Annotated in this window: 71 protein-coding genes, 2 tRNA genes and 1 riboswitch (1 of these 74 running past the window's edge); of the genes, 37 read left to right on the top strand and 36 right to left on the bottom strand. The window is 35.0% G+C overall.

The window, feature by feature from the left end; genetic code table 11:
• Window positions 1–224: the beginning of an ABC transporter ATP-binding protein gene (locus C6988_RS05220; protein ID WP_182134005.1), read on the bottom strand. 451 nt of this gene lie to the left of the window's left edge; only the first 224 of its 675 coding nucleotides appear in the window; its start codon is at window positions 222–224; its stop codon lies off the left edge, out of view.
• Window positions 225–246: 22 nt separating this feature from the next.
• Window positions 247–1404, bottom strand: coding sequence for an ABC transporter permease (locus tag C6988_RS05215; protein ID WP_182134088.1), 1158 nt, complete (start codon window positions 1402–1404; stop codon window positions 247–249).
• A 186-nt stretch (window positions 1405–1590) separates the two neighbouring features.
• Between C6988_RS05215 and C6988_RS05210 the strand changes: the two genes are divergently transcribed.
• Complete coding sequence (locus C6988_RS05210; RefSeq protein WP_182134004.1) at window positions 1591–2514, top strand: Lrp/AsnC family transcriptional regulator; 924 nt, start codon at window positions 1591–1593, stop codon at window positions 2512–2514.
• 27 nt (window positions 2515–2541) lie between these two features.
• Window positions 2542–3057 (top strand): NUDIX hydrolase, encoded by a 516-nt coding sequence (locus C6988_RS05205; RefSeq protein WP_182134003.1) that lies wholly within the window; start codon window positions 2542–2544, stop codon window positions 3055–3057.
• On the opposite strand, the gene C6988_RS05200 is transcribed toward C6988_RS05205, so the two are convergent.
• Window positions 3046–4029 (bottom strand): phosphate signaling complex PhoU family protein, encoded by a 984-nt coding sequence (locus C6988_RS05200; protein ID WP_182134002.1) that lies wholly within the window; start codon window positions 4027–4029, stop codon window positions 3046–3048. The genes C6988_RS05205 and C6988_RS05200 overlap by 12 nt on opposite strands.
• A gap of 64 nt (window positions 4030–4093) precedes the next feature.
• Here C6988_RS05200 and C6988_RS05195 point away from each other — a divergent pair, with 64 nt between their 5' ends.
• From C6988_RS05195 to C6988_RS05175, 5 genes are read left to right on the top strand one after another with little or no spacing between them, the layout of a single operon-like run.
• Complete coding sequence (locus tag C6988_RS05195) at window positions 4094–4987, top strand: pantoate kinase (protein WP_182134001.1); 894 nt, start codon at window positions 4094–4096, stop codon at window positions 4985–4987.
• A 14-nt stretch (window positions 4988–5001) separates the two neighbouring features.
• Window positions 5002–5766 (top strand): phosphopantothenate/pantothenate synthetase, encoded by a 765-nt coding sequence (locus C6988_RS05190; protein ID WP_182134000.1) that lies wholly within the window; start codon window positions 5002–5004, stop codon window positions 5764–5766.
• Window positions 5759–6598 (top strand): 3-methyl-2-oxobutanoate hydroxymethyltransferase, encoded by an 840-nt coding sequence (gene panB, locus C6988_RS05185; protein WP_182133999.1) that lies wholly within the window; start codon window positions 5759–5761, stop codon window positions 6596–6598. The genes C6988_RS05190 and panB overlap by 8 nt, the downstream gene beginning before the upstream one ends.
• The gene (gene coaBC / locus C6988_RS05180; protein ID WP_182133998.1) at window positions 6588–7832 is read left to right on the top strand and encodes a bifunctional phosphopantothenoylcysteine decarboxylase/phosphopantothenate--cysteine ligase CoaBC; all 1245 of its coding nucleotides are present in this window, start codon (window positions 6588–6590) and stop codon (window positions 7830–7832) included. Before panB ends, coaBC begins: the two co-directional genes overlap by 11 nt.
• Before the next feature lie 31 nt (window positions 7833–7863).
• Window positions 7864–8724 carry a class I SAM-dependent methyltransferase gene (locus C6988_RS05175; protein WP_255464258.1) on the top strand — a complete coding sequence of 287 codons (861 nt, stop codon included), beginning with the start codon at window positions 7864–7866 and terminating at the stop codon, window positions 8722–8724.
• 5 nt (window positions 8725–8729) lie between these two features.
• Here C6988_RS05175 and C6988_RS05170 read toward each other — a convergent pair whose 3' ends face one another.
• Window positions 8730–9794 carry a M24 family metallopeptidase gene (locus tag C6988_RS05170; RefSeq protein WP_182133997.1) on the bottom strand — a complete coding sequence of 355 codons (1065 nt, stop codon included), beginning with the start codon at window positions 9792–9794 and terminating at the stop codon, window positions 8730–8732.
• A 72-nt stretch (window positions 9795–9866) separates the two neighbouring features.
• On the opposite strand from C6988_RS05170, the gene C6988_RS05165 reads away from it, so the two are divergent.
• Window positions 9867–10877 carry a tRNA (5-methylaminomethyl-2-thiouridylate)-methyltransferase gene (locus tag C6988_RS05165; protein ID WP_182133996.1) on the top strand — a complete coding sequence of 337 codons (1011 nt, stop codon included), beginning with the start codon at window positions 9867–9869 and terminating at the stop codon, window positions 10875–10877.
• Window positions 10878–10950: 73 nt separating this feature from the next.
• Window positions 10951–11229 (top strand): cell division protein SepF, encoded by a 279-nt coding sequence (gene sepF / locus C6988_RS05160; RefSeq protein ID WP_182133995.1) that lies wholly within the window; start codon window positions 10951–10953, stop codon window positions 11227–11229.
• Here sepF and C6988_RS05155 read toward each other — a convergent pair.
• Both C6988_RS05155 and psmB read right to left on the bottom strand, forming a co-directional pair.
• Window positions 11221–13158, bottom strand: a complete 1938-nt coding sequence (locus C6988_RS05155) for a beta-CASP ribonuclease aCPSF1 (protein WP_182133994.1) — start codon at window positions 13156–13158, stop codon at window positions 11221–11223. The two genes, sepF and C6988_RS05155, sit on opposite strands and share 9 nt — an antisense overlap.
• A 7-nt stretch (window positions 13159–13165) precedes the next feature.
• Window positions 13166–13807 carry an archaeal proteasome endopeptidase complex subunit beta gene (gene psmB, locus C6988_RS05150; RefSeq protein WP_255464257.1) on the bottom strand — a complete coding sequence of 214 codons (642 nt, stop codon included), beginning with the start codon at window positions 13805–13807 and terminating at the stop codon, window positions 13166–13168.
• Between the two features lie 65 nt (window positions 13808–13872).
• On the opposite strand from psmB, the gene C6988_RS05145 reads away from it, so the two are divergent.
• Window positions 13873–14937 carry an NAD(P)-dependent glycerol-1-phosphate dehydrogenase gene (locus C6988_RS05145; protein WP_182133992.1) on the top strand — a complete coding sequence of 355 codons (1065 nt, stop codon included), beginning with the start codon at window positions 13873–13875 and terminating at the stop codon, window positions 14935–14937.
• On the opposite strand, the gene C6988_RS05140 is transcribed toward C6988_RS05145, so the two are convergent.
• From C6988_RS05140 to C6988_RS05130, 3 genes are read right to left on the bottom strand one after another with little or no spacing between them, the layout of a single operon-like run.
• Window positions 14934–15689, bottom strand: a complete 756-nt coding sequence (locus C6988_RS05140; protein ID WP_182133991.1) for a peptidylprolyl isomerase — start codon at window positions 15687–15689, stop codon at window positions 14934–14936. The genes C6988_RS05145 and C6988_RS05140 overlap by 4 nt on opposite strands.
• A 44-nt stretch (window positions 15690–15733) precedes the next feature.
• Window positions 15734–16879: a pyridoxal-phosphate-dependent aminotransferase family protein gene (locus C6988_RS05135; RefSeq protein WP_220463410.1), complete on the bottom strand. Its 1146-nt coding sequence runs from the start codon at window positions 16877–16879 to the stop codon at window positions 15734–15736.
• 40 nt (window positions 16880–16919) lie between these two features.
• Window positions 16920–17414: a nicotinamide-nucleotide adenylyltransferase gene (locus C6988_RS05130; RefSeq protein ID WP_182133990.1), complete on the bottom strand. Its 495-nt coding sequence runs from the start codon at window positions 17412–17414 to the stop codon at window positions 16920–16922.
• A gap of 57 nt (window positions 17415–17471) precedes the next feature.
• On the opposite strand from C6988_RS05130, the gene rtcA reads away from it, so the two are divergent.
• Complete coding sequence (rtcA, locus tag C6988_RS05125) at window positions 17472–18497, top strand: RNA 3'-terminal phosphate cyclase (protein ID WP_182133989.1); 1026 nt, start codon at window positions 17472–17474, stop codon at window positions 18495–18497.
• Here the strand turns inward: rtcA and C6988_RS05120 are convergent.
• Window positions 18480–18980 (bottom strand): DUF4149 domain-containing protein, encoded by a 501-nt coding sequence (locus C6988_RS05120; RefSeq protein WP_182133988.1) that lies wholly within the window; start codon window positions 18978–18980, stop codon window positions 18480–18482. The two genes, rtcA and C6988_RS05120, sit on opposite strands and share 18 nt — an antisense overlap.
• Before the next feature lie 80 nt (window positions 18981–19060).
• Here C6988_RS05120 and C6988_RS05115 point away from each other — a divergent pair, with 80 nt between their 5' ends.
• Window positions 19061–19552 carry a hypothetical protein gene (locus C6988_RS05115; RefSeq protein ID WP_342752365.1) on the top strand — a complete coding sequence of 164 codons (492 nt, stop codon included), beginning with the start codon at window positions 19061–19063 and terminating at the stop codon, window positions 19550–19552.
• A 13-nt stretch (window positions 19553–19565) separates the two neighbouring features.
• On the opposite strand, the gene C6988_RS05110 is transcribed toward C6988_RS05115, so the two are convergent.
• A tRNA-Val gene (locus C6988_RS05110) sits at window positions 19566–19639 on the bottom strand.
• Between the two features lie 68 nt (window positions 19640–19707).
• Between C6988_RS05110 and bluB the strand changes: the two genes are divergently transcribed.
• The 3 genes from bluB to C6988_RS05095 all read left to right on the top strand — a co-directional run bounded on the left by bluB (window position 19708) and on the right by C6988_RS05095 (window position 21113).
• Entirely contained in the window at window positions 19708–20418 is a 711-nt protein-coding gene (bluB, locus tag C6988_RS05105) for a 5,6-dimethylbenzimidazole synthase (protein WP_182133987.1), read from the top strand.
• A gap of 24 nt (window positions 20419–20442) precedes the next feature.
• A tRNA-Arg gene (locus C6988_RS05100) sits at window positions 20443–20535 on the top strand.
• A 41-nt stretch (window positions 20536–20576) separates the two neighbouring features.
• Complete coding sequence (locus C6988_RS05095; protein ID WP_182133986.1) at window positions 20577–21113, top strand: NADPH-dependent FMN reductase; 537 nt, start codon at window positions 20577–20579, stop codon at window positions 21111–21113.
• A 136-nt stretch (window positions 21114–21249) separates the two neighbouring features.
• On the opposite strand, the gene C6988_RS05090 is transcribed toward C6988_RS05095, so the two are convergent.
• Entirely contained in the window at window positions 21250–21735 is a 486-nt protein-coding gene (locus tag C6988_RS05090; RefSeq protein WP_182133985.1) for a coiled-coil domain-containing protein, read from the bottom strand.
• A gap of 82 nt (window positions 21736–21817) precedes the next feature.
• Window positions 21818–22048: a hypothetical protein gene (locus C6988_RS05085; protein ID WP_182133984.1), complete on the bottom strand. Its 231-nt coding sequence runs from the start codon at window positions 22046–22048 to the stop codon at window positions 21818–21820.
• Window positions 22049–22323: 275 nt separating this feature from the next.
• Between C6988_RS05085 and C6988_RS05080 the strand changes: the two genes are divergently transcribed.
• A complete protein-coding gene (locus C6988_RS05080; RefSeq protein ID WP_182133983.1) occupies window positions 22324–22800 on the top strand; it encodes a peptidylprolyl isomerase in 477 nt (158 codons plus the stop codon).
• Window positions 22801–22808: 8 nt separating this feature from the next.
• A complete protein-coding gene (locus C6988_RS05075) occupies window positions 22809–23711 on the top strand; it encodes a hypothetical protein (RefSeq protein WP_182133982.1) in 903 nt (300 codons plus the stop codon).
• Here the strand turns inward: C6988_RS05075 and C6988_RS05070 are convergent.
• The gene (locus C6988_RS05070; RefSeq protein ID WP_182133981.1) at window positions 23698–23853 is read right to left on the bottom strand and encodes a hypothetical protein; all 156 of its coding nucleotides are present in this window, start codon (window positions 23851–23853) and stop codon (window positions 23698–23700) included. The genes C6988_RS05075 and C6988_RS05070 overlap by 14 nt on opposite strands.
• Window positions 23854–24084: 231 nt before the next feature.
• The gene (locus tag C6988_RS05065; protein WP_182133980.1) at window positions 24085–24579 is read right to left on the bottom strand and encodes a hypothetical protein; all 495 of its coding nucleotides are present in this window, start codon (window positions 24577–24579) and stop codon (window positions 24085–24087) included.
• A 132-nt stretch (window positions 24580–24711) separates the two neighbouring features.
• Here C6988_RS05065 and C6988_RS05060 point away from each other — a divergent pair, with 132 nt between their 5' ends.
• The 3 genes from C6988_RS05060 to C6988_RS05050 are packed head-to-tail and all read left to right on the top strand — an operon-like array spanning window position 24712 to window position 26455.
• Complete coding sequence (locus C6988_RS05060; protein ID WP_182133979.1) at window positions 24712–25167, top strand: hypothetical protein; 456 nt, start codon at window positions 24712–24714, stop codon at window positions 25165–25167.
• Between the two features lie 9 nt (window positions 25168–25176).
• Window positions 25177–26070: a PfkB family carbohydrate kinase gene (locus C6988_RS05055; RefSeq protein WP_182133978.1), complete on the top strand. Its 894-nt coding sequence runs from the start codon at window positions 25177–25179 to the stop codon at window positions 26068–26070.
• 34 nt (window positions 26071–26104) lie between these two features.
• Entirely contained in the window at window positions 26105–26455 is a 351-nt protein-coding gene (locus tag C6988_RS05050; protein ID WP_182133977.1) for a dUTPase, read from the top strand.
• Here C6988_RS05050 and C6988_RS05045 read toward each other — a convergent pair.
• Complete coding sequence (locus tag C6988_RS05045) at window positions 26452–26928, bottom strand: tetrahydromethanopterin S-methyltransferase subunit A (RefSeq protein ID WP_182133976.1); 477 nt, start codon at window positions 26926–26928, stop codon at window positions 26452–26454. The genes C6988_RS05050 and C6988_RS05045 overlap by 4 nt on opposite strands.
• Window positions 26925–28007: a DegT/DnrJ/EryC1/StrS family aminotransferase gene (locus C6988_RS05040; protein WP_182133975.1), complete on the bottom strand. Its 1083-nt coding sequence runs from the start codon at window positions 28005–28007 to the stop codon at window positions 26925–26927. Before C6988_RS05040 ends, C6988_RS05045 begins: the two co-directional genes overlap by 4 nt.
• A 75-nt stretch (window positions 28008–28082) precedes the next feature.
• On the opposite strand from C6988_RS05040, the gene C6988_RS05035 reads away from it, so the two are divergent.
• Entirely contained in the window at window positions 28083–28655 is a 573-nt protein-coding gene (locus tag C6988_RS05035; protein ID WP_182133974.1) for a hypothetical protein, read from the top strand.
• 33 nt (window positions 28656–28688) lie between these two features.
• A complete protein-coding gene (locus C6988_RS05030) occupies window positions 28689–29732 on the top strand; it encodes a tyrosine--tRNA ligase (RefSeq protein ID WP_182133973.1) in 1044 nt (347 codons plus the stop codon).
• Here the strand turns inward: C6988_RS05030 and cobJ are convergent.
• From cobJ to C6988_RS05000, 6 genes are read right to left on the bottom strand one after another with little or no spacing between them, the layout of a single operon-like run.
• Window positions 29729–30523: a precorrin-3B C(17)-methyltransferase gene (gene cobJ / locus C6988_RS05025; protein ID WP_182133972.1), complete on the bottom strand. Its 795-nt coding sequence runs from the start codon at window positions 30521–30523 to the stop codon at window positions 29729–29731. The two genes, C6988_RS05030 and cobJ, sit on opposite strands and share 4 nt — an antisense overlap.
• 43 nt (window positions 30524–30566) lie before the next feature.
• Window positions 30567–32027, bottom strand: a complete 1461-nt coding sequence (locus tag C6988_RS05020) for a DUF7482 domain-containing protein (RefSeq protein WP_182133971.1) — start codon at window positions 32025–32027, stop codon at window positions 30567–30569.
• Between the two features lie 47 nt (window positions 32028–32074).
• Window positions 32075–33478 carry an aspartate kinase gene (locus C6988_RS05015; RefSeq protein WP_182133970.1) on the bottom strand — a complete coding sequence of 468 codons (1404 nt, stop codon included), beginning with the start codon at window positions 33476–33478 and terminating at the stop codon, window positions 32075–32077.
• A 35-nt stretch (window positions 33479–33513) separates the two neighbouring features.
• The gene (gene pcn / locus C6988_RS05010; protein WP_182133969.1) at window positions 33514–34260 is read right to left on the bottom strand and encodes a proliferating cell nuclear antigen (pcna); all 747 of its coding nucleotides are present in this window, start codon (window positions 34258–34260) and stop codon (window positions 33514–33516) included.
• Window positions 34261–34295: 35 nt separating this feature from the next.
• Window positions 34296–34610 carry a transcription factor S gene (locus C6988_RS05005; RefSeq protein ID WP_182133968.1) on the bottom strand — a complete coding sequence of 105 codons (315 nt, stop codon included), beginning with the start codon at window positions 34608–34610 and terminating at the stop codon, window positions 34296–34298.
• A gap of 2 nt (window positions 34611–34612) precedes the next feature.
• The gene (locus tag C6988_RS05000) at window positions 34613–34891 is read right to left on the bottom strand and encodes an RpoL/Rpb11 RNA polymerase subunit family protein (RefSeq protein ID WP_182133967.1); all 279 of its coding nucleotides are present in this window, start codon (window positions 34889–34891) and stop codon (window positions 34613–34615) included.
• A 50-nt stretch (window positions 34892–34941) separates the two neighbouring features.
• Here C6988_RS05000 and C6988_RS04995 point away from each other — a divergent pair, with 50 nt between their 5' ends.
• Genes C6988_RS04995 through C6988_RS04985 form a run of 3 tightly spaced genes read left to right on the top strand, consistent with a single transcriptional unit; the run spans window position 34942 to window position 35822 of the window.
• Window positions 34942–35478: a hypothetical protein gene (locus C6988_RS04995; protein WP_182133966.1), complete on the top strand. Its 537-nt coding sequence runs from the start codon at window positions 34942–34944 to the stop codon at window positions 35476–35478.
• Between the two features lie 30 nt (window positions 35479–35508).
• Window positions 35509–35661, top strand: a complete 153-nt coding sequence (locus C6988_RS04990) for a hypothetical protein (RefSeq protein ID WP_182133965.1) — start codon at window positions 35509–35511, stop codon at window positions 35659–35661.
• 8 nt (window positions 35662–35669) lie between these two features.
• Entirely contained in the window at window positions 35670–35822 is a 153-nt protein-coding gene (locus C6988_RS04985; RefSeq protein WP_182133964.1) for a hypothetical protein, read from the top strand.
• Here the strand turns inward: C6988_RS04985 and C6988_RS04980 are convergent, their stop codons facing one another.
• Window positions 35823–36317, bottom strand: a complete 495-nt coding sequence (locus C6988_RS04980; protein ID WP_182133963.1) for a dual specificity protein phosphatase 23 — start codon at window positions 36315–36317, stop codon at window positions 35823–35825.
• A gap of 77 nt (window positions 36318–36394) precedes the next feature.
• Between C6988_RS04980 and amrS the strand changes: the two genes are divergently transcribed.
• Entirely contained in the window at window positions 36395–37453 is a 1059-nt protein-coding gene (amrS, locus tag C6988_RS04975; RefSeq protein ID WP_182133962.1) for an AmmeMemoRadiSam system radical SAM enzyme, read from the top strand.
• Here amrS and C6988_RS04970 read toward each other — a convergent pair.
• Entirely contained in the window at window positions 37450–38091 is a 642-nt protein-coding gene (locus C6988_RS04970) for a cyclase family protein (protein ID WP_182133961.1), read from the bottom strand. The genes amrS and C6988_RS04970 overlap by 4 nt on opposite strands.
• An 80-nt stretch (window positions 38092–38171) precedes the next feature.
• Here C6988_RS04970 and C6988_RS04965 point away from each other — a divergent pair, with 80 nt between their 5' ends.
• Entirely contained in the window at window positions 38172–38432 is a 261-nt protein-coding gene (locus C6988_RS04965; protein ID WP_182133960.1) for an Lrp/AsnC ligand binding domain-containing protein, read from the top strand.
• Here the strand turns inward: C6988_RS04965 and C6988_RS04960 are convergent.
• On the bottom strand, window positions 38427–39572 hold the full coding sequence (locus tag C6988_RS04960) for an aminotransferase class V-fold PLP-dependent enzyme (protein ID WP_255464256.1): 1146 nt from the start codon (window positions 39570–39572) through the stop codon (window positions 38427–38429). The two genes, C6988_RS04965 and C6988_RS04960, sit on opposite strands and share 6 nt — an antisense overlap.
• A 221-nt stretch (window positions 39573–39793) precedes the next feature.
• Here C6988_RS04960 and C6988_RS04955 point away from each other — a divergent pair, with 221 nt between their 5' ends.
• Both C6988_RS04955 and C6988_RS04950 read left to right on the top strand, forming a co-directional pair.
• A complete protein-coding gene (locus C6988_RS04955) occupies window positions 39794–40210 on the top strand; it encodes a hypothetical protein (RefSeq protein ID WP_182133958.1) in 417 nt (138 codons plus the stop codon).
• A gap of 105 nt (window positions 40211–40315) precedes the next feature.
• Window positions 40316–40615, top strand: a complete 300-nt coding sequence (locus C6988_RS04950) for an NADH-quinone oxidoreductase subunit I (protein WP_182133957.1) — start codon at window positions 40316–40318, stop codon at window positions 40613–40615.
• Window positions 40616–40651: 36 nt separating this feature from the next.
• Here the strand turns inward: C6988_RS04950 and C6988_RS04945 are convergent, their stop codons facing one another.
• Window positions 40652–41800, bottom strand: a complete 1149-nt coding sequence (locus C6988_RS04945; RefSeq protein WP_182133956.1) for a J domain-containing protein — start codon at window positions 41798–41800, stop codon at window positions 40652–40654.
• A 128-nt stretch (window positions 41801–41928) separates the two neighbouring features.
• Between C6988_RS04945 and C6988_RS04940 the strand changes: the two genes are divergently transcribed.
• A complete protein-coding gene (locus C6988_RS04940) occupies window positions 41929–42237 on the top strand; it encodes a hypothetical protein (RefSeq protein WP_182133955.1) in 309 nt (102 codons plus the stop codon).
• On the opposite strand, the gene C6988_RS04935 is transcribed toward C6988_RS04940, so the two are convergent.
• Entirely contained in the window at window positions 42230–42637 is a 408-nt protein-coding gene (locus C6988_RS04935; RefSeq protein ID WP_255464252.1) for a fluoride efflux transporter FluC, read from the bottom strand. The two genes, C6988_RS04940 and C6988_RS04935, sit on opposite strands and share 8 nt — an antisense overlap.
• A riboswitch (Fluoride riboswitch) is annotated at window positions 42624–42700 on the bottom strand. It overlaps the preceding gene by 14 nt.
• Window positions 42701–42742: 42 nt before the next feature.
• On the opposite strand from C6988_RS04935, the gene C6988_RS04930 reads away from it, so the two are divergent.
• On the top strand, window positions 42743–42937 hold the full coding sequence (locus tag C6988_RS04930) for a DUF1059 domain-containing protein (RefSeq protein ID WP_182133954.1): 195 nt from the start codon (window positions 42743–42745) through the stop codon (window positions 42935–42937).
• 18 nt (window positions 42938–42955) lie between these two features.
• Here the strand turns inward: C6988_RS04930 and C6988_RS04925 are convergent, their stop codons facing one another.
• The 3 genes from C6988_RS04925 to hsp20 are packed head-to-tail and all read right to left on the bottom strand — an operon-like array spanning window position 42956 to window position 45893.
• Entirely contained in the window at window positions 42956–43174 is a 219-nt protein-coding gene (locus tag C6988_RS04925) for a hypothetical protein (protein ID WP_182133953.1), read from the bottom strand.
• Window positions 43175–43216: 42 nt separating this feature from the next.
• Window positions 43217–45370 (bottom strand): CDC48 family AAA ATPase, encoded by a 2154-nt coding sequence (locus tag C6988_RS04920; RefSeq protein ID WP_182133952.1) that lies wholly within the window; start codon window positions 45368–45370, stop codon window positions 43217–43219.
• A 22-nt stretch (window positions 45371–45392) separates the two neighbouring features.
• Entirely contained in the window at window positions 45393–45893 is a 501-nt protein-coding gene (hsp20, locus tag C6988_RS04915) for an archaeal heat shock protein Hsp20 (RefSeq protein ID WP_182133951.1), read from the bottom strand.
• A gap of 104 nt (window positions 45894–45997) precedes the next feature.
• Between hsp20 and C6988_RS04910 the strand changes: the two genes are divergently transcribed.
• Together C6988_RS04910 and C6988_RS04905 are read left to right on the top strand one after the other, a co-directional pair.
• Window positions 45998–46657 (top strand): ACT domain-containing protein, encoded by a 660-nt coding sequence (locus C6988_RS04910; RefSeq protein ID WP_182133950.1) that lies wholly within the window; start codon window positions 45998–46000, stop codon window positions 46655–46657.
• Between the two features lie 69 nt (window positions 46658–46726).
• Window positions 46727–48079 (top strand): NAD(P)/FAD-dependent oxidoreductase, encoded by a 1353-nt coding sequence (locus C6988_RS04905; RefSeq protein WP_182133949.1) that lies wholly within the window; start codon window positions 46727–46729, stop codon window positions 48077–48079.
• A gap of 1 nt (window position 48080) precedes the next feature.
• Here the strand turns inward: C6988_RS04905 and C6988_RS04900 are convergent, their stop codons facing one another.
• Window positions 48081–49613 carry a peptidylprolyl isomerase gene (locus C6988_RS04900; protein WP_182133948.1) on the bottom strand — a complete coding sequence of 511 codons (1533 nt, stop codon included), beginning with the start codon at window positions 49611–49613 and terminating at the stop codon, window positions 48081–48083.
• A 76-nt stretch (window positions 49614–49689) separates the two neighbouring features.
• Between C6988_RS04900 and C6988_RS04895 the strand changes: the two genes are divergently transcribed.
• The gene (locus tag C6988_RS04895; protein ID WP_182133947.1) at window positions 49690–50181 is read left to right on the top strand and encodes a hypothetical protein; all 492 of its coding nucleotides are present in this window, start codon (window positions 49690–49692) and stop codon (window positions 50179–50181) included.
• Complete coding sequence (cbiE, locus tag C6988_RS04890) at window positions 50182–50895, top strand: precorrin-6y C5,15-methyltransferase (decarboxylating) subunit CbiE (RefSeq protein WP_182133946.1); 714 nt, start codon at window positions 50182–50184, stop codon at window positions 50893–50895.
• Here cbiE and C6988_RS04885 read toward each other — a convergent pair.
• Both C6988_RS04885 and C6988_RS04880 read right to left on the bottom strand, forming a co-directional pair.
• Window positions 50892–51887 carry a cupredoxin domain-containing protein gene (locus C6988_RS04885; protein ID WP_182133945.1) on the bottom strand — a complete coding sequence of 332 codons (996 nt, stop codon included), beginning with the start codon at window positions 51885–51887 and terminating at the stop codon, window positions 50892–50894. The two genes, cbiE and C6988_RS04885, sit on opposite strands and share 4 nt — an antisense overlap.
• A 79-nt stretch (window positions 51888–51966) precedes the next feature.
• On the bottom strand, window positions 51967–52500 hold the full coding sequence (locus C6988_RS04880) for a stage II sporulation protein M (protein ID WP_182133944.1): 534 nt from the start codon (window positions 52498–52500) through the stop codon (window positions 51967–51969).
• Window positions 52501–52584: 84 nt separating this feature from the next.
• Here C6988_RS04880 and C6988_RS04875 point away from each other — a divergent pair, with 84 nt between their 5' ends.
• Complete coding sequence (locus C6988_RS04875) at window positions 52585–54012, top strand: DNA-directed DNA polymerase II small subunit (protein WP_182133943.1); 1428 nt, start codon at window positions 52585–52587, stop codon at window positions 54010–54012.
• Here C6988_RS04875 and C6988_RS04870 read toward each other — a convergent pair.
• The gene (locus C6988_RS04870) at window positions 54005–55243 is read right to left on the bottom strand and encodes a Cdc6/Cdc18 family protein (RefSeq protein WP_255464248.1); all 1239 of its coding nucleotides are present in this window, start codon (window positions 55241–55243) and stop codon (window positions 54005–54007) included. The genes C6988_RS04875 and C6988_RS04870 overlap by 8 nt on opposite strands.
• Window positions 55244–55757: 514 nt before the next feature.
• Here C6988_RS04870 and C6988_RS04865 point away from each other — a divergent pair.
• Window positions 55758–56147, top strand: a complete 390-nt coding sequence (locus C6988_RS04865; protein ID WP_182133942.1) for a hypothetical protein — start codon at window positions 55758–55760, stop codon at window positions 56145–56147.
• Here the strand turns inward: C6988_RS04865 and C6988_RS04860 are convergent.
• Window positions 56144–56314, bottom strand: a complete 171-nt coding sequence (locus C6988_RS04860; protein WP_182133941.1) for an AbrB/MazE/SpoVT family DNA-binding domain-containing protein — start codon at window positions 56312–56314, stop codon at window positions 56144–56146. The two genes, C6988_RS04865 and C6988_RS04860, sit on opposite strands and share 4 nt — an antisense overlap.
• Between the last annotated feature and the right edge of the window lie 220 nt (window positions 56315–56534).

The following is a 56534-nucleotide window of genomic DNA, read 5'->3' as shown; positions in this document are numbered from 1 at the left end:
CTAAATGAGGAAAGTTGGTTATCATCTAAAGTAGTTGTATCTTTACCATCAATGAAAATTTTCCCACTGGATGGACTATCGAGTAATCCTATCATGTTTAGTAATGTAGATTTTCCTGAACCTGAGCTACCAACAATTAGGACAAATTCTCCCTTTTCAATTGAAATTGAAACATCTTGTAATGCATGCACTTTGGTGTCACCCTCACCATAGGTTTTATTCAAATTGATAATTTCAAGCACTTTGTCAGACAGTTCTCATCGCCTCCACGGGTAAAAGCTTAGTTGCCCTATACGAAGGGTATAGTGATGCAATTATTGCTAGACTGAATGAAGTTAATGCAGTTTGGGTAATTTTTCCCCAATCATAACTAACTTCTAAAGGAAGACTGTTATTGAAAGACATTTTAGTTTCTTTAGCATAAAATGTGTAACCCAAGCCAGCTGCTGTTCCAACTCCAGCACCTATAGCCCCAATAATCATTCCTTGAAAAATAAAAATAATCAAGATATCTTTTCTTTTGGCACCAATAGAACGCATTACGCCTATTTCACGTGTCTTGCCATTTACTAGCATCATTTGGATAGTAACAATTGCAAATGCTGAAGACATCATTCCAAAGTATCCAATCATGTTAATCATTGCTATACCAGATCTAAAACCTGCAAGTTGTTGTTCTGCAGATTCCTCAATTGTTTCAGCTAAAAAATCATCATTTGGGAACGAAGCAAGGAAGAAATTTTTAACTTCTAATGCTTTACTTCTGTCATTCAATTTTACCATTATAGAACCGGTATCTCCAGGTCGATTCATCAAGTCACGCAAAGTATCGATATGCATCACGACACTATAATCAAATCCTTGGCCACCAGGAGACTTTGCAATACCAGTGACAATAAATCGTTTAATCTTATCTTGTCCGAATCGGTCAACAATTAACACTTGAACATTATCACCAACTTGAGCACCCCCAAGATCTCTTGCTACATTAGAACCTAGGACAATCGAGTTTCTAGAAAAAACAAATTGCCCTTCAGTAACAGTTTCATGAACACTAGAAGCACGAATATCACGCATAGGATCAACACCTACTACTGGAACACGGGTTTCTTCATGGAGTTTACCAAATTTTGTCATGTTAATAGAAGCTGTCGATGACAGCCGGGGAGTTGCCGCTTCAACATATGGTATTCTTTCAAACCAATTTACCAGGGAAAGATCAGATTTGTCTATAAAATCTTCTTCATCTGTGATTAAGACATCACCGTTTCTGTAATCACTGATATCCCTTACAATAGCATCAAAGAGTCCTTGAAAAATCACAAAATTAACATGAATTACTAAAATTCCAATTGTTACAGCTAAAACGGCCCCAATTAGACTGCCTTTTTTATTGAATAGCATCCTCTTGGCAAGATTAATTCTGTAATCCACAGATCAGGGAGAAAAGTCTATTATATAAGATATTAGTTGTAAATTTTAAGTAATTAAGACATTTTATGACTAAAAATTAGCACTATGAATTAATATTAATTCAATGAACAATACTTACGACATTTTTATAAATAATTAGGATATTATGGAGAATTAGTGGCAAATAAAAGTGATAAATTAGACAATTTAGATATACAAATCTTAAGCAGACTGCTAAACAATTGTAGAGAGTCAGACAGACAGATTGGGAAAGCAGTCGGTATTTCTGGAGGTGCTGTAAAATCTAGAATCAAAAAAATGATGAAAAAAGGTACCATAGAGTATTTTGCATTAAAAATAGAACCACCTGTTTTAGGATATGGTATTTTTTACATTGTAGTTTCTGGCAGAGATTCAGATGAAATTTTACAACAAGTCAAGCTGGTAGGAGAGCCATTTCTCATAGTTCCATGCGTGGGTGGAGTCACTGTATGTGGAATTGTTGTAAAAGAAAACGTTCAACAAAAGATCGAGCTTGCAAAAAATTTGATGAAAGATGTGAGAGTACTAACAATATTTGAAGCAGAAAATCCTGGAATGAATTCTAATTTAACTAAAACTGATTTAGAAATTATTAACGAGTTAATGAAGGATCCTAGAGAAAAAATCGAAGATATTGCAAAGGCTACCGGATTATCAACGAAAACAGTAACACGTTCAATTGAAAAACTCCAAAGTGATGATGCAATACAATTTACTCTTGTTTATGAGCCAACAAAACTTGAAGGGTATATTCCACATGCAATATTGACTTGGATTACAGATGAATTACAAACAACCTTAAAGCGATTAGAAAAAGAATTTGCTGAAAATTTTCTTCAGCGTCCATTTATTGCAAAAAACCAAATTGTATTATTCATGCATAGTGATAATATTTTCAAGCTTGATGAACTAACTCAAAGAGTTAGGGAAGTAGAAGGGGTGGGTTCAGCTGACCTCTTTATTCCAAAACGAATTACATTTCCTCAAAAATGGATATTTAATGCCATTAAAGATGCTCAAAGATCTCCAACACTACATTTGATGTATCAAACACACTAAAATAGTTGCATTAAATTTTAAAAAATAATGAAGAAAAAGATCTTTCAAGGTAAAGTATTAGGCTTATCATTATATGATCTAAAAATCGAAGGTCGTAAAGTACGACGAGAGATTATTGAACATAGAGGAGCTGCTGCGATGTTGGCCTTTGATGAAGAAAATAAAGTAATTCTTGTAAAACAACATAGGTATCCACATGGATACATCTTAGAAATTCCAGCTGGAACTTTGGAAAAAGGTGAAAAACCCGAAAAATGTGCTTACAGAGAATTAATTGAAGAGACAGGATACAAGGCAAAAAAGATGGTTCATTTGTTATCATATTATCCGTCAGTTGGATATAATTCAGAAGTGATTCATTGTTTTGTAGCAAAGGACCTTAAGAAAGTTGGAGATTTAGAGCCGGATAATGATGAATTCATTTCAGTTGTAAAGATGGATTTGAAGAAATTAATTACAATGATTAAGAAGGGGAAAATTATTGATTCAAAAACTATTTGTGCAGTATTAACTTATGCAGCAAAGAAAAAATTATTGTTTTGAATATATCGGTTTTACTAAATCAGCAACATCTGCCCAGGAACGTTCTACACGTTCAAACATATGGATAAGATCTAAGAAATCAATGGGAAGTTGATTTTTTGAATCAAGTGATGATCTAAGCAAAGACATTTTTTTCTGATTTTCTTTATGTAAAGAAATTGCTTCAATGGCAATACTTCTATCATTTTTTATAAAAGCATCAATCGATTTCTCTTGCATTTTTCCAAAATCTTTTACAATGTCATGAATTTTTTTCAGATCTGTTTTAGAAAGAGTTGATAGGTAAATTGAGTTTGCAAGCTCAACAATTGTATCTCCGGCACTTTCTAGAAGGTTTGCAGCTATTCGATAATCAAGTACATCAATTTTTTCAAGATTAAACATATCAACTAATCTATTATCAATCATTGTACTTCGTATTAATCGAACTAAAAGGAAGTATTGTCTGTTAACTTCATCGTCTCTGTTAGCTAATGTTTGAAGATTTGATTTATCATATGTAGATAGTGCTGTCATTACATCACTAAACATTGCCAATACAATGGTATGCATACGTTTGAGGATTTTTTGTGGATTAATTGTAGTTGCATCAAGTAAAAATTGAACATTGATTGTTGATGCGTCTTCTTCAACTATTTCCATGCCAACTAATCGACGCATTGAATTTCTTATTTTTTCTCTGTCTTCTACAGGAATTGTGGATTTTCCTTGAACAATTATTACATCATATCCCAATAGATATGCTCCAGTGATATCTGCTACAATGTTTTCTTCTTTAGGTAATGGATATGAAATTGTCACTTCTTTTGAAGGACGTGATTCTTTGTCTGCAGTTATAGATATGGTATTTTGTCCTGTTTCCAATTCGACTTCCATATTTTTATCAAGATTATGCTGGTCAACCCATTCTTTTGGCAGGGATACAAGTATGCTACTTCCAATTCTTTGCAGGCGTCGAATGAATTTAGTCAATTTATATTAATTTAAATTATTTAAGCCATATTCTTATATTTTTCCTAAAGTTTAAACATCGATCATGAAAGGTGAGGCATTCTGTCCTGCTCATGTAACTGGTTTTTTTAAAGCTGAATTTGAGGGCAATACAAACCCAGAAAGTCTAGGATCCTTAGGTGCTGGTTTTTCAATTGAAAAAGGTGTTACTACAAGGGTAACTGTAAAAAAAGCAAAAGATTTTGATTTTAGGGTTTCTGTGTTAGGCTACAAATCAGAGAATATTCTAGTATCAGAATTTGTCATAAAAGAATTTTTGAAAAATTGTGAAGATAATAAATTCTTTGTAGATGTACAACATGAGATTTCAGTTCCAGTTGGATATGGTTTAGGATGCAGTGGTGCAGTTGCGTTATCTTTAGCAATGGCACTTAATCAAGCACTTAACACAAACTTACCAAAAGAAGTGGTAGGTAAGATCGCGCATGTTGCTGAAATTAATTGTAAAACTGGATTAGGTGATGTATTAGCATCATATCATGGAGGTTTTGAGATAAGAACAAAGCCTGGTGCACCTGGAATTGGCTCAATTGAAAAAATAACAACTGATTCAAATGTAATTTTAATTTGTTTTGCTCCAATCTCAACAAAAAAATTCATTGATGAAAAATTAGAAACCATTAATGGTCTTGGTGGAAAGATGGTTTCTAAATTAATCAAATCAAAAAGTTATGATGATTTTCAAGATATGTCTTTAAAATTTGCAAAATATGTCAAAGTGATGACTCCAAGAATGGATTTAGTAATTAATGATTTACAAAGTAATGGAATTAAATGTGGAGTTGCATTATTTGGAGAAACAATTTTTACATTAATTCCAAAAAACATGGAAGAAAAAGTTATGAAAATACTAGAAAAATATTCAGAAGGAATTATCATAAAATCAAAAATTGATAATTCTGGCGCTAGACTACAATAAAGATTTAGAACAAAATGACACTAATTCCTAAAAGTCATCCTCGTTTTCAGTCATTATTAATTAGAGAAAAACTGGTCAAGGGTTTTGATGACGGACTAGTAGCAAAAGAAGGACTATTAGCTCATGGTCGTGGGGAGGCATTTGATTATATTCTAGGAGAAAAAACTTTGAAGACAGCTAAAATAGCAATTAAAGCTGCAGCAGCATCAATACTATTAGCTAAGAATCCTGTTATTTCTGTAAATGGAAATGTTGCAGCATTATGCCCAAAGGAGATAGTAAGATTATCAAAAGTATCAAAAGCAAAAATTGAAGTTAATTTGTTCTATGCCAATGAGAAAAGAAAGCAAAAAATTGTAAAAATTCTCAAAAAAAATGGAGCAAAAGAAATTTTTGGTGTTTTAAAAAAGAATGCTACACGGTTAATCGGGATAGATTCTTCAAGGAGAATTGTTGATAAGAACGGTATTTTTGCTTCAGATCTAGTCATAGTACCGTTGGAAGATGGAGATAGAACTTTAGCCTTAAGGAGAGCCAAAAAGCAAGTCATTACCTTTGATCTCAATCCTCTCTCAAGAACTGCGCAAACAGCAAATATTTCAATTATTGATAATGTTGTAAGGGGAATTGTAGAACTAATTACAGAATGTGCTAGACTATCAACGAAGAAGAGTTCTGAGCTTGAAAAAATTATTAAAAATTTTGATAATAAGAAGAATTTAACACATAATGTAATTGAGATAAAGTCTAATCTTTCTAGGAGGGCAAAAAATGCATAAATCTGTTGCAGATATCATTTCAATGAAGAAATCTCGGCAAAAAATTTCTGTACTTACGAGTTATGATTTTACGTTAGCATCACTCTGCGATAGAGCTGGCATAGACATTCTGCTTGTTGGTGATAGTGCTGGAATGGTAATGCTTGGTTATGAGAATACAATACCGGTTACAATGGAACAGATGTGTTTGTTTACAGAAGCAGTAAGTAGAGCGAGAGAAAATACACTCATTGTAGCTGATTTGCCATTCATGTCATATCAGGCAAGCATCACTGATGCAATAGAAAATTCTGGAAGACTAATCAAATCAGGTGCTGATGCAGTAAAATTAGAAGGAGGAATACCGATGGCTGAAACGATTAACGAGATTGTTCAAGTAGGAATTCCAGTAATGGGACACATTGGTTTTCAGCCACAGACAACAATGTTATCAGGAGGATACAAAGTTCAAGGAAAAACAGCTGACTCTGCAATGCAATTAATTGAAGACGCAAAGGCACTGGAAGAAGCAGGAGTGTTTAGTATTGCATTAGAGATGGTAACTCAGGAGGTTGCAGAAATAATTTCTGATACCGTAAGCATTCCAACAATTGGAATTGGTTCCGGTAAAAATTGTGATGGACAAGTATTGGTTATACAGGATCTATTAGGCATGTATGATAAAATTAAACCAAAGTTTGTTAAAAAATATTTGAATTTATCAGAGGATATAGTTGATGCCATAAAAAAATACAAAACAGAAATACAAGAAGGTGTGTTTCCCGCAAAGGAAAACTGCTTTCAAATGGATGATGTAGAAATTGAAAAATTGAGGAAGAAGATTGGGAGTTAAAAAAAATAATCATCCTTCCTTAGATATAGTAGAATCCTATGGAAGAGAGTTTTCAGGAAAAAGAATTGTTCTATGTGTAGCAGGAAGTGTTGCAGCATACAAGGCAATTGAATTGGCAAGATTGTTAATGAGACATGGTGCAGATGTGACCTGTGTTACAAGTAATGCAGTTACAAAACTTGTACAGCCAGACTATTTCAAGTGGGCAACGGGAAATGAGGTAATTACAAAACTAACAGGTGAATTGGAGCATATTCGTTTAGCTGATTATAATAAGTCTGATCTAATCATAGTGTTTCCTGCAACTGCAAATACTTTGGGAAAGCTAGCAAATGGCATTGATGACACACCAATTTCCACGGTACTTACTGTTGGATTTGGTTCAAAAATTCCAATTCTAATGTGCCTTGCAATGCATGCATCAATGTATGAGAATGCTGCAGTCAAAAAAAATATCAGTTTCTTAGAAAAGAAAATTGAGTTTTTATCACCACAAATGATAGAGGGTAAGGCAAAAGCCCCAGAACCTGAAGACGTATTAGATTATGTTCTAAAACGATTTGGTCATTCATCTATACTTGACAAGAAAAAAGTTTTGATTACAGCAGGACCAACCATTGAATATATCGATCCCGTAAGAGTAATTACAAATCAAAGTACGGGAAAAACCGGAGTTTTACTTGCAAAAGAGATGCAATCAGCAGGCGCAAGGGTAACTATGGTGTATGGACCAGGAAGAGAAGCGGTGCCTGATGGCATAAAACACATTCCCGTAAAGACAACTGCTGAATTGAAAAATGCCATTCAAAGAGAGCTAAAGAAAAAGTTTGATATTGTAATTATGGCAGCTGCTGCCTCTGATTATACAGTAAAAAATCCAAGCAAATCAAAAATTAAGAGCACCAAAGAAAGTATCTCAATAAAATTAGTAAAATCGCCAAAGATTATCAATCAAATTAAAAAAATTCAGAAAGATACATTTCTGGTGGGATTCAAGGCAGAAACCAACCTATCAAAGAGTGCATTAGAGAAAGAAGCTATTAAGAAGATTCGAGAAACTGGAGCAGACATGGTTATTGCAAATGATATTGGTGCAGAGTATAGCAGAAATTCTGAAAATAATCAAGTTCTTGTAGTTAGCTCTAATGGTAAAGTTTGGTCAGGACGGCAAAAAAAAGAAAAGATTGCAAGATTCATTAGAAAACAAATTGAAAAAGAGTTCAAATCTAAATAGATTCATGATCTTAATCAAGAAATAATACTTGGTGAAGAAGATTCTATTTGCTTTGACAAAGTTTGAACCAAAAGAGTACAAAAAAAGAACCATAATAATTTGGAATGAGGTTGCACCAAGATATCATAAACGTTGGGCAAGTACCAATGCAGGACCATTCCAGAGTACACAAAAGCTAGTAACCCTAGCAGGGATCAAAAAAGGCGATCAGGTTTTGGATATTGCGTGTGGTACAGGGGTTGTAACAAAAAAAATTTCTTCTATAGTTGGAAATAGCGGAAAGATAGTAAGCTTTGATATTTCAAATAAAGCTCTAAGTATTGCAAAAAAATTTAATTCAGCAAAAAAGAATATAGAGTTTATTCAAGCAGATGCTGAAACTGTATTTCTAAAAAATCAATTTGATGTCATAACATGTCAATATGCACTATTCTTTTTTCCAAATTCCAAAAAGGCTTTGTGTAATGCAAAACGCGTTTTAAAAAAAGGTGGAATTCTTGCAGTATCTGTTCATGGTCACAATACCCCATTTTTTAGCTGCATTATAGATGCAGTGATGAAATTCATTCCTGATTATGTACCACCTGGTGCACCTAATTTGGATAGGTTTGGTTCTCAGAAAGCACTAAAAGTCGAGGTAAAAAATTCTGGTTTTTTAAATATCAAGGCCAAGACATTTGTCTTCAAGTACAGCCCAGGAAAATTTAGTGAGTATTGGAATAATTATCTAAAATATGTAGCAAAACCACTCAAAGAAAAGCTTGACAAGCTGTCTGCAAAAAAAAGAGATGAACTAAGAGAGCTTGTGAAACAAAATGTTTCACGTTACACAAAAAAGAATCAAAAGATAGTTTTTCCTTGGGAAGTTATAGTGTTAACTGCAAAAAAATAATTTTTTTATAACACTACAAGTTCTTTTGTGAACTTGTGCATTACAATTGGTTTTTTATCTACAATTAACGAGTCTTCAATTCTGACACCAAATTTGTTTGGAATGTAAATTCCTGGCTCAACAGTTATAGCCATATTTTTTGCAAGATTTGTTTTACTTCTATATGAAATCGTTGGGAGCTCATGAACATCAAGACCAATTCCATGGCCAGTGGAATGGATAAAGTATTTTCCATAATTCTTTTCATTAATGTAGTCTCGACATGCATCATCAATTGATTTACATGTGACATTTGGTTTTACAGCTTTTAATCCAAGTTCTTGTGATTCCTTGACAATTTCATACACTTCTTGTGCCTGTTTTGAAATTTTTCCCAATCCAAAAGTCCTAGTTGAATCAGAAACATAGCCCTTGTATCGTAAGGTAAGATCAACTACAATTAGATCACCGTTGGTGAATTTTCTATTAGAAACCTGCGCATGAGGCAGTGCACCATTTGGTCCACCAGCAATAATTAACGGATTAAGAGTTGATTTGTAGCCAGTATCAAACATTCCTTGCTCAATTGCATAGCCCATCAGTAATGCTTGCAGTTCTGATTCTTTTTGTCCTTCCTTAATTTTTTTTGTACATAGTTCAAACATTTCATCAATAATTCTAGACCCTTTTTTTAGAATTTTAATTTCTGTAGAATCTTTGACTAATCTGGAATTTTCAAATGGCTCAAAAGAGTGCTTGATTTTTGGAATTGATTTTTTGAGTGATTGCATTACTGAATAATTCTGGCAGTCTGTGCAAGGGGTTTTTCCTTTTACTTTCTTGACAAGTTCAGAAATTAATGCAGTTCCACGCTCAGAGGTCACTACTTTTGTATCAATAGACTCATCTTTTGCTCGACCAACTTCTAGTTCTGGAGCAATAATTGTTGTATTTCCATTTTTTTCTAAAATTCCAATTGCCTCACCCCAAAAACCTGTAAGATAAAACAAGTTTTCAGGCTCGAATGTAATGAGAGTATCACAATCAATTTTTTTTGTAAATTTGACAAGTTTAGATCGTCTATCCTTCATATTGAGAATTTTCTTTTTCATAATTTATGTATGATGCAAAGTTTGTATACAGGCTAATAATTTTATGAACAAATGGCAGATGAACCAAAAAAGAAAGTTGTTGCTTTGTTATCAGGTGGATTAGACAGTCAATTAGCTGTAAAAATGATGCAAAAAGAGGGATTTGAGGTTTCTGCAGTTGCCATTAAAACTCCATTTTGTGATTTTGATTGTGGTAGAGGTTGTGGTTTTGAGATCAGAGAAAGAGCTGATGATCTAAATGTGAATTTAAAAACAGTTTACTTGGGTGATGAATACATTGAGATGCTAAAACACCCAAAACATGGTTTTGGTGCTGGGATGAATCCTTGTATTGATTGTAGAGCAATGATGTTTGATGCTGCAAAAAAACACATGGAAGAGATTGGTGCAGAGTTTATTATTTCTGGAGAAGTTGTTGGTCAAAGACCCATGAGTCAGCATCGACCTGCATTAAAAACAATTGAAAAAGAATCTGGACTTGAAGGAAAAATTTTACGTCCGTTATCAGCAAGATTACTACCTCCTACCGATGCAGAGAAGAGTGGTTTAATCAAAAGAGAGAACTTGGGTATGATTAGAGGAAGAACAAGAAGAGCTCAATTAGATATGGCAAAAGAATTTGGAATTGAAAATCCTCCAAATGCTGGTGGAGGTTGCTTGTTAACAGATCCTGCATTTGGCTTACGTGCAAAAGATCTTTTCAATCATGTTGAAACACCAACAACTAATGATATTGATCTGTTAAAGATTGGAAGACATTTCAGATTAGATAAAAAAACAAAATTAATTGTTGGTAGAAATCACGATGAAAATAACATGATAAATGCATTAGCACTTCCAAAAGATATCGTACTTGAAGCAAAAGATCATGTTGGTCCCACATCACTGTTACGAGGAGATACATGTTCAGAGTTTAAGCAACTAGCAGCTTCTGTAACTCTTCGATATGCTGATGCATCAGATTGTGAAATTCATACTGTAAAAATTCGTCAGAACACACTAGAGTCTGAGATTACTGCAGAATCTGCAAAAGAAGAGACATACATCAAGTATAGAATCTAGGCATGAAATAATGTCTGTAATTTATCCCCACAAAGAAGAGTTTTTGAAGGAGTAGATCGCTCTTTTCAGCTAGATGCAAAAACAAGAGAGTCCAACATATCTAAAGGCCATTACAATTAGAGATCCTAGTGATGTTCATTCCATAAAAGAGGACATTAAAAAAAATATGATTTTGATTCTACGTGTTACGCCACTAGCACAGAAAGATGTTGAACAGCTACGTAAAGTGGTCGAAGAGTTGTATTCAATTGCCAAGAATTCTGGTTCAGATATTGCAAGATTAGGTGAAGAGCGAATAATTGTTGCTCCAACTAATGTAAAGATCTGGAAACCTGAATACGATCTAAAATAATTTTATTGCTTCTTGAATTTGTGGATAATGAGCAGGAACTCTAAACATTCTACGAATTGACATTGCAAGGTTTTCAGATTTTCTTCTCTCACCATGATTAACCAAAACCCTTCTAAGTTTTGGTCTCATTTTTTGTACAAATGACATTAGTTGGTTATAATCACTATGCCCACTAAATCCATCTAATTTTTCCATTCCACAGTTTATGTTAACAACTTCAACTTTTCCTTCTTTTCCCAGTAATGAAACCTGTCTTGCACCATCCAAAACACGTCTACCAAGAGTTCCATTTACTTGATATGAAACAAAAAGTATCTTGTTCTTTTTGTCAGGTGCGATATTCTTGAAGTACTCCAAGACAGGTCCTCCCTCTAGCATTCCAGATGTTGCTAAAATTATGCATGGTGAGTCTTCACGCATTGGTTCTTCTCTAGCATCAGCATGTTCTACATTGGTAAAGTATTCAGAATCAAATGGATTATCATCTGTCTCTAGAATCTTTTGTTTAAGTTCACGTGCAAGATATTCAGGATACGCTTCATGAATTGCAGAAGCTTCAGAGATCATTCCTTCGGTAAATACTGGTGCTTCAACCATCTCTCCTGATTTCATATAATGATCAATTACCATCATAATTTCTTGTGCTCTACCAACTGCCGGAATTGGAATGAGTACTTTACCACCATCAGCAAGTGTGTTGTTAACTGCATTGATGAATGCTGATTCTACTTCTTGTCTTGAAGGTTGAATGTCTTCTTTGGCTCCATAAGTGCTTTCAACCAAAAGGGTTTCTACTCTAGGAAAATTCCAATTAGCAGCTTCAAAGAGAATACTTTTTGCAAATTTAATATCTCCAGAATAAACAAAGTTATGATCCCCATTTCCAATATGAAAGTGACATAATGCAGAACCTAGAATATGCCCTGCATTTGCTAAAACGAGTTTAATGTCAGGGGAGATATCAGTGACTGTTCCATATGGAATGGTGATTGCTTGTCTCATGATTTGTTTGACATCTCTTTCACCATACATTGGAGTTCTTCCTTGAGCAGCAGCTACCTTAATTGCGTCTAGTTGGATTAAATTCATCATCGGTAGGGTGGGTTCTGTACAATAGATGGGTCCTTTGTAACCATATTTACAAAGTGCAGGTAAAAATCCAGTATGATCTAGATGTGCATGGCCTATAACTATTGCATCAAGTTCGTCAAGTGTAATATTTGCCCAATCAAGTCTTGGGAAAGATTCTGCAGGAGTAGCAGCCCCAGGATTAATTCCACAATCTATGAGAATTTTACTTTCTGTTGTTGATAGTAGCATGCAGGAACGACCAACCTGGCCAAATCCTCCAAGTGTAAGTAATGAGACTTCAGATTTTTGGGCAAGTCTTGGTCTAAAGATTTCATCTCCAATCTGTCTCAGTTGTTTTCCACGTTCTGCTGATGAGATTTTAAGATTGTAATTTATCGTTTGAATAGTGCTTGAAGGCGTAGTTGTAGCTTTACGAATTCTTAATTTCCATCCAATTTGTTCTGTAACTTCAGCGTGGTTGAATTCTTGAGCGTTTCTTTGTAAAAGCCAAGGTCTTTTTGCTTCTAATGAGACTTCACCTGTGGCTGTATCAAAAAAAGTATTTTCCAGCTTTGCATCTTTGGGAACAATTTGATTTAGGATCTTTCTTGCATCTTCTTCTGATTTACGAATAGATTCATCTGTTCTAACTACAATTCTTTTTTTGATTACATTAACAAGATTTGAGATAATTTCGTTATTTTCCATCAAATATCTAGGAGTGTTTGTATACAATGCAATACGTGGACCTTCATATTCTATTTTTGTAACATTTGCATCTTTAGGAATACTTTGCAGTATGGTAGCCATGATATTTGGGCCTGATAGTACTTCCTTTTGTTGTTGTTTTCTTTGCATTAAATCACTAAAGTGTGATGATGGCTTTCTTCTGTTCTTTTGTTAAAAGTCGGAATCCATCTTTATCGATGATGGCAACGTTGATTCCATCGCCTGTTCCGATGTTTCTTGTAATAGCTGCTTTTACTGCTCGTAGAGCTATTACCTTTGCTTCTTCCACTGTAAGATCTTCACGGTATTCTTCTTCTAACAAACCATATGCAACTGGTGAGCCACTACCAGTTGTAACATACAATTTCTTTTCAGTGGAGCCAAACATATCTATGTTAAACAAAGCTGGTCCATTATTATCATAACCACCAACTAAGATATCAGCAATGAAAGGATATCCACGGTTTTGGTGGAAAATTAAAGAGGTTAATCTAGTAAGGGATTTTATTGGAATAGGTTCTTGTTTTTGAATTCTATGTAAGCTGGCATGATATCGGAGTATGTCGGTAATATTTTGAGCATCTGCAACTCCACCGGCTAGTGTGAGTCCTGCATGATCGTCGAGTTTTTGAATCTTCATAGTATTATTGTTGGCTATGAAATATCCAGCACTAGCCCTCATATCGGCACAAAGAACTACACCATCTTTTGCTTGTATACCTACTGTGGTCGTTCCATGCAGAATTTTTTCTTCAACGTTGTTTGACAAAAAATACACCTAAGAGATACTCTAAAAGGCATCTCACCCTTTTAAATAACTTTTTGTTCCTCAAATGATAAATAATGACAAAAAATCAAGATTCCATGCCTTCCCATACTATGGAACTGCCTAGACAGATTGTTGTAGGCGAAGGAAACATCAATGAAATTGGTAATTTCTTTAAGGGACTAGATAAGCCAAGGAAGGTTTCTCTGATTTCAGGCTCAAATGTCAGAAAAGTAGTACAAAAAAAAATTGAGCGATCATTGGAATCTGCAAAGATTCGTTATGCATGGCATGTTGCAAATAGTAATGAGATTTCAAATCTAAAAATCCTACAAAAGGAGGTTAAGCAAGATAAAAGCAGTCTAATTGTTGGAATTGGTGGAGGTAGAGCTGTTGATGCAGCTAAGATGGTGGGTTTTGATCTCAAAAAGCCATTTGTGAGCGTTCCTACTGCTGCGTCACATGATGGCATTGCAAGTCCATTTGTCTCAATAAAAGGAGACAAGCCCCATTCAATTGTGGCAACAGCTCCTTTAGGGGTATTTGTAGACATTGAAATTATCAAAAGCGCTCCTAAACGACTTTTGGCTAGCGGATGTGGAGATCTTATTGCAAATATCATTGCTGTAAAAGACTGGAAGCTTGGACGTGATAAAACAGGAGAATATTACGGAAGATATGCAGCCGACTTGGCATTAATGAGTGCAAATATCGTAATGGAGAATTCCTCAACATTTGCAAAAAATGGTGTTGATGTAAGGGTAATCGTTGAAGCCTTGATCAGTGCAGGAGTTGCATCATGTATTGCAGGGAGTAGTAGGCCATGTTCAGGAGCTGAGCATTTGTTTTCTCATGCATTAGACAAACTAGCACCAGGAGTAGGGCTACATGGAGAAAAATGTGGGATTGGTTCAATAATGATGGCAAAACTGCAAGGACAGGATTGGAAAAACATTGCACAGACTCTAAAGAATGTCGGAGCGCCTACAACAGCAAAGCAAATAGGATTAGATGAGGATGTTCTTGCAGAAGCAATAGTCATAGCACAAGATCTAAGACCTGAGCGGTATACAATTCTAAAAGAGAAATCAATGACTAAAAAGAAGGCAATCTCGCTAGCAAAAAGTACTAACGTAATTTAATTTGTTTTTGGACTAACAGGTTTTTCCTGTTTTTCTGTGTCTGATTCATTTTTATCTTGTTTTTTAGATTGTTTGTTTACGTGTGTTTCAATATAGTTAATTTTCTCAAGATTAGGTATGAATTTGAACAAATCCACTTGGATGAAATGTTTCATGATTTGTAGTCCATCGGCTCGGAAAATTTCTTCTGGAATTGTTATATCTAGCACGTTTGCATTTTTCTTAAAGGAAAGTTTTGAATCTTCAACTGGCATATGTCGTTTTAGTATACCTGAAATTTTATCTTCATCAGTATCTAATGACTTTACCACATTAACATCATAAAGGATTGTTTTTCCAGCATATCTGTGATTGAAATCAACTTGAACTCTTCCGGAACCAATGAATCTAATGATTCCTCGTTTATCATCAATTTCAATTGAATCTCCAACTGATACCTTGTCTGCATCTTCACCTAATTTTCTTAATGGAATCATTCTAACTTTTCCAGAATCTCTTGCACCAAATCCTTTTTCAGGTGAAACTTCTACAGTTAATTTATCTCCAACTTTTGTATTTGCAAGTGCTTCATCTAATCCTTTTAGAACCCATGACTCTCCAACAGAAACTAATTTTGGTTGATATTTTACATTTGGCTCATGAATTGAATGCTTCTTAGCTTCTTCTTCAATTGTTGTCTCAAAAACATCCTGAGAATCTTTCACTTTAGCTGAATAATCAACTAAGATTAGTGAACCCTTACTGAAAGTCAATGAGATCGATCTCGAATTTCCTTATATTAAGTTAACATGAAATTTTAGAGTGACTTTAGTTTTTCTTCAGCAGCTTTGAGTCCTGCTTGAGTATCAGTCTCATATCCCATCATTGCTAATGCAGAAGATATTGATGAGATAGTTCTCATTACATGATAGCGATTTACTTCTCCCATGCATCCAACTCTGAAAACTTTGCCTTTTAGATTTCCAAATCCGCCAGCGACTAAAACTCTGAATTTGTTTGCTAATGTGTTTCTGAATGTTTTGTCTTCTAATCCATCAAGATAATTTAATGCAATCACAACAGTAGAACGAGCATCTTCTTTTGCAAATGGAGTTAAACCAATTGCATTAAGACCAGAATACAATGCTTGTGAGCAAGTTCTATGACGTTTAACTCTGGCATCCATTCCTTCTTCTAAAATTATGTCCATTGCTTCATTGTATGCATAAAGTAAAGGTAAAGCTGGAGTAAATGGAGTATGTTTTGCTTCTTCATAATATTTGAAATACCTAGGTAAATTGAAGTACATTGTATTTGGCGGATTAGCATTCATGTATTTTTTGGTTCTTTCATTAACACAGATTGGAGAAATTCCTGGAGGAGCTGCAAATGCTTTTTGTGCTCCAGTCATTGCTATATCTACACCCCACTTATCCATGTGGAATTCTTCTCCGCCTACAATTGATACTCCATCAACCACATAATACGAATCGTTTCTTGCAGTAAGATCTTTTACTTTATCGAGATAATTTAGCATTGTGCCAGTAGATGTTTCGTTCCAAACACAATAGAATGCCTTTACGTCTTTATTATTATCAAATGCCTCTTTTACTTTATCAAAACTTGCATTCTCACCAGGTGGAGACTCAAGCTTGATAACTTCAGCTCCTGCCCATGATAACATTTGAGATAATCTACCACTGAATTCACCATTTACAGGAATGATTACCTTATCACCCTTTTTGATTAAATTAACAACACTTGCTTCTACTGCACCAGTTCCAGAGGCAGATAAACAAACTGCCTCACCATTTGTCTCAAAAACTTTCTTTGTTTTTTCAACACATGGCTCATACAGTTTAACAAAATCATCACTTCGATGGTTAATCATGTAAGTATACATAGCACGTGTCACTCTTTCTGGCACGTTTGTTGGTCCAGGTAACATTACAAGATATTCCAAATAATTCCCTGTAAGCAATCTTTGCGGGGATTATTTATAATTAAAGACTAGACAGTCGATCTTTTACCTTTATTTCATCAAGGATTTTTTGTGTTCCAGATGGAACTAGTTCTTTCCAGTTTTGATTGGTTCTAATTTTTTCCCTAATTTTTGTACCGCTGAACTTTTCTCTCTTAATAAATGGGATTTCTGAAGTCAAGATTCCATGCCTATGGTACATCTTTCTTGTCATTTCGTCATTAGAAAATACAATGTCAAAGTGAGGAACAGTTTTTTCAATATTTTCCATCCATTTTTGATGATTATCAAAATCAGGAATGTCAAAGATCTGAATTTTTGAGAAATTTTTTTCATCAATAGATTGTTGAATCATCTTTCGTCTCTCATCAGCAAGAAAGGGGTTTTCTTTTCCAATGGGTTTGTTAGAGCTTCCAATACCTAACCATAATTTATCAACTTTTGATAATGCAAAATTTATTGCTTCAAGATGACCCAAATGAAATGGTTGGAATCTTCCAATTAGTAATCCATTCACGATTGCATTTGAGGTGAATTGTTTAAAAAACTATCATTATGGATAATATTGTAAAGTATGGATTTTTTTGAGATAGATGGTTCGTATGGTGAAGGTGGAGGACAGATACTTCGTAGTGCAATATCGTTATCATGTATAACGCAGAAACCAATTCAGATTAACAACATTAGAGCAAAGCGAAAAACTCCAGGATTGAGCGCACAACATTTGACTTCAATTAGAATATTAGCAAAAATTTGTAATGCAGAAGTTCATGGATTAGAAATTGGTTCGACTTGTATAAAATTTGTACCGGGTCTAATTCAGGATCAGAAAATTATAGAAAATGTTGGTACTGCTGGAAGTATATCATTAATTTCACAAGTACTGATACCTGTAGTTTCTTTATCAAGAAAAAATCTTGAATTAAAGATTATAGGAGGAACTGACGTATCTTGGAGTCCAACAATAGACTACACAAAAATTGTTTTGCAAGAAGCTTATAGTAGATTTGGGATATCTTTTTCTTTGGATGTAGAACGGAGAGGGTATTATCCTAAAGGAAATGGAATTGTAAATCTAAATGTTTTACCTACAAAAAAATTAAGCACCATATCATTTACTAAAAGAGAAACTAGAGAAGCAGACATTCATTGTACTTATTCAAAAATTCCTAGCAACATTATTGAAACAGAAGTAAAAAAAATTTCTAAAAATTTGGAAAAAGCAAATTTTGTTACTCAATTAAAGATAAGAAATGAAGATGCGTTTGACAAGGGGGCAAGCATTTTGATCTCTAGTAAGGATGCAAAATCGATAATTGGAATAGATGGATTACTCAATGTAAAAAATTTCAAATTTTCAGATATTTCTAAGAGTTTTATTGAATGCAATCTAGGAATAGATTCTCACCTTGCAGATATGATAGTTATCCCTGCAGCGTTGGTAGATGGCATTTCAGTATTTAGGGTAAATTCTATCACAAAACATTTGGAGACAAATCTGTATGTTACATCAAAGATTACAGGTTGTAAGTATGGAATTGGGAGAATTGATGGTGGATTTGAGATAAGAGTTGAGGGGGCTTCAGGCTCCAGAATCTAACAGTGCTGCAAAAAATAAAATTGCAACCGAGATTACTACTGTTACCTCACCTAAAATGATGATTTTTTTTCTTAATGTTTGAATTTGTTGCGGAGATAGTTTTTTTGATAAGATTTTTTCTTCTACGTCTTTTCGAATAATTCTAACATGTATTGCAAATGTCACTAAAAGCAGAATTACCAAAAAAATTTTGATTAATAAGAAATTTCCATAACTGGTAGAAAATAATAATTGATAAGAATTGGCTGTAAGAAAATTATGGGACGAGTATATTCCAGTTGCAATTAGTAAAATTAATGATGGAATTGCAATTCGATTAAATCTCCTTCCAACAGTAATCATCATTTGTAGTCTCTCTTCAAGTGACATTGATGATTTTTTTAACACTGGTGCTAACACAACACCGATGAAAAGAGAGCCTCCTACCCAGATTGCAGCAGATACAAGGTGTATCCAAGTGATAATTGTTTGTTCAAGAGGCATATCGTACATACCATCAAATACATTTTAGGTATTTGGTTTTTGATAACGTTTTTTAGTTGTCCAAAATTTGATACAATAACTTGGGACTACAAAGTAAGATGACTGTCTATGCAGCCATTGCTGGATTGCTTGCAATGATGGGCGGTTTTGTGTTTTATGCAAGTCTTGATAATCCAGAATTGGACAAAATAGAAATCGATTTGTTTGATGTACAAGTGATTGATGTAAATAATATTGATAATCGGGCAACATTAGAGGTTATGTTTCTTGTAAAGAATCCAAGTGAAAAGACGTTTACCATTCCAAGTATCAGTTACGATCTATATGCAGATGGGGTTCTAATTGGGTCTGGACAGTATTCAACAGAAGATGTTGCAATGCCTGGACGAGCAGCGTTCTATCCTGGTGCCGAGATTCCGTTAAAGAATATGTTTTACCTTACATTAACTGAACAAAATGCACAGCAATACAATGCCATAGTTAATGGTGAAGAATTAGATTTTAGCGTAAACGGAATGGTTGTTGTAGAATCGGCTTGGAGCCTTATCGAGAAAGAGTTCAAGTCAAACTAAAAATTTTAAAAAATGGGCCGAGAGAGATTCGAACTCACGATCACCGCCGTGTCGAGGCGGTATCCTAACCAGCTAGACTACCGGCCCACTAAACTAGAAAGCTCCCTGCAGACATTATTAACGTTTAACAAAAGGAAGAATCAGTATCCTAATAGATGAACGATGAATTTTCCAATGAAGAAAAAGATGGTCTTTACAAGGCGATCTTTTCAAGAAGAGATGTTCGTTCCAGATTTACTTCAAAAGCTATTGATGAAGAAATTCTAACAAGAATTTTGAATGCTGCTCATCATGCGCCATCGGTAGGATTTTCACAACCTTGGAATTTTATTTTGATTAAAGACGATCAGACTAAAAAAATGGTTAAAGAATCATTTGATGAGGAAAGAGAAAGAACTTCTCAGTTAATTGATGATCCTAAACGCTCAAAATATCTTTCATTAAAACTTGAGGGGATCATAGAATCTCCTGTAAACATTTGTGTCACTTATGATCCATCTAGATTTGGTCCATTTGTAATTGGTCGTTCCAGTATTCCAGAAACTGGGATATACAGCGTATGTTGTGCAGTTCAAAATTTATGGTTAGCCGCTAGAACTGAAGGTATTGGTTTAGGTTGGGTAAGCATTCTTTCTAATAATGTACTCAAAGAAGCATTAGATCTTCCTGAACACGTAATTCCAGTGGCTTACCTGTGTTTAGGTTACGTAGAAGAATTCTCTTCAAAACCAGATCTTGAGACTGCAGGATGGTTACCGAGATTAGATCTAAAGGATGTTGTATTTTATGAGAAATGGGAAGGAAAAGAAAATTCTGATTGGAACAAAATTGAGAGATTAATCAAGGCAAATCTTGATTACGCTTAAATAATTACGTACATTTTTTTTGCTGGGCTTGTGGCGCAGAGTCTTAATGACGCGAAACATGGATAGCGCGGTAGCCTCCTAAGTTACAGGTCGAGGGATCGAAGCCCTCCGAGCCCGCTTTAATTTTAATTTAAATATAATTCAAAATCAGAGTCATTATGAAAATTGTTGTAATTTCTGGCAGTCCTAGAAAGAATGCGGTCACTCAAGTGATGATGAAATTTGTTTTTGATTATGTAAAAACAAAAAATCACGATGTTAAATTCATCAATCTATCTGAAGGAAAAATTGATTATTACAGAGGTCCAGATGTAGAATATAATGAAACAACAAAACAAGCTGCAAAAGACATTACTGAAGCAGATGTTTGGTTAATTGGATCACCAATTTACAATTCATTTTTCAGTGCAGCGTTAAAAAATCTATTTGAATTTATCAATTATAGATCCACTGCAGGAAAAGTTTCGGGTCTAGCAATTTTAGCATCTGGAAATATTGGTTTTACAGATGTACAGACAGTATTAACACAGTTAATGTCTTATTTTAGAGTTATAACTAATCCAAAAGCTGTGTATATGACTGCAGATATGTTTGGTGAAAACAAGATTATTGATTCAGTCAATGAAACAAGATTAAAAGAATTAGTTGATGAAACACTTGCTTTGGCAAATAAAGTCATTGCAAAAAAGGATTAGAGATGAATAATTACACTAGAGAAGATACGAACCAATTATGTGAATGCAAATGTCATTTTGGCGGGGCTGTAAGCTGTCCAGGATGTAAGGACAGGCACGAGATAGTTCAATGTGAACACTGTAAAAAATAATTCATTTATCTTTTTGATTTTCGCTCAGAAGCAAGTGCCTTAAGATTTGCTAGTTCGGTCTTTAGAGATTCAATTTGGACTAGTGTCTCTAGATTTGCAATCTCTTGTTTTAGCCGTTCGATCTCAGAATCTTTGATTTTGACAGTATCTCGTAACTTTTCTAAATCATCACCTAGTTCTAATCTTGCCTCATTTATCTGACTTGGACTTGCTACTTTACCGTCTGATTTGTAAACTTGAACGGTCGCTTGTGAATTACTCAAGCTTTTTTTTTCATGATGAGACTCTCCACCATGATAGTTCTTCATATAATCAGTGCTTTTTTGGGCAATCCAGCACGTGAAGGTTAGAAACCAAGTGATTGGTACTGCCATAATGAAGATGAAATTCAATAGTGGTGCAAAATCTAGAAAAATTGGCCATAAACCTGTCAATACTGCTGCAAAAGCACCACAAACAACGGTTGCCAAATGGTTACGTAAATAACCCATATTTTAGATCAAAAAGTTGGTTGCTTATATTAGTAATGTCGATACCGTAATCTGATATTAATAATTAAAAAGAAAAGAGAGGCTAAGAAGTCTCTTCTTCGATGAGAGTCGGTTTTTGAACTTCAGACTGTAAAATTTTAATTTTCTCTAACAACTCGTTTCTAAGATCTCTTGCAACTCTACGGACCGTTGGTCTTGGAACACCTAATTCATCTACCACTTTTGTATAGATGTCTTGTTTGTCTGTCAGACCTTTATCAAGATAAGAGTTGATTGCTTCTTTGATAACTGTGCTCTGATTTGTACGATTCACGAAATCTAAATTTTAGTTGTTCTATATAAGACTATTACTTTCCATTTGATACTTCATACAATTCAAAGTTTAGAAAATCAATCGGCTTGTAAATTTTTGAAAATAAATAATTTCTATCAAAGTCGCAAAAACTTTCCAAGAATTACATACTAATCAAAAAAGTTAAAACCCAATTGGGTTACTTTGGGGTACAAGTATATGGTTTAGTGTAAACTAGACATTTTTTGAATAAATTATACAAAAGACTCTTATGATAATACTGTTGAAAATCAGAAATGACGAATGTCATAATTGATACAAATTTTGGAACTATTACTTTTCGCTTATTGCCGGATCTCGCACCTGAGACAGTTAGAAATTTTCAAAAATTAGCTAATTCTGGTTTTTACAACGGTACACTATTTCATAGGGTTATTCCTGGCTTTATGATTCAGGGTGGAGACCCCAATACAAAAAAACCAGATAAGAGCCAATGGGGCATGGGTGGACCCGGTTATACTGTAAAGGCAGAATTCAATTCAAGATCACATAGAAGAGGAATTGTTTCAATGGCTAGAGCGATGGATCCAGATAGTGCAGGCTCACAATTCTTCATTGTTACTACAGATAGTACTTTCCTAGATGGTCAATACACTGTATTTGGGGAAGTTACCGAAGGAATCGAAGTAGCCGACAAAATTGTAAATCTACAAAGGGACAATAATGATTGTCCATTACAAGAAGCAAAGATGAATAGTGTAAAAATCGAGTAAGGATTAACTTGAAAAAATTACTTGCTGCTTTTGTTTTTATTATGATTATCTCAGCTATACCTCAATCATTTTCACAGTTAGGGATAGGTGAAAAAGCATATCAGAAATCATTGGATATTACCATTGGAGCGGATGGAAAAGTACACGTAGTTCATGAATTATATCCAAACAGCAGACCTACATCACTTACCACCATTAATGGAGAGATTATCAATCTCAAAGTAACAGATCTAGAAGGAGAAGAAAAAGAGCATGGAGTTTCAGAGGGTGAACAAAATATTGTTTTGTCAATTTTTCCTAGTAAAACAGGAATCCTGATCGAGTATGATCTCTCTGAGGTATTAACAGAGAAGGATGGATTATGGTCATGGCAATATATTTACGCCGATACAGAAAGATCAGTTTTTCATTTTCCCGACGAAGTTGATCTAGCTTTTGTAAATGCAAATCCCATTTTATTACAAGATGTTCATAAGATAGGATGTCATGGATGTGAAGTGCTAATAGAATATGTTACAGATGAAGAAACAAAGATGCAGAAGATTGTTTGGGAAGGAAAAGAATTCGAGGTTGGAATTCGAAGTATTGAGGATGTAGAACTAGTTTTTGATCAACCGTCAAAAAGCATTAGTTTTGATCTAAAAAAAGAGAATCAGTTAGTAACTTTGATTATTCCTTTAGAATTGTTATGGAATCCATATACAGTTTTTCTTGATGATCAAAAAATTCTAAAACATGAATTCCTAAAAACAGATTCTCATGTATGGATAAGTGTAAAGCCAAAAGCAACTGGAACTGTTCAAATTATTGGAACCTCAGTAGTTCCTGAATTCTCTTTGTTGATACCCCTAGTATTAGGAATAGTAATGGTGGTTGGACTTCAGTATAGAGCAAAGATCATTCACCGCTAGAACCACATGAACAAAATCCATATTCATCAATTCTGACATTACAGACTGGGCATTTTTCACCATATTCTACTTCCCATGGCTCTTTTCCAAAAAGCCTGAAATGATCATCAATCTCTATTGGGATCTTTCGCTTTTTGTTCATCTAGAAAAAATATTCAATACAACTATAATAGATTGTTAATCATTTTTTGATAAATGGAATGTGGGTGTCATTGTATAAAATGTGGTAGTACAAAGTTAGAAACTAAGCAGGTGGGCAAAACAGAAGATGACGGGTATTTTGATATGCATCACACATGTGGAGAATGCAATACGCATTTTGACCATCTAGAGGGAGATACTTTTGATTCGTGTGATATTTGCAGCTACAAAACTAGTTAGCTAGTAATGCTTCTTTTACAAAATAATAGCTTCTGTGATCCCTAGAGTTTTTTAGAATTTCTCTATTAAATGCCATTTTTGCAAGAGTTTTTGATACATCCAAAAGACTAGCACTCCATCCATATTCTCGTAATTCCTCTACAGTTTCAGAGACAGTTCTAGGAGTATCAAAGAATGATTTTGAAGCTAAAGTCTCAAGTTTTTCTCTAATTTCATTTTGAGAAATTGGCACAGGTTCTGAAAACTCTGGTTCATGAGTTTCTGCATCTTCCAAACCGTTTAGAGTTTCAAGATTTTCTTTGTAGACATCAGTCATTTTTTCTAGTTGTTCAAGAGAACGATCATCAAAGATAATTCTAGCTTTGTTCTCTTGCATATGCTTAGTTACTTTGTCAATTACTTCGCCAATGGTCTGATTATCAACGTAAAAATCTCTAGAGTCTATCTCAATTTCATTATGTCCAAATTTTACTCTAATTTTTGCCAACTAGAATACCTTAGTTGATTTTGATTTATTCTGTTAGCTCTAAGTAGGTTTAAGAATAGATCAAAACTTTTACACACATTATTTGGTTTTTTTTCCCTTTGGGATTAAAATGGAAATTTGAGATTTATAGGCATGCAAAAATCACGTAAAGCAACATTATTGATTTTATTGGTTGTAGGCGTGGGCTTTTTTGGTTATTCTCAGTATGCTTCAGCATCTCAGATTAATGCCATTATCACTGAGAGTAGTTTGTTGGAGGAAAATGAGAGAGGTTCTGCACATAACATTCAGTTAGAATTTGATAATCCGTCTTTATTGTTACTTACTGCTGGTGAAACAGATTTCATCATTACTGCAGATGAAAAACAAATTGGAGAAGGGGAATTACAATCATTTGTACTTCCTCCAATGAGCAAGGCCAAAGTTGATGGAGTGTTTCTAACATATTCTGATCAGAAATCAGATGAGACTCAAACCATCAGAATAACAGGAGTTACACAATATGATGTCTTGTTTACAAAAATAGATGTACCATTTGTATACTATCCAACAGAAGTCCAAGCAAGGGAATTTATACATCAAAACTAGATTTTCACTGTGCTCACAGTTTTTGGTTCAACTGCATTAGATACCATTAGAACACCAACTAAAACTCTAAAAGATGTTCTTGGTGGTGCAGCAACATTTGCAGGTGTATCTGCTAGTTTTTTTGTTGATACGGGTTTGATAGCAGTAGTAGGAAAAGATTTTCCAAAAAAACACCATGATCTTTTAGCAAAACACATGGATCTTAAAGGATTACACATTGCCAAAGGCAAGACATTTCGATATGATGGAAAATATGATGAAACCTTAAGCACTAGAGAAACTCTAAAGACTGAGCTAAATGTGTTGGCAAATTTCAAGCCTACTGTTCCTGAAGAATATAAAAAATCTCGATTTGTGTATCTTGCAAATAATGATCCTGAGCAAAATGCGAGCTTGATAAAAGAATTTGATAATGTGAAATTTTCAATGTGTGATACTATAGAATTTTGGATTGCAACTAAAAGAAATGCAGTGATTAAGATGATAAAATCCGTTGATGCCATTGTAATTAATGATGAAGAGGCAAAACTGCTCACAAAAGAACACAACCTGATAAAATGCGCAAAAAAGATGATGAGTTGGGGGGCAAAATATGTGATAATCAAAAAAGGTGAACATGGTTCATTGATGTTTTTTGATGATGTCATATTCCCTTCTGCTGGCTTTTCATTAGAGGATGTAGTAGATCCAACCGGCGCTGGAGACTCTTTTGCAGGTGCGATGATAGGATATTTGGCAAGTAAAAACTCCACCACCCTTTCAGCCATCAAAAAGGGAGTCGTGTATGGTAATGTTTTGGGTTCGTTTGCTGTTGAGAGATATGGTCTTGATGGATTAACAAAGGTTAAGAAATCAGATATTGAAAAACGTGTAAAGATTTACGAAAAGATGATTCGTTTCTAAAGACTTAAGTTCAATTCCCTGTTCAATCAAATTATTGACTCAGGAAGTTTCTGAAAAGGACAGATTGGTTTCAATCTTTGAGTTGCAAAAAGGACTATCTGAGATGATGGATTTGTCACGATACCCGGATGACAAAGAAGGTAGAGTTTCTGCACTTTGTACAGCTATAATGCATGAAGCAGTGGAACTACAGATGACTACAAACTGGAAGTGGTGGAAAAAACCAACTCCATTTAATGAAGCAGATGCAAGAGAGGAGCTAATCGATATTTGGCATTTTGTTGTGCAGGCTTCTTTAGAACTCAATCTAACGCCTGATGATATCTTAGAAGAATACAAACGCAAAAACGAGATTAATAGAGAAAGACAGAGAAACGGATACTAAACTGAATCTACAGTTTGTTTGATAATTAGTGGATCTGTTTCGCCAGTTTTGTTAATTATTGTAATTTGATTTTGAAATTTTTGCACTTCAGAGTTTGATAGTTGTAATATGGGATCTGGACTGTGTGATCCAATTATCCTACCATCAGAATCAATTCCATTTTCATACAATGCTAGTAGTGATTCTCCTGCCTTGTGTCCCCAGACTTCTTTGCCACATAAAATTAATGTCTTGATGTTTGGATTAGAGTTTACAAACCTAACCAATGCATCAATGCCTTTGTTTTCAGAAAATAATCGTCCTACAATTGCCACATTATCAAGCAAGTTAGACTCTGCAATTTCTTTGAGTAAGGATATACTAGAAAGGGTACATATTGCGATGGAAGATTTCTGGTTTCCAAAGTAGACCTCTTCTGGAATTGGAAGTAATATCTTGCATACCTCACCAAAAACATACTCTAGAGAATTCATAATAGCGATTTGATTACTGATGCTGTCTGTGATAAGTTTTGAGGAGTAACCTGAGGCTGGACAGGCAGAGATAATACGTGCAAAGCTGCCCATTCTGTTGTTTTCAGTGTTACTTTGGAGTGATAGTATGGTGTTTTATGAACAGGGGTTGGATAATATGCAACTGCGCCAATTCCTTTGGAGTTTAATGCTTTTAGTAATTTATCACGGTTTTTAGCTGCTATAGTGTATAGATACCAGTTTACTTTTTCATTTTTTCTTTCATGTGGTAATGTAAGGTCTGTTTTAGATAGTAGCTTTGATAGCTGTTGTGAGTTTTTTCTTCGCTTTGCCAAAAACTTTGGTAGTTTTTTTATCTGTTCCTTTGCAATTGCAGCTGAGATTTCTGGTAATCGTAGATTCAGTCCCAAAATTTTTGTATCATAACCATGAACCATTCCGTGATTTCTAATCATTAGTAATTTTTCGTGTAGTTGCTTGTCATTAGTTACAAGAAATCCTCCCTCTCCTGCTGTCATAACCTTTGCAGGATACAGACTGTAACTGCCAATGTCTCCAAACGTTCCAGTGTGTTTTCCCTTTAGTGTGGAACCCAGAGATTGTGCTGCATCCTCAATTATTCTCAGATTATTTTTTCTGGCGATTTCTATTATTCTATCAATGTATGCAACGTTTCCATAAAGGTGGACTGGTATTATCACTTTGGATTTTTTTGTAATCTTTTTTGCAAGATCTTCTGGATCCATTGTATAGTTATCCTGTAGAATATCTACAAAAACAGGTTTTGCACCGGTCGATACAACAGCATTTGCAGTTGCAACAAATGTAAATGATGGTAAGAGTACTTCGTCTCCTTTCTGTACATCAAGTGCTAATAGGGCCGCCTGTAGAGAGGCAGTACCAGAGTTTACTGATACAGCAAACTTTGATTTTACATACTTGCATGCAAGCTTTTCAAATTCCTGAACGTTTTTTCCCCCATTTTTTGCAGCGGATGTTAAAACTCCACTCTTTAGAACTTGATTTACGGCCTTTATCTCCTCTTTACCGATAATGGGGATGTTTATTGGTACAGGCACAAATGGGATGGATAGGGTTTCTCTAATAAACTCTCAAGAATCAAATTTTATAATGCAAGCTTCTGCATGTGCATAATGGAGAAACGTCACCTGCAAGAGACTGATCGAGGATACAGGGTCTTTTTGTACATCTTTTATGTCTGCGCATTTATCATGTTATCAATCACTGCATATGGCGCCTATGCAATGTATACCGAATGGGAAGAAAACGGAACCTACGTCATGGGCGAAGTTTTAGTAGATACAGAAATTCCCTTTGAGAACTTTGCCAAGCTCATCACATGGTTGTTCTTTGCTTGTATAATTGGGTGGTATTGTGTATCAAGAATAGGCTGGAAGAGAACCACCAAAGGAAAGATAGGCTCTACCAGAATGGCCTTACTGCAATTGATGTTATTGGGTTTTGCAATAATTTGTTTGTATGAGGTTTTGTGGAGTTTTACTGTACTAAATGCACAGATCACTGCAGGAATTGTTGATGGAAATGTTCCAGATATTGACAGGCTTACAGTTGCTTACCCAGATCCAGACAGGCCATGGAATCTCATATTTAGTACAAAGATTTTCCTAGTGGGATTCGTAATTAGTGCACATGCATTTTATCTCAGTACTAGACCAAGAAAGAGTTTGGATGATCATGAGACGTAACTTTATAGGAACTTTTTGTTAGGTGTAATCAGTTTGGATGTTTTAGAAAAAGTAGATCTGATTGCAAAACCGCCAACAGAAGAGATTGTAACAAGAGAAGAGCTGGTAGAATTATTCAAAACAAATTCCAGCCCAAGACACTACATTGGTCTTGAGATTTCTGGTTTTTTACACTTAGGAAGTCTAATCAGCACAGGATTCAAGATTAATGATTTTATCAAAGCGGGTGTAAACTGTACTGTTTTTCTTGCAGACTGGCACACATTAATCAATGATAAATTGGGCGGAAACTGGGAAACGATTTCTCAAGTTTCAAAGTATTATGCTCAAGCATTCAAGCTTGTTTGCCCTGGAGTAAACATTGTGATGGGTTCTGAGCTGTATGATTCTAAAAAAGAATACTGGGCAGAATTTGTCAGATTTACAAAACATATGTCGCTGGCAAGAACCATGAGAACTCTTACCATTATGGGAAGATCTGAAAATGAGGAAAAGGTTGACCTTGCAAAATTATTGTATCCACCAATGCAGGCAGTTGACATTCACTCCCTAGAGATAGATATTGCACATGCAGGAATGGATCAGAGAAAAATTCACATGCTTGTACGAGAGTTGTTCCCAAAGATGAAATGGAAAGTACCTGTTGCCGTTCATCATAGACTTTTACCGGGATTATCCCAGCCAACAGAAGGGAATGCAAAGGCTCTAGGAAAGATGAGCAAATCTAACCCAAACTCAGGCATATTTATCCACGATTCAAATGATATCATTGCATCAAAGATAAAAAAAGCCTGGTGTGAAGAGGCAAACACAGAAAGTAATCCATTACTAGAGATTGCAAGGCATGTAATTTATCATGAGTTTGATGAGATCTCAGTTGAAAGACCAGAAAAGTTTGGAGGAAATGTAACCTACTCTAGCTATTCACAGCTTGAAGAAGATTTTGCAAAAAAGCAGCTTCATCCTACAGATCTGAAACAAACTGTGTCTAAATATTTGATTAAGATCATTGAGCCCATAAGAGAGAAGATTACAATCGATGATAATTTATCAGCTGCAATAAAGAACAGTGTTTAGACTTTGAGTTCAGGATTTGTTTGTTCCTTGAGATTGTACTTTGATTTGTATCCTCTTGGGTTTATCATCAAATCTTTGTAATTATAAGTTGAAGAGTTACCCACAATTACAGTACTGATCATTCCAAGCTTATCTGCATAGTTTTCCATATTATCAAGATCAGTTAAAACAACGGACTGGGTTTCTCTAAACGCGCCCTTAATGATTGCAACCGGTGTTGATGGCTTTCTATGTTTTAACAAAATTTTTCTTGTATCTTGTAACTGGTGAATTCTTTTTTTGCTAGAGGGATTATAGATTACGATTACAAAATCACCTTGGGCTGCTGCCTCTACCCGTTTTACAATTATTTCCCAAGGAACCAAGAGATCACTCATACTAACTACAGCAAAATCTGTCATTAGGGGAGAACCAATGATTGATGCGCATGAGTTCAAAGCTGATACGCCAGGAATTATTTCAACAGAGAGTCCACTTTTTGGATCCCATCCTTGTTCGGCTAATGTCTCATAGATAAGACCCGCCATGCCATAAATTCCAGGATCCCCACTTGAAACTAGAGATACAATTTTACCAGATTTTGCAAGATCTATACATTGATGAGCTCGTTCAACTTCTTGCGTCATTGCATATCTGTAAATTTCCTTACCGTCAATTAGATCTTGAACTAGATTGACATAAGTCTCATAACCAACAATCGTATCACTTTCTTCGATTGCTTGTTTAGCCCTAAATGTCATATGATCATGGTGGCCAGGACCGACACCAACAATGAAAAGTTTGCCTACCAATACTATCAAGAAATTTTTTAAGATAATTTATCCGTTTAGTGAATTATTGAAATGGGTCAATAAAAGGACAGTTTACAATATGATCGCTGCTTAGAGGCCGTGCTATTTCTACTAGCACTTCTCCTTTTGATTCTAGTGCGTCGATATCACTTTTAGTCTGTAATAACGTGGCCTTGCTTGGTTCAACCCACTCAACAGTATGGATTCTCCACATGGGCGAGTAGTTTTTGTCCCCTGGTGCAGCCGAAGCTATACCAGGCTGAAATCCTATAGGACCAGTGCTCTTAATTCCATTTTTGAATTGAAAAAGATCAACTGCTGCAGCACTCGAGATCAAACTTGCAGATGTTGGAGAATCTACAACTCCCATCATTTCTGCAGGTCCAGATGGAGTGGCATCAGTTACAATATAGTAGATTGTCTGTCCTTGTGGACCCCATCCCCTGTGGGCAATAAAAGTAACTGACATCTCATCAAGATTAATGTCAAGGATTTGGCTATCACCATATTCCATGTCATCACTAATAGTTTTGTTTTCGTTTACTTTCATTTGACCATCTGGCCATTTAATTTGCGGAACATTGAGAATCATTTCAGTTTTTTCAAGTTGTAGTTTTCCGTCTTCTTTTGCTTGTAAGATGTCTTTGACAGATTCTAAAACATGGGGTTTTTGTCCTGTTTTCCAGCTAACTTCTGATACAGTTCTTAATGCACTGTACTCATTTATTTGAGAAGGTGTATCAGAGAATACTTCTACTTGGTATCCATGAATTCCTCTTCCTCCTAAACCATTTTTGAATACATAGATATCTGAAAGAGATTCTTTTGGAGAATTCGAAAGTGTTGGTGCAAATTCAACCTTCCATTCTTGTTTTGTAGATATGGATTTTGCAAGCTCTTCATTATTTGAATCGGTAATAATGTAATAGAGTTCATTTCCATCATAAACACCAGCGTGTAAAGGAATAACTGCAGGAACATTTCCACGTGCTAAAGTCACTGAATTGTCTCCAGTCTTTACCTCAATTGTTTGCTGTATAATTTCAGTTGGTTCTCCCCTAACCCAACCATCTACGCTAACTGTGGCAGAAAATGCTTGGGATGGTGAGTGTAAGGCCAATGCCGCACCCGTGAATTCGAGTGAGCCAGAGTTTGAATTTTGATCAATTAGAGATAATCCGTAAATCTTGTTTCCATCAACACTCCATGTAGGTTGGCCTTTTGCATCTTCCTTACTAATTTCGTGTAAAACTGCAAGCTCTATTGGGGCACTCGCAGTATATGTTATCGAGCCATCGTATATTGTTCCCTCATTGGGTGAAAGAATGAGGGCAAATTGATGACTTTCATGGCCTATGCCTGGATCCTGTGAGGATGTAACCGTTTTAGTAAATTCAATTTTTCTAAGAGTTTTGGCGTTAACGAATTCTTCAGATAAGTTTGGAATTATTATGATTCCGGCAACAGCTACAACTATGATTAAAATTGTTACAGACTTTTTCAATGGATTCAAAACTGTTTATTTCTTTAAATTGTTTTGCACTAATTTTGCTAGTTGATCTTTGCCAATTCAAATTCATCGTGTAGTGATTGTACGACTGATTTAGAGTCAGAGTCCTTTACTACAAATGCCAAGTTAAGTTCTGATGAACCTTGAGTAATCATTACTACGTTTACTTTCTTTTTTGCAGTAGCGGTAAAGACTTTTGACGCTACACCTATTGTTCCTCTCATTCCAGAACCGATCAGTGCAATAATTGCTACATCTGTAGTAACTTCCAATTTTTTGATAATCTTTCCCAATAATTCCATCTCCAAAGCATTGACTGCTCTATCAAGATCAGCATTCTTGACAACTACAGTGATGCTAGATTCAGAAGGATTTTGGGAGATCATCATTACATTTACTCCGGCATTTGCCAAAGTTGTAAAGATTTTAGCTGCAGTACCAGGTGCTCCAACCATACTTCCTCCACGAACATCTATGAGTGCATTGTGACGAATTACACTAACACATTTTACAGTTTTTTTAGTTTCAGGTCCAGGCGATGCAGTTACCAAAGTTCCCATGTTTTTTGTATTGAAAGTATTTCTAATCCTCATTGGAATTTTTTTGGATAAAATCGGTTCAAATGTTCTTGGATGAATCTGTTTAGCACCAAACAATGCCATTTCAATTGCTTCAACATAAGAGACTTCTTTGAGCACCTTTGCATTACTTGCGATTTTTGGATCAGCTGTCATTAGTCCATCAACATCACTCATTAACCAAATTTCATCGGCCTTGATACACGTGGCAATGATTGTTGCAGTATAATCAGAACCTCCACGACCAAATGTCGTTATACTACCATGTTGATCAGCTCCTGCAAATCCACCAATTACAGGAAGAGATTTCTCAGAGAGTAAGGGCTCCAATGTTTTTGCAACTCGTAACCTAGTAGTATCCATGAGTGGTTTTGATTCTCCGAAATTTGAGTCAGTAACTATTCCCACTTCCTTTCCAGTATATGCAAATGATTTTTTCCCAAGATCAGTAATTGCATGTGATACAAATTTTATGGATAATCGTTCTCCAAATGATAGTAGATAATCAGAAGATCGGGGCGTCATCTCACCAAGTAGAACTATACCATCAACTAAGTCAGATAGCTCGCAAAAATCTTTTTCAAGCATCTCTAGTAGTTTTTTCTTGTTTTGTGGTTTTGAAATTGTTTGTTCAGCAAGCTGCTTGTGTTGATTGATTATTTTTGCAGTGACTTGTTTTGCTTTCTTTTTATTTCCTTTTTTGATGAGTTGTATGATTTCGATCAAGTCATCTGTGGTTTCTTTAATTGCAGAACATACAGTTACAACTTCATTCTCTTTTGATAGAGATGTAACAAACTTTGCAACATCCTTGATTTGTTTTGCAGATGATAATGATGTTCCACCATACTTTACGATTAGTCTCAAGTCAGTATACCTCTTTTAATATTACAATAAATGCTTTAACTTTCTACTCTTGGAGCCAAGTAGAAGTGAATTCTGCCTATATTGGCAACTTTAAACTCTATTCGGAGTGGTTTTGCACTAGAGTACTCACAAGTAATAGTGTTGGCTGTAGTACCCACGGCTTTTACTACAGGGTTAAGATATTCAAGACTGTATGTACCAATACTTTCTTCTTTAACAGATAGATTTTGCAAGTCTTGGCCTGTTTTATCAAGCTCAATTACTACTTCACCGGAATCGCCTTTTCCAGAAAAATCTGCTTTTCCTTCAATAGCATGTATTGTAAGATAATCAGAGACAACTTGTACGTCTCCAAGAATTTTATCAAAAATTGATGATGATATTTCAATCGTCGCATCATAAGGAATTTTTGGTAATGGAGTATCAGTAGCTGAGCTTTCAATTAATCGTATTTTGTATTTCTTGTTATTTCCAATAGTTACAAGTAACATATTATCATCAGAGATACTGATTTCTATTGCATCTTTTTTGTCAGCTCGTTTGATTAGTTTTGAGAATTCATCAATTCTAACACCAAATTTAATATCACTGTCACATTCGTATTTTTCAAAAGCAGAATTTGGCCACGATATATCTATCAAGGCTACATGGGATGGATCCATTCCTCTGAATGTTATTCCTTCTGCAGATGCAACAAAGGTGGCTTCTTCGACAAGAGTAGATATTGCAGATATTATGGCTTTGAGATCATCAGAACCACTTGTTTTAGCTGAAAATACCAAGTTCAATCATTTGTTTGCAATGTTCCAGTTAAACGTTATGCGTAATTTCGCCATGTATGATTACATTTTGAACATCGATAGAATTGGGTAGTGGGCTCATCTGCACTTCGTGTTTGTAACATCCACCAAACTGCTTCATCATGACCACATTTCTCACAATCGATTTTAATTGTAGGTAAAGTTTCAGAACCCTCGTTCTCTTCTAAGACATTAAATTCTGAAACCTCTTGTTCCTCTAGAATCTGTTTTGTTGATTCAATGTTTCCCCCTTCGACATAATTACATTTTGTACATTTTAATCCAGAATCAGTCTTTTTGAGACGTATCTCACACTTGGGGCAAAATTTCATGATTAACCTTTGATTTTCGAATTAAATAATTTTTTTAATTCATCAGCGGTCTTTATTGCAGAATCTGCAGCTGCAGAAATTTCTTTGATAGGGTTGCCTTTTGCAGAATTTACTTTCATCCAGCATTCGTTTGTTAGTGGGTGTTTAACGATTACACCTGCAAAATCAACATTGGAGCCCTGAAGTAGCTCATGCTGTATGATATACAAAGTGCCTATGTCGGATTTTGTGATAGAAAGGTTGATCTCTTTCTGGGATGAGTTTAGTACCTGAGCTTCCATGTGTTCGAAAAAGAACTTATTGTGGATATAAATCAATATCCAGTATTAACATGAGTAATAGTGAAATTTCAGGCATTGAATTGATTTCTGAGAAGACAGAGTTTGCTTCAGACGAAAATATTGTAATTAATGTCAAATTTTCAGTTCAGGGAAGCATTAGGGATTCTTTTAATGAAAAGAATTGGACTGAGGCATATAACAAAAATGACAATTATTTCAAGATGAAATATGGGGTAAAGCTTGTTTCTGGGGGATTAAGAAGAAAAGTGCTTGGTAAGCCAATTGATAGTTATAGAAAGGCGTCAATTTTTTGGACTCGTAATCCAAAGTTAGTCAATCCAATGAAAGACAGACGAATTTGGGTTCAAGTGGCAAAAAATTTTGAGCCATTTATTAGATTAACAGAAGAGGAAGTAAGACAAGAATTGTTTGATTTTGAAGAGAAGATTATTTTCAAAGCATCAGACCTTGGGCCGGGTAAACACAAGATAGGAGCAGAAGCTTTTGCCTCCTGGCAAAAACATCTCTATACAGAGCCATCTAATGTAAAGAACCAAGCAAAAGAGATCGAGATTCAGATCAATTAGGGATATAAGGTACTTTTTCAAACGATTATCATGGCAAAATATGACGGGCTACTTGGACAACCAGTACTTGAAGTCGAAGAACCAGACAAAGAAGGAGGAATTACTGTGATCTTTAAAGACAATAGATTCCTTTTCATCAAAGCTGTGGATGGAAAGATCGAAACGGTCTCAATTCCGGAATAGGTGATCGTATGGCAAAATTTGATGGAATTCGAATGCAGGATCTTGTAAAGGTTGAAGATCCAGATTCCGAAGGAGGAATTACTCTAGTGTTCAAAGATAATCATCTCTTAAAGATTAGAGTTGTGGATGGGAAGCTAGTTTCAGAATCTATACCAGAATAATTAGTTACGAACGTGTTTTTCATATAATGAAATAACTACTTCTTGAATTTCTGATTGAACAGAACCTGGTCTTTCTTTTCTAATTTTTTTAATTGCTTCCACTGCTGAAAATTTCTGATATTTGATTAGATAACATGAAAGTATAGTCCCGGCTCTACCAAGGCCTGCAGCACAATGAACCATCACAGGTTGTTTGCCAGTTATCTTTTCATGAATAAAATCAACAGCGAGATCTATTTGTTCAATCTCAGGTGCAGTAAGATCTGGAGTTGGCACATGTAAATAATTGATATTTTTTACCCAAGCATCAGGTAATGAATTCTCAGTCATAGTTACTATTGATTTAACACCTTGATTCATAATCCATTCAAATTCTTCAAATGACGTTGGCATTCCAGAACCTGCTAATTTTGAATCCAGCACCCATGAAAAGTTGGTAGGTCTCTTTGTTATTCTCCCATGAACCTTTCGCCAAATATTACCAGGTTTGCTCATGTCATAACTAATTTTTTCCATAGTTTTAGCATTGCTGATACTTTTTCCTTATATTAGAAAAATTTCCAATATTGCTTATGGGAAAAGAGGCCATTTTGTATGAAAAACTACCTGAAGAGAAAGTACGATGTACTGCTTGTGCAAGGTATTGTGAAATTGGAAAGAATCAGATTGGATTGTGTGGAATCAGGGGTAACACAGATGGTAGGTTAGAGCTCTTTGTTTATGGCAAAGTAATTGCTGGTAATGTAGATCCAATAGAAAAAAAGCCAGTAGTCCATTACAGACCAGGCTCCAAGGTATTTTCAATAGCCACCACTGGATGTAATTGGCTTTGTAAATATTGCCAAAATTATGACATAAGCCAGAGAAGAAAAGTAGAGGGAGTAGATATGACCCCAGAGCAAGTAGTTCAGACCACACTTGATCATGGCGCAGATGGAATTGCATACACATACAATCAACCATCAATCTTCATTGAATTTGCTAGAGATTGTGGCGTCATAGCTAGGAAAAGGGGACTCTACAATGTTTTTGTATCAAATGGATACGACACTCCGGAAACTGTGAAAATGATGGAGGAGTTTCTTGATTGCATCACAGTGGATTTCAAAGGAAGTGCAGAACCGAATTTTACACGGAAATATATCGGTGTACCAGATCCAAAACCAATCTTTGACACATTAACAGAAATTCACGATAAAACCAAGATACATGTTGAGATCACTGATTTGATTGTGCCAGAGGTTGGAGATGATCTATCATATGCAAAAAAACTTTGTAAGTTTGTTTATGATGAATTTGGCTCCGACATGCCAATACATTTTCTGAGATTTCATCCAGATTATAAAATGATGGAGTTTCCATCAACTCCAGTGAAAACTTTAGAAAAACATCATAAAATTGCAAAAGATGTTGGCTTAAACTATGCATATCTTGGAAACGTTCCAGGACATCCTTTAGAGCATACCTATTGTCCAGAATGTAACAATATTGTAATCAACAGGTTTGGTTTTGCCATTAAAGAATGGAATTTAGATGAGAAAAATCAATGCATCAATTGTAAAAATAGAATTCCAATTACGGGACGTCTTGCAAAAAATTACAAGGCAGATAGATTTCAGTTCGTTGTTTAAGATGCAAAGGCACGTACAGGTGAACCAGTAGCATTTTGAATTTTCAGAGGAAATGCTGAGAAATTAAATGGTGATTTTTTAATTTTTTTAAGATTAGTTAGATTCTCTACAATCAAGACATTATTTTTAGCAAAAATCCCGTGTACTGGAAATTGTGGGTTGTTTCCAAGGTCGATACTTGGAGAATCAATCCCAACAAGATTTACTTTTTTTGATACCAGATATTTTGCTGCAGCGGTAGATAAGCCAGGATTATTTGTAAAATAATTTGATTTGTGGATTTTTCTATCCCAGTCGGTGGCAAAAATGACAATAGTGTTTTCTCCAATTTTACCATTTTTATTTTCAAAAGTTCTTACATCATTGATCGAAATGGGTTCATTTTCATTTTTTTTGATTCTGATTAGATGAGCCTTCCCGGATAATCTTTCCAATGGAATCTGGTGAATCTTTATGCCATTATTTGCAAAATGAAACGGGGCATCCAAATGAGTCCCTGTATGTGAGCTCATAAAAAGAAGTTCCAAGTTATAACCGTCTTTTTGAAGATTTGACCATTGTATCATCTTTGGATTTGGTGAGCCTGGGAAGTTCGATATGCTTTCAGAGATTGTTAAAGAAAGATCAATTGGTTTCACAAATAATCTGATTAGTTCCAATTAATCAGTTTTTGAGAATTTTAATCAAAAGTTAAATATCGTAGTTAGAAATCTGGAATGTGCCTACTTCATACGTGTTATTAAATTCCGATTTGGGTTCTGATGAGTCAATTATATCAGAAGTAAAAAACATTCTAAATCAAGAAAAAGGAATCCAGTATGAGATTCAGGGTGTCTATGGCGTATATGACATTGTTTTGAAGATCTCTGCCGATGATACTGACATCTTAAGATCAATTATTACAAATAAGATTAGAAAGATAGGTAAGGTTCAATCAACCCTAACTATGATGGTTATAGAAGAACAAGAAAATCTATAATTTTCGTAATTCATTCAACAAAATTTCTATTTGCTCTTCAGAATTAAAAAAATGAGGTGAGGCTCGAACCAGTTTTTCTGCAGAGATTTCACGAACTGCAAGAATAATGTTCTTTTTTTCTAATTTTTCTATAATTACTGAGGGTTCCTGATTTTTTATATTAAAAGAAACAATGCTTGTCCTTTGTTCGGTTTCATTTGGACCATATAGTATAACATTAGGAATTTTACTAAGTTCTGTCCGGAGTTGGTTTGCTAGCTTCATGACCTTCTTACGAATATTTTCCATACCAAATCCTATGAGATATTTTGCTGATGCCTCAAGACCTGCCATTCCCACATAATTACGAAATCCTGTTTGAAACCTATCAGGAATGTCTTTGAATGCTAGTTTGGTTTCATCATAAATCATTGCAGACTCACCACCTATGTTCATGGGTTCTAACAACTGTGTAGAGTCTTTTCTGCAGTAAAATAATCCTGTACCCATCGGTCCGCATAACCATTTTGAGCCATTAAATGACATAAAGTTACATTTAGTTTTACTAACGTCAAAATCTCCAATGCAACCAATTGTTTGTGCAGTATCAAGAAAATATGGAATGTTTTGTTTATCTAAGATTTCTCCGACTTCTTCTACAGGAAGAATTGCTCCAGTATTATACAGAGCATGACTCAAAGCTACTAAGCTTGTGTTATTATCGATAAGATGTTTAAGCTCATTTATTTGGAAAAATCCATTCTTATCAACTTTCAAGTTTTTAATTTCTAATTTTTTAGATAATCTTAACCAGGGATAATAATTTGCGTGATGTTCATGTGATAAACCACGAATAATTAGATTTGATGATGGTTGAAAATTCATTCCGTTTGCAACTGCATTAACTCCATCAGTAGTACTTTGTGTAAAGATAATTTCCTCTGGCTGGCATTTGATTATTTGTGAGATTATCTTCCTAGTGTTACGTAATTGATTGGTTACAAATGGTTGAGACTCTAAAGAATCTGGTCCAAGTGCATTATATGATACTAAGAAATCATGCATGGAGTTAATACAATCTAATGGATTGATTGATACGGAGGCATTGTTTAGATAAATTTTCCCGCCAGTTGGAAAATCATTTGAAAAATCAGAGTTCATGTTCATTCTTATATCAGAATTGAACTTGCTATGTGTTGAATAAAAATCATCATGAATTGATTACATTTTCAAAATTAGGAGAAATTGTGGATGATTCCTTGTTAAATTCGTTATTATTTGAAAATGCGCAAATCAAAATCAGATTTCTATCAAGGTTAGTTAACGAGTTTAAATTTCCAGTGGTTTACCTTGACTTTGATCTATTATTTAGTGGATATGTTGTGTCAAAAACAATTGAATCACCCGCTGATAATATTACAATAGTTAAACCAACACTTGGCAATTTAGAAAATGTAATCAATGAAGTAATTCATCAGGTAGTTGATAAAAAAACAATTGTAATAATTGATTCATTGAATGTTCTGTCGAATTTCTTTAGTGGTAAGGATTCTGGTAGAATACTAAACGCATACCTGATGCTGTTAGCAAGTATATCAGAGCAATCAAATTCAAGAATTATTTTTTCTAGTGTTGCAAAGAAAAAAGATGGTATGTGGGTACTTTCACCTACAAATAGGCATATTGTTGATTCAGGAAAAATCCTCAAAATTTTTGTTACTGAAAATAGTATGGATCTTGTTCTAGAGGTTACACGTGAAAATTATCTAAGAAATTTTTCTGTTAGAAAAGATTCCTGATCTTGCGATCAAAAAATTAAACACTGTTATACAAATTACTAACGCCGTTATAATTCGAAGTTTTTGGGTAAGTTATATTAAGATCCACAACGAACTCACTTCGTAATGCCAGTAGCAATTTTACCAGACATTGGTGAACAGATGTGCATTGGATGCGCACTTTGCGTAGAAATCTGCACAACTCTCGGACCTGATGTACTTAGAGTAAAACCAGTTGAAGGCTGGAAGAGAGGTAAAGCATTTGTCTTTTACCCAGAAAGATGTATCTCTGACGGAGCATGCATCGGAGTTTGCCCAACAAAGGCAATTTTCTGGATGAGACCAATGGACTTTACTGTTGGACAACCAGTTCCACTCTACAAGAACTCAGTCTTCGTTAAAGGTTGGACTGAACTAGTCGACTAGAAAAAGTTCAATCAATTTAATTTCTTTTTAAAATTTTTATTTAGAGAATATGCCGAATTTTGTTTTCCAAGTTTTGTTTTCAGAGTGTTTTTTATGAAAATTATCTAGCATCGAATAGGTTATGGTAAATCCTTTGCCGACCATTGTATCATTTTTATCATATTTTTCTTTGTTTGAGAGAAGTTCGTCTGGTAAATCATGAATTTTTTTTGTTTTTAAATCATGTAATCTAAACGATTTTCCATTTTCCAAAATAATTACACTGTCATCACTAAGACTTTGGATTGAATAATTCTCAAAGAACCTAATTATTCCATCTTTTTTAAGATGAATTTTAACATCATATGTTATTTTGTTTCCATAAATTAGGATCTCCTTTGCAAAGATATTGACATCATCTTCCAAGTTTAACACCACAATGGAATCTGCATTCAATGAAACTGTATTTACAGCATTTTCAAGAACAATTTTTCCTTTTGGTGCAGATAATTCAGTTCTGTGTTCTTTAGTAAGATAAATTCCAACCCTGCCGTCTGGATCTTGCACTTTATCTTTACGCCCAAACACATTGCCAACTATAATATCCCCATCCTCAGCAAGAATTTTGGCACCGTTATCTATCTTATATTTATTTTCTAGAGGATTTACAAATTTGAAATCACCTTGAGTGAGAATTATGTTTGTCTGGTATTCATCACTAAAAGATGGACTTGTAATGTTACCTTGCATGATTATTGGTCCATCATAGATTATACTTCCTGCAAGGTAGTTTCCTTTTATGGAAAGTGCTCCATTAGCTTTTCGTTCGAGTTCAATTTCACCAACAGTTTTTGATCCAAATAATCGAGTTCCGGTTGCATTTACTCTGTTAAGTGCTGCAGCCCATTCTTCAGCAGCTTTCATTTCTTGAGAAAGCTCTTTTGCAATTATTTTATTGCGTCGTCTTATCTCCTCTTCATCATCACCGGAGAATACTTTTGATTTTCGTTGTTTTTCTTTATCAGAATCAGGGTATTTCTTTCCAATCTTCAGATCTTCATATGCCTGCTTAATTTTCTTAAATTGTTCTTCACTGCCTCCCCTATCAGAATGATGTTCTAATGCTAGTTTTCTAAAGGCTTCTTGGATCTCTCTTTTAGACGCACCATCAAAAATTCCCAATATTTCATAATTGCTTTCTACCATTCTTCATCCTCGATGATTTTTCTAAATTTATGACATACTTAATTCTATTAATTGTAATTCCTAGTGCCATTAAAGCAGTAATCTCTATAGAGAATTGAATTTATAGTGTATTTTTAAATTGAAAACCCTTGATTGATCTAAACAAAAAAGTGTTTGGGGATATTAGAGCAAGAGAAATTTTTGGTTCCATTCCACCTGCATACCCAGATACCGAGAATATGTTGGATGTAGAATACAAAAGACTGGTTCAAAAAATTCAGACCTTATCTAGTGAGGAATTAAAAGAAATCATCAATAACCAAAGAAGTTTAGAAAAACAAGTAAACAGTAGACCTGGTGCAATGGCTTTACCTCAGAGCAAGATAAAACTATACGTAGATTATAACCAGAAATACATTAAATCATTAGAAGAAACAATGAATAACATTTCTAATTGAGAATTGCGCTCATTAGTTGTCTTCCTACAATCAATGCACCAATAGATAATCCTACGTTTGCAGCAATATGAACGGCCAATCCAAGATAGTGTTCATTATCTAATAGATTAGACGAATCTAATGCAAAGTATGACATCGTAGTTAAGGTTCCGCAGAATCCTACGGCTACTAAAAGAGAATATCGTCCTTCTAGATTCCACTGATTTGAGACCACGATAAATAATCCAAGAATTAATGAGCCTAAGATGTTTACCAATAATACATTGATTGGAATGACTCCAAGAATTAATGGCGATTCTGTTATTTTGAATCTAACAAATGAGCCTATTACTGCCCCTATTGCGAGAAATACAAATTCTATACCTTTCATGTCTACCACTGTTTGATTTTTGGTAGACATTATCATCGTAGATTACGCGGTTTTGGTAATATTACCAGGGCTAATGTCATAGCCACTATGAGATTTTAGTAAATGGTTTTTATAGGTTTTGTATTGAGCCAAAATATGACAATAAAATTGGAATGCAAAGACTATGGTTTTGAATGTGAGTTTTCAATAGAAGGTAGAAAAAGTCTATCTTTGATTGAACAGTTAAGGGAGCATTTTGAAACTGAGCATGGCATAGACTATTCTACAGATGCAGTCATTCAAATGATCGTTAATAGAGGTCACTCAAGAGATTCTATTAGAAAAGAATGAGTTTAACAAAAAACTAACTTACTTAAAAAAGTCGTATTCTTGATTACGCTTTTGTTTTGGCAAATCCTTCATCACTGCTTGAACAACTTCAGAATGATTATACGTTAAATGTCTGAGAAATTTTGCAGATTCGTCAGCACGTGTTTTATCATCTACTATTAGCATTTGAGGGCTACTAAGTTCATTCATCATTGTAATACATTCGTCACATGGTTCAAAATCCAGATACAGTTTCATTTCACTTGATAAATTTCTCCATAGATATTTAGTTTTACTATTTTATTTTGCATTAGGTACTATGGGCTCTTCTTTTTTAGATATATCCGGTCGTACTTTTTTTGCTGCTTGTATTAGATCATCTTGGGTGATTTTTATCTCCTTTACATCCTTTGATTTTGTCTCTACATATCGCTTTAATGCAATCATTGCAGATTGATTAGCAATTGCGGCCAACTCTGCACCACTGAATCCATCTGTCAATTCCACTAGTTTTTGCAAATCTACAGTCTCAGATAGAGGCTTGTTTTTTGTATGTATTTTGAGAATGTGTTTTCTACCTTTTGCATCAGGCTTTGGTACTTCAATTACTCGATCAAATCTTCCTGGTCGTAACAAAGCAGGATCAACTATATCCAACCTATTTGTAGCGCCAATAATCAACACATTATGTAATTCCTCTAATCCATCTATTTCAGTAAGAATTTGTGATACTACGTTTTCCGCTACGTGGGAACTAGAGCTTCCAGTACCTCTTCTTGGAATCAATGCATCGATTTCATCAAAGAAGATAATGCAAGGAGCTGCTTGGCGTGCCTTACGAAATATTTCTCTAACGCCCTTCTCGGACTCACCAACCCATTTTGAAAGCAATTCTGGTCCCTTTACACTGATAAAATTAGAATCAGTCATTTTTGCTACTGCCTTTGCGATAAGGGTTTTACCAGTTCCAGGCGGCCCATGTAAAAGAATTCCTTTTGGAGAGCTAATATCCACATAATCATATGCATTTTTGTATTTTAGTGGCCACTCTATTGATTCACGTAGTTCTTCTTTGAGTTCATCTAGACCACCTACATCATCCCAAGTTACATTTGGTACTTGAACTAATACTTCTCGTAGTGCTGATGGCCTTACTTCTTTTAATGCATCACGAAAATCTTCTTTTGTAACTTTGATTTTTTGTAATATATCGGATGAGATCTTTTCTTGATTCAGATCAACTTCAGGTAAAATTCGTCTTAAGGATCTCATAGCTGCTTCTTTGGCTAATACTTCAAGATCAGCTCCTACAAATCCATGTGTAATTTTTGATATTTGTTTAAGATCAACTTTTTCATCAATTGGCATCCCACGTGTGTGAATGTTTAGTATCTCTAGTCTTCCTTCCTCATCAGGAATTCCAATTTCAATTTCCCTGTCAAATCTTCCTGGTCTTCTAAGGGCTGGATCAATTGAGTCAGGCCTATTTGTTGCAGCAATTACGACTACCTTTCCTCTGCTTTTCATTCCATCCATCAAAGTAAGTAATTGAGAAACAATTCTTTTTTCAACCTCACCGGTAACTTCCTCTCGTTTTGGAGCAATAGAATCAATTTCATCAATAAAGATTATGCTTGGAGCGTTCTCTTCAGCCTGCTTGAAGATCTCTCTAATTCGTTCCTCACTTTCACCATAATATTTTCCCATGATTTCAGGACCGCTAAGTGAGGTGAAGTTTGCGTTAGTTTCGCCTGCTACTGCTTTTGCAAGTAATGTTTTACCTGTTCCTGGAGGTCCGTATAGCAAAACACCTTTTGGAGCTTCAACGCCGATCTTATCAAATAGTTCGGGATGTCGCATTGGTAATTCAACCATTTCTCTAATCTTTTGAACTTCATTTTTTAATCCACCAAGCTCATCGTAAGTAATTCTAGGAATTGATGAATCAATTGCTTTTGTCATTGATCCTAGCTTGAATGCAGTGGTTTCAGTAACTATGACGGGTTTTGATGGTTTTGTGTTTGTAATAATGAATTGAATTTTACCTCCCATTTGAGTAGGTAAAACAATAGTATCATGAACTGTAAATACATGGTTTTGAAAATTATAAGACATTACTTCATGTAGCTGTCTTTCATCAATGGATAGTTTTTCCGTAGGAGATAGTGTGATCTGTTCAGCTTCAGATGCCTCTACGGGTACAATCTTTATTCTGTCGCCAATTCCGGCCCCTATGTTATGTCGTGTGATACCATCAATTTTGATAATTCCAGTTCCATAATCTTCTGGATTTCCTGGCCAAAGTTTAACGTGTGTTTTTTTATTATGTGTCAGCTCTAGAATTTGTCCAGTGCCCCATTTGGTATCTTCAAGAATTTTAGGATCTAAGATGGCTCTGCCTTTTCCAACATGTTGCTGTGGTATCTCTGCTATCTTTAATTCAGTTTCAGTCAAAATCATCACCTAAAAAAAGGAGTTATTCTACCTCCACGTTTTTGCCCTTTGGTTTTTCAGGAATTATTTGCTTGAAGGTTAGTTCAAGAATTCCGTTTTTGTATGAAGCTTTGGCAGAGTCCTTATCGACTATGTATTTGATTGGTACTGATGCATGGTATTTTTTTTCTCCATGAACTGCATCAATCTTTACAATGTCTTCATCTACTACTACCTTCACATCAGATTTTTCTACTCCAGGCATTTCCGCAACAAGTTTTACCACTTTTTCTTTATCATCAACTATTGTGTCAACGATGGGTTCTCTTGTATCGGAGGTAGGCAAGAGTCCTGGTCTAACATTACCATACTCTTTTACTACAGGTTTTCCATCTGGGCCAACTGTCATTGTATATCCATAATAAAATGGACCAGAAAGATTTCCTGTGTTTTTTGCTTCTTCAAGCAACTCATCTACATCAAAGAATGAGCTAGACATTCTCTTGAAGAGCCTATCAAATTCGTCATCAAAGAACATTGTCATATTTCCTCACTATATGTAATATATATTACATTATATAAGTATTTCTTAATATTGTTAGATTTATTACAAAATCCTATTATAACTGACATTATATAATATTTAGTATGCGTGCCGCAAACATGTCGGTTCCTGAAGCAGTCAGAGAGATAATCACTCACAATCGGTCAATCTATGATTGCATGAAAATGGATGTGATCAACTATACTGCATTAGCTGTAAAAATTCAGAGTGAAGTCGAGAGAATGCTTGGTGGAAGTGTTAATCTCAACACTATAGTTGTTGCAATTAAACGATATGCAGATTCTTTTGAGACAAAAGATGATGTAAAAGAAGTGTCGGTTTTAAAAAATGCCAGATTATCACTGACAGATGGAATTATGGATATTAGATTTAGAACCAATGATCTAGGAAATAATCCCTCATCTATTCTGGAAAAATTTTCTCATATTACATCTGATTATGAGTTCTTTAGATTAGCAGATTCCTTTAGGTTTTTGACTGAGGATGTTGAGGATATCCGACGATTATTTGATTCGTTTCCTCAAAGTGAAGACATGTTTAGCACGGGATTGGCCAAGATAAAGATCTCAGTACCAAGAAATGAAAACAGATCTGATGTGGTTTCATATGTTGCAGAAAGACTCCATAATAATGGGATAGAATTAGTAAATGCCTTTTTTGGCCAAGAGAATATAGTCATTATTTTGAACGAAAAAGATGCCTCCAAAGCATATGAAATTCTTCGTTCTGAGATCGCAAGATAGTTTGACTAGTCAAATTAATACCAGTTCTTAATATTACAGCTAATAATCTCAAAAATGAAGGATTAGTAATTGGTTAAAAATAGGAAAAAAATTGTAATTTTAGGAGGAGGTTTTGCTGGAGTAGAATGTGCCAGAAAGTTAGAAAAATACTTTGTAAATGATCCTGAGATTGAGATTGTCCTAATTAGTGAAGATAACTTTCTGTTATTTACTCCGATGTTGCCGCAAGTGGCATCTGGTATGATTGAAACAAGACACATCATTATGCCGATTAGAACTATTTGTGAAAAGACTACATTTTACGAAGGAAGAATACGAAATATTGATCCGTATGGAAAGCTTGTAACTTTGTGGGGAACAAGTGAGAAAAGAGGCATTTCCATTCATTATGATTTTCTTGTTGTGGCATTAGGAAGTCAAACTAACTTTTTTGGATTAAACGATGTTGAACGACATGCATACACTATGAAGACACTCAATGATGCAGTGGTGTTGCGAAACAGAGTGATAGATATGCTTGAGCAGGCAGAAAATGAGACAAACCCCGTACTAAGAAAGAGTCTTTTGACGTTTGTTGTTGTTGGCGGAGGTTTTGCTGGAATAGAGACTGCAGGAGAGTTATTGGATTTACTATTAGATGCAAGAAAACATTATCCAAATATTCACAAGGAAGATATCCGTGTGATTGTCTTAGAAGCTTTGTCGGCAATATTACCAGGGTTTAGTGAACAACTTGCAAAGTTTTCTCATGACGAACTATTGAAACATGGTATTGAGATTCGACTAAACACTGCAGTTACTAGTTTTGATGGAACAGAAGTTACTGTAAAGAAACTAGAAAAAGAACCAAGCAATGATGAACCAAAGATTGATGTGATAAGAACTAACACTTTGATATGGACTGCAGGGGTTACACCTGTTAATACCATTAAGAGATCGTTGTTTAAGACAGATAAAGGCAAGATAATTGTTAATGACTTTCTTGAAGTAAGTGACTTTCCAGGAGTATTTGCAATTGGTGATTGTGCATTATTTATGGATCCTAAATCAAACAGACCATTTGCACCAACTGCGCAACTTGCAGAAGCTCAGGCCAAGACTGCTGCCTTTAACTTACATTCATTGATTAAAAATAAAGAGAAACAGAAATTTGTTTACAAATCAAAAGGCCAAATGGCAATTATTGGTAAGAGGACAGGCATTGCATCTTTTCTTGGTTCAAACATTTCGGGTTTTTGGGCTTGGCTCTTATGGAGAAATGTGTATCTCTCAAAGATTCCAAAATTAGATAAGAGATTAAGAGTTCTAATCGATTGGACGATCGATTTATTCTTTGATAGAGATATTTCAAGGATGAAATTAGTTACCAGAACACCAGAAAAAGAATACAAAGAATTAGATGAAGTTGATGATGTTTGGTAGTTTATTTTCTTATTCTATAGATGAGTATAGCTGGTCCAACAATGTAAATTCCAGCATTTAGCATAATAATTCCAACTCCATATCCTAGCATCTCTTCTTCAGAATCAACATCGACATGATTCAAAATTGAAAGCGTAGATAGCATTGGAGTAATTGCAAGCTTTACTGCCTCTTTGAATATGGGATTCTCTCGCTCATAGTCAGCTATTGCGGGTGAGAAGGAATAGTAGAGTTGGTTGAATCCTGTCATGAATGCAGTACCTGAATGAGTAGATAGTACTATGTTGTCCCTTATCTCTCGCAGCTGTTGCACCTGTGGTGCAAGCTCAGATCCAAATGCTGCAGTTGCGATAAGACATCCTCCACCTTCTTTGTTATTTTCTCCAAAATCTTGATATGGTGATTCTGATTCTTTTTCTGGTTCATTTAATATCTTAAAAGATCCAACTGTTGTTTCAAATTCTTCTAAATATCTATCAAAGTTTTCTTCAGAGTTTGAATAGGTAAAGGTATAGAATTTTTCTGGTGTTGAAATAACAATCTCTCGGAATTTTACATTAACTGTGGAGTTCTTTACATCAAATTTTCCAATTGCTTCTGTAATGAATGATTCTTTGTTTTGAATTTTTTCTTCTTTTTCACTGATAATTTGTAGCTCCCCTGCATCTATTGATGATTTAAGGTTGTTTCTAGATTCAGCAATTTTCTCTTCAAGTGATCTTCCATCTGAATAAACAACAGAAAGTGTTAGAGTGGCACTCATTCCATCGATTTTTGGACCAACAGCTACAACATCAGGAACGTTAGGAGATGTTTTTTGTAGTTCCTGCAGCAGCCATCCCTCTGGTGCCATAAATGAAATTCCTAATTTCTTATTTGTGTATGGTCCAGATTCAGTTTTTTCTACAGTAGTTCGCTCAGGCTCACCAAGAGTTAGCATATTTGGAACGTCTGATCTATCAACAACTTCTGCACTCAAAATTTCACCCTTGCCCCAGTCAAATGGAATTGAACCATCAGGTGGGGTCTCAAGATTGGCAATTTTATCTAGTGTTTCAAAACTTTCTTGTGTTACAATTCTTCCAAATACAGTATACTGACCATCAAGAAAATTTGAATCCTTATGAACAATGAAGAATTGTGAGCCTGCACTGTTTGGATCCATAGCTCTTGCCATTGAGACAATGCCTCGGTTGTGTTTAATGTCATTAAATTCTGCATCAATTGAGTAACCAGGATCACCAGTGCCCCACTCAGAAATGGATTGATACCCTCCAGGAGTAGTTTTTGGATCACCCCCCTGAATCATGAAATCCTTAATCACTCTATGAAATACAGTTCTATCGTAGAATCCACTCTCAGCTAATTTGATAAAGTTCTCAACGTGTTTTGGTGCATCTTCTGTAAAGAACTCAATTGTAATATCTCCAGATTGTGTATGCAGGATAACCAATTTGTCATTGTCAGCAAATGATTGGTTTGTATGACTAAATAGAATTATCATAAAGCTAAGAAGAATTATTTTCTTAATCATTTGACCACAGCTGTTCTAACCCAAATAAAAGCCAAATGACGTATTAGTTTTTATCAAGTAAAATTGGAATTTCCACATGGATACAGATGAGAAGATTCGAGCTCATGTTGTTTCAGTTTGGCGAGAGGCAAAAAAATTTCTTTCAATAGGAGGCAGGGAAGGGATGTTGGTATTAACTGATAAACATTTGATGTTTGTACACAAGACACAAGCAAAAATGAGATGGTGGGATGCCATAGTAAAAAGACAGGGAATGATGGTATTAAAAACAAAAAACATTATGAATATACATGATGGATATGATGAAAAAGATTTGGTTGAAGATTTAAAGAATGAAAAAAATGTAGAGTTGGCCTTTGATGATATTTCAAAAATAAATTTTGAAGAAAAGGAATGGGGAAGTGTTTTGAATTTAGAATATCAAAAGAATGGAAAGAATGAAAAGTTTCAGTATTCAGTTGCACAAGACTGGGTAAAATATCCTGTTAAAGAGCCAACAAAATACATGCACGTTGATTGGGCTCCATTTGTGGAATATATTAAAGACGGACAGAGACTCACGAGATAAATGACTGTATATGCACTTGGTGTAGGACCGGGATCCTCAGAGTATGTTACTGATGTAGCAAAAAAAATTATTCGAGATTCTGATGTTATTGCAGGATACAAATTCACTCTACAAACAATTACTGACCTGTTGGGGGATAAGGAAGTTCATGAAATTACAATGAAGAATCAAGAAGAGGTTTATCAAAAAATTGCTACAAATTTAGGAAGAAAAAATTTAGTTGTACCATTTACAGGTGATGTAAATTTTTCAGAATCAGAAGTGGTAGATAGGTTAATTGAGATATTTGGTAATGTTGAGATTGTACCGGGAATCAGCTCCATTCAGGTAGCAGCTTCAAAAGCTAAGGTTCCTCTTGATAAATCCAAGGTAATCACCATGCATGTAACATCATCCATTGAGGAGAAAAAATTAGAACTCCAAAAAGCATTAATTGATGGATTTAGTGTGATTCTAGTTCCAAGACCATGGCCAAAGATGCCTGAAAAACATTTCATGCCATCTGAGATTTCGTTGTATTTGGAAAAAAATGGATTTGATACATCAGAAATGAAGGTGTATGTATTCGAAGCATTAACTACAGAAAAAGAAACGTCTTTTGTAGGTACAGTTAAGGAATTACAAGGGAAAGAGTTTTCAGATCTTTCTGTTATGGTGTTTAATCAAACAAAGTTAGATTCGTACATGAACTACAAATGGCAATGGAAAAATTAGTTTTGTTTTGTACTTCCAAAAACTGTTGATCCAGTATTTTCAAAGGCATAGATTACACCGTTAATCCACAAATAATCAGGATCAGCAAATCGATAGAATCCTGATTCGGTGATTGTTACACTAAATGATTCTCCAGGTGCTATGACTCCAGTGTTGATTCTTCCATCAAGTGTAAATGTACAATCAGATTGTTTGTAGCTAGAACCTTCCTTTAATTTTGTACTTTCATCACAAATTTTTACGTTTGATTGTGAATCTCTAGCATTACTTCCTAATCCCTCACCACTTGTGATCCTGTGAGGTACTGTATCATCATTAACCCATTTTATTGTGGTTCCTGGTTTCATGGTAATTCTATCCATTGAGATGTATGATTGCTGTGAGCCTTGTCCGGAAGATAGACTCTTACTTCCAAGAGCTTCAATGTAGTTTGCTGCAACTGCTTTGGTTGATGCACCTTTGAAAATCTTAATAGTAATTTCATTTTGTTTTTCGGGTGTTACAGTAGTTGGGGTTTTGACTGCAGTAAACTTGGAGAGTTGTGAGGTGTAAACTATTTTGTATGTTTCATCATCAATACTTGCTTTTCCTGAAAAGCTGTAAATTGAGCCAATATTGGTCTCTTGAATCATTCTCCCAAATAGACTGAATGATAAATCATTTCCGGTTAATCCATCGGCAGTTCCTGAAATTCTTAGAAATCTTCCATCACGTAAAACTGTACCACGTAAGTTGTCGATTGAAAAATCATCATCATTTATCGTGATAAAACCATTATCAATTGTTATTGTGCCACGGGTGTTTACAATCGAACCTGTTGTTAGATCAAAATTTATCAATGAGATTTTTATTTGATCATCAGTTACCGCGTATCCCGAGCCTTCTAATACAAATGGATTGTTAGATGCTAATGCGCCTGAGGCTTCATTAGTTGTTACTCCTAGTAATAATCCTGAAAATGCTATAATTGATAATATTATGAAACGTTTCACTATTGATGATGGCTCTAATTTGGTTTATAATTTACTACTAAATTATTTTAGATTAAATCAATAGTTAGTCTAAACATGATCAGATTCCTGGTAGCTCAAATCCACTTTCTTGTACCAGACTTATCATGTAAAACTCTAAAAATCCTCCAGCTAACAAAAGTCCAATCATTATCCCAATCTCGATTATTGTAGGTTTCATTATTGGGTAGAGAGGATTCTTTTTGACTATGGCATGAATTAGGATGTAGCTTCTAGAGGTGCCCAGAGAATATGCCACCAATTCCATAATTCCAAATGGAGATAAGTAGAGAAGAGCTAATGGGGGCATTCCTGCTAGAATTGGTGTTACTGCAACAATTGATGCAAATGCGTATCCTGTAGACCACGCCGAGAAGAGTCCCCAACCCACACCAAACCCAGGGACAAACATTGGTAAGGCAATAGACGTGTTATGTACAAAAATTCCAATAGAATCAATGTCTTTTACAAGCTCTTCAAATTCTTCTAAAAATGCTTGTGCTTCCTCATCATTTACTTCACTCATAGAGCCCAGTTGATACGCTCCTGAAAATAATGCCATAAAAATAAAAAATAGTAATATTCGTTTTTTCATAATAACTAAAAATTTTTCAAACACTATTTGAGCCTGTTGGTGTGTAATGTGCGCAGATTTAATTAAAACGTCATGGGTTTTTTGATGTTGAATAGGGAAGTTTCACTTGCATTAAACTACGCATTAAACAAGGGTTTTCAGATACATCCTGATGCATTAAAAATTCTGGAAGGAGTTCAGATTGAGGATCTACAACATGTCATAAAAGAGGTGGTAAGGCAAAAGACGCGGCAAAAATTGTTTCTAATAAATCAGGATGATTTGGAGACTTTTCTAGGGATAAAAGAAGACGCCACTCTAAAAAGTGAGTTTCGAATACTTTCAGATCCTTCTTCAAAGATCACATCTGCTGAGGGGGTATCTGGGTATAACATGTTGTTTGCAAGCCGTCTTGCAAAACTTAAAAAAATAATATCAAACAGGCCTGAGGCTAGATTGTTAAAGTCGATATCCTCAGTAATTGCTACAAAGTCAGAGGATGATATGTATGTCTCAGGACTTGTAACTGAGAGATCGTCTGAGAGAAATGTTGTTAGAGTTACAGTGGAGGATCCTACGGGTGTACTAGAGGGTATTGTTTTTGATAAAGACTTGCAGCAGGTCTCTGAAGTATTGCTAATAGATCAGTATGTTATGTTAAAGATCTCTGCCTCGAAAAAAGGTGGGTATATCATAAAAGATGTGATTTTGCCCGATATTCCTGATAAGGCGTCAAATAGGTCTGAGACAGATACGTATGCTGTCTTTCTTTCTGATTTGCATATTGGAAGTAAGTATTTCATGGAAAAAGAGTTTGAGGATTTTGTTGCATGGCTATCGAGCCCCGACCCAATAGCAAGAAAAACTCGTTTTGTTTTGATTGGTGGAGATTTGGTTGATGGTGTTGGGATATATCCAAACCAAGACAAAGAATTGGATTTTCCGACAATTGAATCCCAACTATCAAAGACCTATGATCTTTTATCAAAAATCCCAAAAAACATTCATGTTGTAATAATGCCTGGAAACCACGATCCTGGAAGGCGAGCACTTCCTCAGCCAGCTATTCCAAAAAAATACAATTCTGATTTTTGGGAAACTCAAAATTTCCATATGGTAGGAAATCCCTCTATGGTATCGCTAAACGGGGTTAGAGTATTGATGTTTCATGGCCAGAGTATTGATGATATTGTGAAGGTAACTCCTGGATTAAGTTACGACAAGCCGGTAAATGTAATGAAACATTTGTTGAAGGCAAGGCATATGAGTCCTGTTTATGGAAGTCAAACCCCAATAGCCCCAGAATCAGAAGATATGATGGTAATTGATGAAGTGCCTGATGTTTTCCATGTGGGACATGTACATGTCATTGACTTGGACCTATATCGCGGAGTATTGATGATTAATTCGGGAACATGGCAGAATCAGACGCCCTTTCAATCAAGTGTGGGGATAACACCTACGCCTGGGCTGGCCATAATTCTCAATTTGAAAACCTTCAAGGTATATTCTAAGGATTTTAGTGTTAGATAATATCTTCCAGTGATAGGTCGTCACTGAATGTTTGTTTTACCATATCAGTGGGTATTGTTAGTTTGAATTTTTTTGTTCTTCCATGAATTCCTTGGTGCACTATACGCCCTGTGATTATTCCAGACATTTCTATTTCACTGAGCATTTGGGTAACACGTCTTTGTGTTAGTTCCTTTTGCCTGATAATTTTACAGAGATCCTTGTATGCTGAATAAATTTCGCCAGTAGATGCTCCGTTTGCCTTCATGACTGCAATAATTAGTAATTTTTCATGTAATGGGTATGACTTTAGGGCTGTAATCTCTTTGTTTTCTTCAATTTTTTGGGACGCTTCTCTGATGTGTTTTTCAGTGACTTTTTTGGCCTGTTCTCTTTCAGCCATTTCCCCTGCAACCCTAAGAAGATCGATAGCTCGTCTTGCATCGCCGTGTTCTCTACCTGCCATGGCAGCACATAGGTTGAGTGCAGATTCCTCAATAGAGTCATCCAAGAAGGCTTCTCTAATTCGCTCCTCTAAGATTTTGTTTAGTTGTTCTACAGAATAGTTAGTGAATACCACCTCTTCCTCACCAAGACTACTAATCACCCTAGGATCAAGTGTTTCTTTGAAAGTAAGGTCGTTTGAAATGCCTACTAGTGTAAGCGAGCCTGATTTTATTCTCTCATTTGCTCTTGTGAGTTGGTATAGGATGTCTTTACCTGTTTTTGATACCAGTTGTGCTAGGTAATCAATCTCATCTACAACAAAAATTGCGTTAATTTTTTCATCTTCAATATTTTTTAAAAGGCGTTTGAAGACTTCGCTAATTGCTAGGCCTGTGGAAGGGAGTTCTTTTTCGGAGAGGTTTAATTGCCTTCCCAGACTTACTAAAAGCCCATAGAGTGTTGTTTCGTCTTTAGAGTTGGCATAAATCAGTTTAATTGGAAAGTTGCTCTTCTCAACTCTTTCTTGTATTTTTGAGAGTACCTTTCTAACAACTAGGGTTTTTCCCGTTCCTGGTTTTCCATATACTAGAAGATTTGATGGTCTTGATTGTTTTAAAATTGGTAATAATGATTGGGTGACCTTTTCTTGTTCAGAGTCCCTGTGATGAATTACATTTGGAATGTATGTAAAATGTAGAATGTTTCGGTTTTTAATTAATGACTTACCACTTTCTGCTGCATCAAGCATTCTATCTATTGGGTCTAATGTAGTCACACTCATCTCGGGATCCATTTTTTCTTCCATTAACTCTTCAATGGATCCTATTGTTATTTTTAACATTGAGGATCGTTTCAATTGACCAGTTTTGATCGCATGTATTTTTCATAAAGATACTCAGACACCATTGTTTCTAGTGTGGATAATTTAGAATGATATTGTATTCTAGTATGTTAGTAGTTAGATTCTCTTAAAAAAAAATTAAAAGAAAAAAAGAGTGGAAATATCGGTGTGTGGGTTTTCCATGTTAACAATCAGTTAATGAAATGTTAAGTAAATCCAAAAAGAACATTAAATGACCCCTTAATTTCCACTCTAGGCGTGAAGATAGACGTTAACACTGTTAATATCAAAAAACTACCCCTTTATTTCCAGTCCAGGCGTGAAATTAAACATATCTTAAGGATGTTTAGGCTATCTATTGTTAATAATAAAAAAACCCCCAGGCGTGGGCTAGGCAGTCAATGTTAACAAACCACTTAGTTAACAAAACTGACCGGATCTATTGAAGAGTTAACATCAGATCCTCATTGATCACTCTATGGCTAAGAAACGCATTCGTATTGATATGGAGGACTCTGAAGGAGCAAGATATGATATTAAACTTGAAGGAAATGTAACTAGAGAAAAAGTCCTAAAAATCTTTGAAATGATGGACTTGATGAATATTGAAGAAGGGCAAGAAGCGCCCAATTTAGACTCGGTTGGCTCTAAAATATGGAATATTGTAGACAAAAACTACCCTATAGGGAAATTTACATCTACGTCAATCCTAGAGAAATACGAAGACGAGTATAATGAGCCCATTAAACTAAGTGTGATCTCAACATATCTGTCCAGGTTTGCCCAAAAAGGCAGGATTGAACGTACAAGAACAGGTAGAGAATGGTCATATCAGACCATAAAACTACTCTCAAAAGAACGGACTTAGGATATCATAGCCTTTCTTACAATAAGCCTATCTCTACCCAAAATCACTTTAACATAATCACCCTTTTGCATTTCCATGTATTTTCTAAACTGTTTAGGTATAGATATCGTGCCGGCCGAAGAAATCTTAACTAAAATCTCATGATGTTCGTAGTTTTCACTAGCCATAAATTGAATATTAATTTATAATATATATAATTTTATAAAATCTATAAATTATAAATTATAATAAAAATTACTAAAAATCATTACTAAAACCCAAAAAAACAAAGTTCAGATAACTCTAAACCACAGTTGGGTTGTTTTCCAGAATACTAATTCGCTCTTTACCTTTTGGAGTAATTGAATATGTGTAGGGTTTTGTGTTGGTGTTACGATCAACATATCC

The organism is Nitrosopumilus sp. b1 (assembly GCF_014078545.1).
Taxonomy (GTDB): Archaea; Thermoproteota; Nitrososphaeria; order Nitrososphaerales; family Nitrosopumilaceae; genus PXYB01.
This window is presented reverse-complemented; position numbering and strand designations above follow the sequence as displayed.

Bases quoted from the DNA above. Each gene is read 5' to 3' on its own strand.
- C6988_RS05215 (WP_182134088.1), bottom strand. From the start codon at position 1,404: ATGCTATTCAATAAAAAAGGCAGTCTAATTGGGGCCGTTTTAGCTGTA.
- C6988_RS05205 (WP_182134003.1), top strand. From the start codon at position 2,542: ATGAAGAAAAAGATCTTTCAAGGTAAAGTATTAGGCTTATCATTATAT.
- C6988_RS05195 (WP_182134001.1), top strand. From the start codon at position 4,094: ATGAAAGGTGAGGCATTCTGTCCTGCTCATGTAACTGGTTTTTTTAAA.
- C6988_RS05190 (WP_182134000.1), top strand. From the start codon at position 5,002: ATGACACTAATTCCTAAAAGTCATCCTCGTTTTCAGTCATTATTAATT.
- panB (WP_182133999.1), top strand. From the start codon at position 5,759: ATGCATAAATCTGTTGCAGATATCATTTCAATGAAGAAATCTCGGCAA.
- C6988_RS05170 (WP_182133997.1), bottom strand. From the start codon at position 9,794: ATGAAGGATAGACGATCTAAACTTGTCAAATTTACAAAAAAAATTGAT.
- C6988_RS05165 (WP_182133996.1), top strand. From the start codon at position 9,867: ATGGCAGATGAACCAAAAAAGAAAGTTGTTGCTTTGTTATCAGGTGGA.
- sepF (WP_182133995.1), top strand. From the start codon at position 10,951: ATGCAAAAACAAGAGAGTCCAACATATCTAAAGGCCATTACAATTAGA.
- C6988_RS05155 (WP_182133994.1), bottom strand. From the start codon at position 13,158: ATGCAAAGAAAACAACAACAAAAGGAAGTACTATCAGGCCCAAATATC.
- C6988_RS05145 (WP_182133992.1), top strand. From the start codon at position 13,873: ATGACAAAAAATCAAGATTCCATGCCTTCCCATACTATGGAACTGCCT.
- rtcA (WP_182133989.1), top strand. From the start codon at position 17,472: ATGGATTTTTTTGAGATAGATGGTTCGTATGGTGAAGGTGGAGGACAG.
- C6988_RS05120 (WP_182133988.1), bottom strand. From the start codon at position 18,980: ATGCCTCTTGAACAAACAATTATCACTTGGATACACCTTGTATCTGCT.
- bluB (WP_182133987.1), top strand. From the start codon at position 19,708: ATGAACGATGAATTTTCCAATGAAGAAAAAGATGGTCTTTACAAGGCG.
- C6988_RS05095 (WP_182133986.1), top strand. From the start codon at position 20,577: ATGAAAATTGTTGTAATTTCTGGCAGTCCTAGAAAGAATGCGGTCACT.
- C6988_RS05090 (WP_182133985.1), bottom strand. From the start codon at position 21,735: ATGGGTTATTTACGTAACCATTTGGCAACCGTTGTTTGTGGTGCTTTT.
- C6988_RS05080 (WP_182133983.1), top strand. From the start codon at position 22,324: ATGACGAATGTCATAATTGATACAAATTTTGGAACTATTACTTTTCGC.
- C6988_RS05070 (WP_182133981.1), bottom strand. From the start codon at position 23,853: ATGAACAAAAAGCGAAAGATCCCAATAGAGATTGATGATCATTTCAGG.
- C6988_RS05060 (WP_182133979.1), top strand. From the start codon at position 24,712: ATGCAAAAATCACGTAAAGCAACATTATTGATTTTATTGGTTGTAGGC.
- C6988_RS05045 (WP_182133976.1), bottom strand. From the start codon at position 26,928: ATGAATTCTCTAGAGTATGTTTTTGGTGAGGTATGCAAGATATTACTT.
- C6988_RS05035 (WP_182133974.1), top strand. From the start codon at position 28,083: ATGGAGAAACGTCACCTGCAAGAGACTGATCGAGGATACAGGGTCTTT.
- C6988_RS05005 (WP_182133968.1), bottom strand. From the start codon at position 34,610: ATGAAATTTTGCCCCAAGTGTGAGATACGTCTCAAAAAGACTGATTCT.
- C6988_RS05000 (WP_182133967.1), bottom strand. From the start codon at position 34,891: ATGGAAGCTCAGGTACTAAACTCATCCCAGAAAGAGATCAACCTTTCT.
- C6988_RS04995 (WP_182133966.1), top strand. From the start codon at position 34,942: ATGAGTAATAGTGAAATTTCAGGCATTGAATTGATTTCTGAGAAGACA.
- C6988_RS04990 (WP_182133965.1), top strand. From the start codon at position 35,509: ATGGCAAAATATGACGGGCTACTTGGACAACCAGTACTTGAAGTCGAA.
- C6988_RS04985 (WP_182133964.1), top strand. From the start codon at position 35,670: ATGGCAAAATTTGATGGAATTCGAATGCAGGATCTTGTAAAGGTTGAA.
- C6988_RS04980 (WP_182133963.1), bottom strand. From the start codon at position 36,317: ATGAGCAAACCTGGTAATATTTGGCGAAAGGTTCATGGGAGAATAACA.
- amrS (WP_182133962.1), top strand. From the start codon at position 36,395: ATGGGAAAAGAGGCCATTTTGTATGAAAAACTACCTGAAGAGAAAGTA.
- C6988_RS04960 (WP_255464256.1), bottom strand. From the start codon at position 39,572: ATGAACTCTGATTTTTCAAATGATTTTCCAACTGGCGGGAAAATTTAT.
- C6988_RS04950 (WP_182133957.1), top strand. From the start codon at position 40,316: ATGCCAGTAGCAATTTTACCAGACATTGGTGAACAGATGTGCATTGGA.
- C6988_RS04945 (WP_182133956.1), bottom strand. From the start codon at position 41,800: ATGGTAGAAAGCAATTATGAAATATTGGGAATTTTTGATGGTGCGTCT.
- C6988_RS04935 (WP_255464252.1), bottom strand. From the start codon at position 42,637: ATGTCTACCAAAAATCAAACAGTGGTAGACATGAAAGGTATAGAATTT.
- C6988_RS04930 (WP_182133954.1), top strand. From the start codon at position 42,743: ATGACAATAAAATTGGAATGCAAAGACTATGGTTTTGAATGTGAGTTT.
- C6988_RS04925 (WP_182133953.1), bottom strand. From the start codon at position 43,174: ATGAAACTGTATCTGGATTTTGAACCATGTGACGAATGTATTACAATG.
- hsp20 (WP_182133951.1), bottom strand. From the start codon at position 45,893: ATGACAATGTTCTTTGATGACGAATTTGATAGGCTCTTCAAGAGAATG.
- C6988_RS04910 (WP_182133950.1), top strand. From the start codon at position 45,998: ATGCGTGCCGCAAACATGTCGGTTCCTGAAGCAGTCAGAGAGATAATC.
- C6988_RS04900 (WP_182133948.1), bottom strand. From the start codon at position 49,613: ATGATTAAGAAAATAATTCTTCTTAGCTTTATGATAATTCTATTTAGT.
- C6988_RS04895 (WP_182133947.1), top strand. From the start codon at position 49,690: ATGGATACAGATGAGAAGATTCGAGCTCATGTTGTTTCAGTTTGGCGA.
- cbiE (WP_182133946.1), top strand. From the start codon at position 50,182: ATGACTGTATATGCACTTGGTGTAGGACCGGGATCCTCAGAGTATGTT.
- C6988_RS04880 (WP_182133944.1), bottom strand. From the start codon at position 52,500: ATGAAAAAACGAATATTACTATTTTTTATTTTTATGGCATTATTTTCA.
- C6988_RS04875 (WP_182133943.1), top strand. From the start codon at position 52,585: ATGTTGAATAGGGAAGTTTCACTTGCATTAAACTACGCATTAAACAAG.
- C6988_RS04870 (WP_255464248.1), bottom strand. From the start codon at position 55,243: ATGGAAGAAAAAATGGATCCCGAGATGAGTGTGACTACATTAGACCCA.
- C6988_RS04865 (WP_182133942.1), top strand. From the start codon at position 55,758: ATGGCTAAGAAACGCATTCGTATTGATATGGAGGACTCTGAAGGAGCA.
- C6988_RS04860 (WP_182133941.1), bottom strand. From the start codon at position 56,314: ATGGCTAGTGAAAACTACGAACATCATGAGATTTTAGTTAAGATTTCT.